This is a genomic window from Brevibacillus reuszeri, from assembly GCF_002897295.1.
In the GTDB taxonomy this organism is placed as follows: Bacteria; Bacillota; Bacilli; order Brevibacillales; family Brevibacillaceae; genus Brevibacillus; species Brevibacillus reuszeri_A.
Genome location: NZ_BEXF01000008.1, coordinates 1 through 57671, shown reverse-complemented (window position 1 = coordinate 57671; position 57671 = coordinate 1). Strand labels below are relative to the sequence as shown.

Genomic DNA, 57671 nt, shown 5'->3' with positions numbered 1-57671 from the left:
ATACTGCGCCTTCCCGTGCGATACGTGCTGCTTCGATCGCGACCGAGCCTGTGCAGGTGCCGATGTCCCACACGATGCTTTTGGCGTGCAATTGCAGCTGAGCGATGCTCAGAATGCGCACTTCTTTTTTTGTAATCAAGCCCTTGTCCGGCTTGCGTTGGGAAAATTCCTCGTCCGCAATTCCGAACGGCCATACAGGGCTTGGACGACGTTTTTTCAAGATCACGACATTCAGATCTGAAAACACGCCATCAGCCATTTCCTCAAGCGAATACCAGCCTGTTTTCTCATCTGCGCTCCCCAGATTTTCAGCTACGAAAGCATCATACTCCGTCATCTGAAAAGAAAGCAGGTAACGGGCAATTGCAGACGGCGAGTTTTCCAGATCGGTCAACAGCGCGACCTTTTCTTTGCCGTCGATGCGCTGCGCCAGACCTTTGATGCTACGTCCATGTACGCTTGCGAGTGTAGCATCCTGCCATGCTTCACCCATTTTGGCAAAAGCTAGCTGGATGGAGCTGAGATGCGGGTAGATCTCGACATTCAGCTTCTTTGCCAAAAGGCTGCCGATCCCGTAAAAGAGCGGGTCACCAGAAGCCAGAATGACTGTCTTGCGCGTCTCCGTACGCAGCTCCTCGACCATAGCGGTGAGTCCGCCCTTCAGCACGCGCTTTTCACCTGTATGCTCTGGAAAAAAGGCGAGGTGCCGCTCTCCTCCGACCAACAGTTCACACTCTTCTATCCATGTCTGGTACAACGGCAACAAACTCGCTTGTCCGTCATCCCCGATCCCGATCACTTTCATTGTCTGTGTCATCGATCGTCACCCTTCCCAACAGGGACCCTTTCATTGAAATGATGATGGTTTCGACCGCGATGCCGCCGCCAACCTCTTTGAGAGCCGCACGACAGCAATTGGCGCACATGATCTCAAAAAAGGCCGGGGTATCCGCCATCAGATCGCCTACCTGAGAAGCTGTGTTGGCTCCCAATATCTCATCGATTGTTTCCTGCGGCGCTCCCGCATCTCTCGCCATCTGGGCGAGGAATCCGAAGTCAACCGGTGCGCTTTTGGAATGAACCATCATCACACCTTGCGCCACCTTAGAGAATTTGCCCATCATCCCGACCAGCGTGACCTTTTTCATCTGCTTTCGTTTGCATTGCGTAAGCGAAAAACCGACGAAATCGCCCATTTCCACAAACGCTTCCTCCGTCAGCTCCGGGTAGGTCGCAATTCCGAACGATTCGCTCTTGCCGCCCGTTGATAGCACGATATGATCACAGCCTGCTTCCTTGGCGACGTTGATTGCTTGCGCCACACTCGCTTTATAGGCAGAAGTGGAAAACGGCACCACGATGCCGCGCGTCCCCAAAATGGAGATGCCTCCGAGTATGCCGAGTCGTCCATTTAACGTTTTTTTGGCTATTTCCTCGCCTGCCGGTACGGAAATAACAATTTTGATTCCGCGTTCGACTTCATATTCATCTAGAACGGCTTGAGCGGTTTCCCGAATCATTTTGCGCGGGACAGGATTGATCGCCGCCTCACCGATAGAAACGGGCAACCCTGGCTTGGTCACCCGTCCTACGCCAATCCCGCCATCAAGGATGATTCCAGGCTCATCCGTCCATTCCACCGTGCTCAAAATCAACGCACCGTGTGTCGCATCCGGGTCGTCTCCGCCGTCCTTGATCGTAGCCGTTGTAGCCTTTTCTGACGTGAATTCGCAGCTTTCCATCTGGAAAGTAACATACTCGCCAATCGGCAAACGAATTGTGGCTTCACTTTGCTGCTCCTGTGTAATCAGCGCTATCAAAGCAGCCTTGGTCGTCGCCGTTGCACATGATCCCGTCGTATATCCATGGCGGAGGGGTTTTGCCTCTTTTTCGTCCGTTGCTGCTTTGGCCGCCATAGGTTTAGCCCAACCGTTCCGCCATGATGGAAATCGCATTCAGAGCTGCTACTGTTACCGGGCTTCCGCCTTTGCGCCCGATGTTTGTGATGAATGGAATGTCCAGCTTCGCCAGCTCTTCCTTGGACTCTGCTGCGGATACGAAACCAACAGGCATCCCGATAACCAGACCTGGCTTCGCTTCGCCTTCTTTTACCATACGAATCAGCTCCAAAAGGGCTGTAGGCGCATTCCCAATGCAGAAGATACCGCCGTCTGCTTCCTTGATCGCTTTGCGCATCGAAATGATGGCGCGCGTCGTATTTAAACGTTTTGCTTCCTCCATCACATCACGGTCAGAGATGTACACCTTTACCTGACCGCCGAACTTTTCGATACGGTTTTTACTGATGCCGACTTGCACCATTTGCACGTCCGCTACGACGATTTTCCCGCTGCGAATCGCTTCAATCCCTGATTTCACCGCATCCGGGTGGAATACGAGACTGCGGCCCAGATCGAAGTCAGCAGATGCGTGGATCACGCGTTGAACAACCGGATATTGTTCTTCTGTAAACGGATGCTCGCCCAGCTCATCCGTAATAATTTGAAAGCTCATGTCCTCGATCTCTTGCGGTTGTACGGTCATCGGTTTGAAATCCGTTTTGAAATCCATGATTTAGTTCCTCCAGTCGTTTTTTCGTACGTGATTACAACGATTTATTGAACGGCCTCTCCCAGCTGTTTTAGCACACTGTCGTAATCGGAAAACTTGGTTCCGTAGTCGATCTTCGGACGGCCGATAACGATTGTCTCGATGCCCATTTCCAGTGCCGCTTCTACCTTTTCATCAAAAGCGCCTACTTTTCCGCTCTCTTTGGTGATCATCAGTGTCACCCCGTAATGATCGTAGAGCGCTTTGTTCAATTCCTTGGAGAAAGGTCCCTGCATCGCGACGATGTTTTTCTGCTCCAGACCAAGCTCCTCGCATTTTTCCATATTGTCTAGTCGTGGCAGCATCCGCGCTACCAGTGTCGTATCAGGCAGGCCCAACAGGCGATCCGTAAAGGTTTTCAAAGTCTTGCTGCCAGTCGTCAGCATGATGACGCCCCGTTTGTCAGCGGCAAGCTCAGCTGCCTGTACATAATCCTCGACGACAATCAGCTTTTCACTGCCGGGCGAAGACAAGCTTTCCCGTTCGTAGCGAATGTAGGGGACACCAGCACCCTTGGCACCTGCCATCGCATTTTTGGAGGCTTCCTCAGCGAAGGGATGGCTGGCATCTACCACGCATTGCACGCTTTTCTCAACAATCAATTGCTGGATATCCTCAGCAGTCAAGCGTCCTACCTGAACAGGCACACCTGCCTCCTCCATGCTTTTGGCAGCATTGTCAGTCACGACTGTCGTCAACAGATCGTATCCGCTGTCTTTGATCAAAAGGGCCAGCTCGCGTGCATCGCTCGTCCCAGCCAGTACCAGAATCATCCTAACGTCCCTCCTACTTGGTTACGTGGTCATGCTTGTGGTCGTGTTTGTGATCATGATCGTGGTCATGGTCATGGCTGTGATCATGGTCGTGATGATCGTGTCCGTGGTCATGATCATGGTGATGATGGTGCCCATGATGATGGTGGTGATGCCCATGCTCATCGTCATGGTGGTGATGGTGATGGTCGATATGCTCCATCGCTGCCAGTCTGTACTGACAGGTATCGCAGTTGAGCTTCACTTCGCCATGCAGAGCTTCTTCGACACGGTCCTTAAGCACTTCTTTTAAAAGCGGATGGAAACCGAAATACTCAGCCATCTCAAACTGTGCTTCTGGATATTGCTCCCGGAATTTTTCGAGCTGATCGCTCATCCGCTTGATCAGCACTCCCGTAAACAGGAAGTACGGCAGCAGCACGATGCGTTTTGCCCCCAGCTTCAGGCAGCGCTCGACTCCTTCATCGTAGAGCGGATAGGTCACACCCATAAATGCAGTCTCTACCCATTTCGCCTTGTAGCGCTCCCAGAACAGTCGGGACATTTTGTAAATGTCGCTGTTGGCATCTGCGTCACTACTGCCGCGTCCGATCACGAGCACAGCCAGATCCTCATGCTCCTCACCGGAAGCAAAGCCGGCTTCCTCCATACGCGTCGTCAAAATGTTGATCACTTCATCGTGAATACCGATAGGACGTCCATAGATGAACTGTACATACGGATGAAGCTCCTTCGCCTCATCAATCGCCGCTGGGATGTGAATTTTGGCATGACCTGCGGAGAACAGGATGATCGGAATAACAGCTACGCGTGTCGCTCCACGCGCTACACATGTATTCAGGCCCGACAGCATGTCAGGACGTGCGAACTCCAAAAAGCATGTTTCGATAATCGGAACATCCAGCTCAGGTGCGAGTGAGTTTACAAACTGGCGAATCTCTTCATTGCCCTCTGGGTCCTTGCTTCCGTGACCTACGAATAATACTGCGTCCATGGTAGTTCCTCCTCATCTTCTTATCGGTTATGGATAAATGGATTGAGCTTAGTCTCCGCAAGCCGCGTTCTCGATTTCTTCTTTGGCAGGCTCGCGCCATTTGTAGCCTTCGATTACCCCCACGCGTTGGAAATACTTGTGGAACCGCTCATTCGGGAATGCCTCTTTTTTGAACCGTGCAACGATTCGCTCGACGAGAGGCACAATTTCTTCTTTTGGAATCCCTTCCGCTACCTGAAGACCTGAGTGAGCGTTACGCCCGACCGTTTTGGCACCGAGGAACAGGTCAAACTTGCCTTTGCGAAACACGATTCCGATATCTTCTTGTACAGCTCTGTAGCATGCCATCCCGCAACCGTTAAAGCCGATCTTTACTTCCTTTGGCATTTCCTTGCCGCCCAGCTTTTGCGCCAGCTCCTCCGCATAAGGGATGCTGTCCTTTTTCTCCCCGTCGCAGAAGTCGCACGCCTTCACCTGCAAAACATCCCCGATTGGGCTTAAAATCAATCCCAGCTCGCGCAGTATTCCCGTCACACTCTCAGGGTTGGATGTAGGAACACGCAAAATCATCTGGTGATGCGGGGTGTATTCGATCTCCCCTTTTTCACCTGCCACTTCGGCGATCGCCATCATCTGCTGCGGCGTGATTTTTTTGTTTGCCACACCTGGGCTTATCGCGACTTCAAAAATCATTTCCGGTTGAAACGAGGACGCTGAACGAATTGCTGTTTTCGCAGCTGGCTCAGAGGCAATTCCTTTTGCTGCGTTGATTGCAGTAAGTGCTTGCATCGCCCAGTCAAATGGGGCTGGCTGCGACTTTGGAGCCGCTGCTTCTTCCGTTACAGCTGGTGGCGCTTCCAGCACAGCTGTACCTGTAGCCGAGCTTGTCGGAGCCGTTTTTGCCGGTTCTGCATCGACCATCACGGGTCTATCCTTTGCAGGGGCAGCAGAATTTGCTGGTGCGGACGCGAGCGTATCGTTTGCTGCCTCCAGTGACCATGGCTCATTTTCTACCCGCAAGCGCTGATGCGGCTTCAGTGGCTGCTCATCAGCCGACAGCGTGTATTTGCGCTGGTATCCGCGCGGCGTTATCATTTTGCCATCGTATACAAATGTGGACGTATTCCCAATAATGACGGTCGTCAGCATGCCGATATCATGCTCCAGCATTTGCGCCAATGTCGTAATGACGACGTGCTCACGCTCCCGAAAGGCACTTTTGACGATACCGACCGGAGTATCTGGCGAGCGGTATTGAAGCAGAATTCGCTGTGCTTCTACGATTTGGCGAGTCCGTCGACCGCTGCGCGGGTTGTACAAGGCGATCACAAAGTCAGCCATCCCTGCCGCATCAATCCGCCTTTCGATCAGCTCCCACGGAGTCAAGTGGTCACTCAGACTGATCGTGCAGGCATCGTGCATAATCGGTGCTCCGAGAATCGCACCACAGGAGTTGATCGCGGAAATCCCCGGCACGATTTCAATTGGTACGCCTGTCGCCTCTGTCCAGCCTTTTTCTACGAGCACCTCATAGACCAGACCTGCCATCCCGTACACACCAGCGTCTCCACTGGAGATAACGGCTACCTTTTTTCCTTCCTCTTCGGCTTGACGAACCGCTTCGCGCGCACGCGTCACTTCCTCGGTCATCCCTGTACTTACAATTTCCTGATCCGTCAACAGTCCACGGATCAAGTCCACATACGTTGAGTAACCAATAATTACATCACTTTCCTGAATCGCTTCCCGAGCTCGTTTGGTGATATGCTCAAAGCTCCCCGGGCCAAATCCGATCACAAACAATTTGCCGCTCATAAGGTCCTCCCCCTTTTGCTCACACGCTATCTATCATTGCTGCAATGGCTATACATACAACCAGACAAAGCAACGAAACGAAATACATCATATGGACCGTCGACTTAATATCCTGCGCTCCAAGCGGTCTGTGCGGGTCCCCCAGCTTCGCCCGATTGGATGACACTCCCTGGTAGTAATTGAGTCCGCCTAGCTGGACACCCAAAGCACCTGCTACGCCAGCTTCAGGCAAGCCGCTGTTGGGACTTGGGTGAAGATGGGCATCACGGCGCATCATCGCCCAGCTCTGCTTCCAGTCCAGCCGCATCAAAAAGCTCACTACAATCAAAAGCCCTGCTGTAAGTCGTGCTGGTATGTAGTTCAATACATCATCAAAGCGGGCAGATGCCCAGCCGAGATTTACATATTTTTCATTCTTATAGCCGACCATCGAATCCAACGTATTCGCGGCTCGGTAAGCCATCGCCAGCGGAGCACCACCGATCGCGGCATAAAATAATGGGGAGACGATCGCATCCACAATATTTTCCGCTACGGTTTCTACAGCTCCACGGCAAATTTGTGGTTCATCCAGCTGCTCGGTATCCCTGCCCACGACCATGGATAGCGAGTGTCTCGCCGCTACCATATCGCCAGCGAGCAGATGACGGGCAATCTCCATCCCTGCATCCGCGAGTCCTTTGGTCGCGATGGTCGTGGACAACAGCCAGGCTGCCAGCGCCCATGAGAGCAGCGGATGTACGAATGAGGCACCCCACAATAGGAGCCACACCGCAATATAGCTGCCTGAAACGATCAGGAGCGGAAACAGTATACCTGCTATTTTCAGATGTGATTCCCGCTTGACGACTGCACGAATGACACGCTCCAGTCGTGTAATCCACCAGCCCATAATGACGACGGGATGGGGCAGGCTGCGCGGGTCGCCCACTACCCTGTCAATCAGGTAGGCAGCACAGAGTATCCATATTTCAGTCATGTTGTCCCTCTCTCACTTCTACAGGGAATCTTGTATCAGCCGCTGCCCATCCCATCTCATAAGCAGTGCCTCCCCATGCTTCAATCCATCCATTTTCCAGTAAGCACTCGGGTCTTGATGTACCCACGCTGCCTGGACCCAGCGGATCACTCCGCCGTGTGTCACGATGACAACCGTTTCAGCTTCCTCTGGCTCCGAATCCCGCAGTATCCCTTTTAGCCATTCGTCCACCCGATTGCCCAGCTTCTCCAAGCTCTCTCCCTGTGGCGGACACTGCCTGTAGGGGTCTTCGTACCACCTCGAAGCGCGCTCGCTATCCCTTTGCATAATCTCGTCATAGGTCAAAAGCTCCCATTCCCCAAACGACAATTCACGCAGGGCAGGCACTGTCATCACGGGCAGCTGCCATCCTGCCGATAACGACTCTGCTGTCTGGACACAGCGAAGCAGGTCACTTGTATACAATGCTTTGGGAAGCTCGATTATGTTCAGGAGTCGAGACGCCAGCTCCAATGCCTGCATTTTTCCGTGCTCATGTAGCGGTACATCACTGTGTCCCAAATATCGGCTCTGTCGATTTATTTCCGTTTCGCCATGCCGGACCCAGATTAATCTCATGTCCACCAGCTCCCCACAAGTACCAGGAGCATCACAGCCTCACTGCTTTCGATGACGGCTCCGTAGCAATCTCCGTTTAACCCGCCAAGCTTTTTTGCAACCGAACGAGAAAACAAAAGAGCAAATACAAGTGATAACACAATGGCTGCAACTACCTGCCAGCTGCCAAAAAACCATCCAGCCCCGAGCAAAAGCACATAGCTGACGATAATGGAAAAAGCCGAGAGACCTTCACTGATTCCTTTTCCAATCCCTTTGTCGGCGGATATATAAGGCCACAGGCGAATCGATAGCAATACGTGCGTACGGGCGGCAAACGGGACAAAAAGCAGAAACATTCCCCAGCCGGGATGTGCCAGCTCTGCTACACCCCCAGCTTTGATCAGAAGCAGCAAGATCGCCGCGATGACACCCATCGCACCCACGCGGCTGTCCTTCATGATCGCGAGCACCTGCTCACGCGGCCTGCTGCTGCCAAGCCCATCCGCCAAATCCATCCAGCCATCCAGGTGAAGGCCACCTGTTACATAAACCCAGGCACCCAGCGTCAAAATGGCAGCGAGCCACGGACTAAACAAGTGCACACCCGCCTGATGCACACCCCATAGCAAAAGCCCGATCACTACGCCGACAGCCGGATACCAGTTGACACTCTTTTTCCAGGCAGCTTCAGATGGTCGCAGCCACGGAACCGGAATCCGGGTAAAAAAGGCGATGGCGTGAAAAAATGCATTCATCCCTTGATCCTCCACGGTATTCCAGACAAGACGGCATAGACGACATCCGCTTGTCGCGCACTCATCTGGTTGACGTCGCCGAGCACATCAGCGAACCATCTTCCCAAAAGGTTCATGGCGACACCACCCAGCCCTACCTCACTGGTGACAGCGATAACGGTTTGACTGGATGCTTGAACCTGCCCCAGCCAAGCCTTTGCTTCCTGCAAAAGAGCCGTTGTATGCTTCTCGCTGCGCCATTCTTCTTCTGCAATATTCATTAACCGATTGCTGACCCAAGTCGAGAGACAGTCAATCAATACAACATCGTACTCTGCACTTACGTCTACATAATCAGATAAGCGCCCGCCTACCTCGACACAGCCCCATTCGCTTGGACGACGATTTTTGTGCAGCTCGATTCTGGCACGCATTTCGTCATCCCATGCCTGGCCTGTCGCAACATACAGAACTCGTCTACCTGATTCTGCCGCCAGTTCTTCGGCAAAACGGCTTTTTCCTGAACGGACACCGCCTGTTACTACAATCAGACTCAAGCGTGTCCACTTCCTTCCTCCGTGACCTCGCGCAGTGCAGCAATCAGTCTTTCGTTCTCTTCTCGGCTGCGGACTGCGATACGCACATCATGCTCAGTCAAGCCCGGATACATGGCACAGCTGCGAATCAGGATTCTTCTTTTGCCAAGCCGCGCTTGCAATTGCTCTGCTGGCAAATGCTTCGGTGAACGAAGCAAAAGAAAGTTTGCTTCACCGGGCCATACCTTCCACCCGAGCTCGTGCGTAATGATTTCCGACAGGAACGCTCGCTCCTTGGCAACAAGTGCGCGTGTTTTTTCCTCGTACTCGCGCTCCCGCAAGCACAGTTCACCTGCGAGCAAAGCCAACGAATTAACACTCCAGCTCACCTGTTTCCCGCGCATTTGCTCAATCACCTCTGGATGGGCGATAGCATAGCCGAGACGCAGACCCGGAATGGCGTACATTTTCGTCATTGAGCGCATCAGGATGACCCGCGGATACTGCTCCAGCTGTGTCGCTAGCGTAAATTGCCGCTCCGTTGCGACAAAATCAAGAAACGCCTCATCCACAATCAGCCAAGTGTTTGTCTCGGTGGACCACTGCGCGATTTGCACAAGCTCATTTGGCTCGTACAAAATCCCTGTCGGATTGTTCGGAGACCCGATAAAAACCACATCAGTCTGTTCGAACAGGTCATGCAACTCGTTTTGATCAGGCTTGTAGCCATTTTCCTCTTTTCCATAGCAGCCGATCACACGCGCGCCAAACTGCTTGGAAAGCTGCTCATATTCCGAAAAGCAAGGATACACAACACCGACAGTTTGCGGCTTGAGTCCCAAAATTGCCAAAGCCATCGCCTCTGCGGCACCATTCGCGGGCAATAGCCACTCTTCACCGAGTCCCAGGCGCAAAGCAAGAGCCCCGCGAAAGGAACGATGTCCCGGATCAGGATAACGAACGATTGCAGACAGCGAAGCCAGCAGCATCTCCGTAACGCTAACTGGCATTCCCAGTGGATTGATATTGGCACTGTAATCGAGGAAATCGCCAGGGGCTACACCGAAGCGCTGGGCTGCCGACAGCAAATCTCCGCCGTGCCCGTAGGTCTCGAGTATACCCATTAAAATTCAACCCCCAGCACAGCTGGAATCCCCTCATCGTAGTAATGCTTGATCGGCTTCATTTCGGTAACCAAATCCGCCATGTCCATAATCTCTTGTTTGGCACTGCGCCCTGTAATTACGAGGTGAATGTGGCGCGGACGATTCTGGATCGTCTCCAGCACCTCGGCAAGCGGGAGCACATCATCGATTGGGAAACGATCGATCGCCAGGGCATTGTTCAGCTCATCCAAAATGACGACATCGTACTCGCCGCCCATCAGCTTTTCGCGGGCAAAGCTCCATGCTTCCTTCAATGCTGCCCGATGCTCTTCTGGAGTTTTTGTCCATGTAAAACCGACACCCTTTTGCACGATCTCGATTCCAAGCCGATCAAAAATGATCTTTTCTCCATACGTGCGTTCTGGTGACTTAATGAACTGAATCATCAATACTTTTTTTCCACGGCCGGTCGCTCTCACAGCCAGCCCGATAGCTGCTGTCGTTTTCCCCTTGCCATCACCCGTATAAACCAAAAGCAAGCCTCGCTTTTTGTCTTGCTGACTCAACAAAGCCACCCCCTCATCGAAATAAAAAAACGCCTTGTTCTCCCCTTATCGTGTAAGGAAAACAAAGCGTGTGGATAGCATACTTCACCGATCCTCACCTCTTCCTTTAACCCGAAGGAATGCAGTGCAAAAACAAGAACAGGCAGGTCTCCTGGCTTGAGGATCATCGCTATTCTTCTCCTTCCCGCACCCTTGTGGGCAGTGGATGGCGCCGTTGCCATGAAGAATAGCTACTCTCTTACAGTGGCGGGACCGCGTTGGTTTTTCACCAATCTTCCCTTTTAACCCTGCTACCGGGAAAAGCTTTTTCGCAGTAACAAGGACCTGTTTGTATCGTATTCAATTCATTTTTCATTCTATGACAAGCACTTGTTTTAATAATAGCAAATGCTGGTCGGGATTCAAGCAAAAGCTGAGGAACAAACAAAACTGGGGTGTAAAGACACACTTTACTATCACGAAATTATCATATTGCAGAAAATTAAATAAAATTGCAATTTACTAAAAATCATTTTTCGGCTACGATATTGCCAAAGCCATCCAAAGGAGGTGAATTTTATGGTATCTCCCCCAATCCCGAAACTATCAGATCATGTTCTTCCCAGCACGCTTCCGGTGAGAGAATGCGGCGAGGAAATGGTCCCGCTCTCTACTCTATCAGCAAGAATCTCCGTTTATCCAGCTTACTACGCCCAAGGGTATGCGGGGACAACACCAGAAGCATACTTGCGAAAGGAAGCAGCCCGAAGACTCGCTTCCGCTGCCGAACAGCTGCCCAGCGGCTATGAGCTGGTTGTACTGGACGGGTGGCGTTCCTTTGAGGTACAGGCATCCCTTTATGAAGGCTTTCGTCAATCATTGCTTTTGCAGGGCTGGCAAGACGGAGCTACTCTCGCCGAAGAGCTACGCAAATTTGTCGCCCCTCCCACAACTGACATTACAAAGCCGTCTCCTCACCTCTCAGGAGGAGCTGTTGATCTGACTATTGCCGGACCAAACGGCTGGCTGGATATGGGTACGGACTTCGATGATTTCACAGAAGCTGCTGCGACCAGGCACTATGAAGAGCTGTCACAGCCGACTGAAAATGAAATCGCAATCCGCAACAATCGCCGTCTGCTCTACCACCTCATGACCAGCGCTGGCTTCGTCAACTATGCAAAAGAATGGTGGCATTTTGAATACGGCACCCGCAGCTGGGGACAGCAAACGCACCAAAAACCGATCTATGGCGGCATCTTGTCCATGGAAAAAATAATAGTTGAATAAATAGAATTTTTGCAATATATTAAAAAATAATTAAATATAATAAATTTGGGGGGTCGAATTCTTTGAAGCGTAGATGGTCTTTTTTATTCACTACCCTTCTGCTAATCCTCACCATGCTGACCGCAGCTTGTAGCAGTACGCCCGCAAGTCAATCCCAAGGCGAAACAAAGCCGGCGGAGAACAAACCGGCAGAGCCCGCACAGGCAAAATCTGCAACTCCTGCTGACACTCTGTTTGTAGGCATCACAGCCGACCAAGGCACACTGGATCCCGCCGTCACCTTCGACAACAGTGCCTGGAAAATCACCTACCCTACCTACCAGCGTCTCGTAGAGTACGATGGCGGCACCACCGAAGTAAAGCCTGGCTTGGCAAAAGAATGGAAGGTAAGCGAGGACGGACTCAGCTGGACGTTCACTCTTACCGAAGGAAACACTTTTGCTGACGGAACGCCTGTAACGGCTGAAGCAGTCAAATTCACCTTCGATCGTACACTCAAAATCAAAAAGGGCCCGGCTGATGTCTACAACGTGATTAAAGAAGTGAAGGTAGACTCGCCAACAAGCGTTACATTCGTTCTCTCGCAGAACTTCCCACCGTTCCTCTCCACACTCGCTGCTAACTATGGCGGTATCGTCAATCCGAAGGTGATGGAAAAGGAGCAAAACGGTGACCTAGGCCAAAACTTCCTCGCGAACAACACCATGGGCAGTGGCCCTTACCAACTCTCTGAATGGAGAAAAGGCGAGTACATCAAGCTTTCTCCAAACCCTAACTCCTCAGTCAAACCCGCACTTCAAAACATTTTCTTTAAAATCATTCCAGACTCAACAGCACAGCGCCTGCAGCTAGAGCAAGGCGAGCTCGATATCGCCGAAGGCATCCCGAACGAACAGCTAAAAGCAATTAAAGATCAGCCAAACCTGGAAGTTTTGCAGCAGCCTAGCCTGTTTGTGGATTACATCTATGTCAACTCCACAAAAGGCAATCCAGCCCTGCAAAATCCAAAGGTACGCCAGGCGCTCAGCTACGCGATCGATTACGACGCGCTGACCGAATCTGTACAGGAAGGCTTCGCTACCCAAATGCGCGGACCGATTCCAAAAGGTCTGTGGGGTCACGACGAATCCGCCCATCAATACAAGCGCGATGTAGAAAAAGCAAAAGCATTGCTGGCTGAGGCAGGTGCGACAAACCTGAGCATCGACCTGCTGTACTCCGACAACAAAGCATGGTGGGAAACAGAAGCTTTGACCCTGCAAGCCTTTTTCTCTGATATTGGCGTCAAGCTGAACCTGAAAAAAATCGCGTATGCAACCTCCCGCGAAATGATCGATAAAGGCGAATTTGATCTCGCCATGGGTGTATGGAGCCCTGACTTCGGTGATCCGTACATGTTTATGAACTACTGGTTTGATTCCAACAACTTCGGTCTCGCCGGCAACCGTGCCTTCTATAAAAATGACAAGGTGGACGAGCTGGTTCGCAAAGCCGCGTCTATCAACGATAAAGCCGAGCGCGAAAAAATTTATCAGGAAGCCCAAAAAATCGTGATTGATGAAGCGCCATACCTCTATCTGTATCAAAAGGATTTCTTGCTTCCGGTAAGCAAGTCTGTCAAAGGCTTTGTTTACAATCCGATGCTGGAGGGCATTTACAACCTGGCCGAAATGTCCAAATAAAGCCGCTTGAAGGAGTGCTTTCCTCATGAGACAAATCATCGTCAAACGACTCGCCATGCTCGTCCTGGTCCTTTTGGGAGTGACGCTCATCACCTTTTTTCTCTCGCACGTCATCCCTGGCGATCCGGCACGAATGATGGTGGGGCAGCGAGCCAGTGAGGAAACACTGCAGGAAGTCCGCCGTCAATTGGGCCTAGACCAACCGGTCTGGGTCCAATATTTTACCTACATGGAGGGACTTGTTGCAGGTGACTTTGGCAATTCCATTCGCACACAACAGCCCGTCGTCGATGATCTGATCAAATTTTTCCCTGCTACACTGGAGCTTGCCTTAACTGCCTTTGTCATTGCGATTGTGATCGGGATTCCGATCGGGATTCTCTCCGCTGTCAAGAAAGATACGAACTGGGATCATGCCGGACGCTTTTTCTCCATTGCCGGTATCTCCACCCCCGTTTTCTGGAGTGGTCTGATCGGGATTTTGCTTTTTTACAAGTTCTTCAATCTGTTGCCTTCCAGCGGACGTATTGATTTGATGATTACGCCGCCCCCTTCTATTACTGGGCTCTATTTGCTGGATAGTCTGTTGACAGGCAATTGGGCCGCATTTACGAACAGCTTGTGGCATCTGATTTTGCCTGCTTGCACACTTGCTTTTGCCCAGCTCGCTATCGTCACCAGGCAAGTACGCGCGAGTATGCTGGAGGTTCTCAGTCAGGAATACATTCGAACAGCTCTAGCAAACGGAATACACGGACCTGTGCTGTTATTCCGGTACGCCCTGCGAAATGCTCTGATTCCTACGATTACGGTTGTCGGTCTGTCGTTTGGCTCACTTTTGGGTGGAGCCGTCGTGACCGAAACGATTTTCAGCTGGCCGGGCATGGGCAAATATGTCGTGGAATCAATCGCCTTTCTCGACTTCCCGGCAATCATGGGCTTTACCTTTGTCATCTCGTTCGGCTACGTAATCATCAATTTGCTCGTCGATCTCACTTATTACGCGCTTGATCCGCAAATCAAGGAATAGAAAGGGGGCCAACTTGTGTCTGGTATAGCTGCGAAAACGGAAAATGGAAGAGCAGTGACAGCAACGAAAGCGGTCAACCCCTTTTGGTACAAAATCCGCAGAAACCCACTGACTCTCTTTGGTTTGTTGCTTCTTTTGACTATTTTGGTGCTGTCTGTATTCGCACCGTTAATCAGCCCATATGAGCCTACCAAAATCAATATCGCCGAGCGCTTTGCTCCACCAAGCAGCGATCACTGGTTTGGCACAGATGAAGTAGGCAGAGATATTTTCACCCGCATCCTGTACGGCGCTCGTCTCTCTCTCGGCGTAGGGGTAGCGGTCGTATTTGGTGCAGGACTTATCGGTACCATTATCGGCTCCATCTCCGGTTATGTCGGAGGAAAGCTGGATCAAGTCATTATGCGCTTTATGGACATCGTGCTTGCTTTTCCTTCGCTCGTTCTGGCCATGGCAGTCGCAGCTACACTCGGTCCGAATTTGCAGAATGCAATGCTTGCCATTGCGATCATCAAAATTCCGGTGTATGTGCGTCTGGCCCGCGCCGAAACATTATCTTTGCGTGAAAAGCTGTTCGTGAAAGCCGCTGTCACGTTTGGGATCAAGCCTTGGCGCATTATCGCACGCCATATCATTCCAAATGCGCTCTCACCCGTCGTTATTCAGGTCACACTGGACATTGGCGACGCGATTCTGTTAGTGGCCACTCTAGGCTTCCTCGGCTTGGGTGCACAGCCTCCGACCCCAGAATGGGGAGCAATGATCAGTATTGGTTGGAAATATCTGCTCGACTATTGGTGGTATCCGACATTTCCTGGACTGGCACTGTTCCTTGCTTCGTGCGGCTTCAATCTGATCGGTGATGGAATTCGGGATATTCTCGATCCAAAAGCAAACCGTTCATAAAAGGGAGGGCAGCCGTATGCTGCTGGAAATCAAAAACTTGACGGTTGAATTTTCATCCATGCAGGATAAGATCAAAGCGCTGCAAAACGTGTCTATCTCCATCAAACAAGGAGAAATCGTAGGGATCGTTGGCGAATCTGGCTCAGGCAAGTCCGTAACGGCCCTGACCATACTTGGACTTTTAGAGAAAAATGCTTCGATTTCATCAGGCTCGATTCACTATAAAGGAAGAAACATCTTCTCTCTCGAAAAGAAAGAATTGCAGGCACTTCGTGGCAAAGAAATCGGAATGGTTTTCCAGGAGCCCATGACTGCCTTGCACCCGACGATGCGCATTGGCGATCAGCTCGCCGAAGTGATTCATCGCCACAGAAAGATTTCCTATAAAGAAGCGTACCAGCAAGCCGTACTCAGTCTCGCGGAGGTACAGATCAACGAACCGCACCTCGTTGCCCGCAAATTTCCGTTTGAGCTGAGCGGAGGGATGCGGCAGCGGGTCGTCATCGCACTCGCCATGTCCGCCCCGCCTGATCTGTTAATTGCTGATGAGCCTACGACCGCCCTGGACGTAACCATTCAAAGCGAGATTCTAAAGCTCATGCAGGACCTTGCTGCAAAGCGCGGCACCTCGATTATGCTCATCACACATGACTTAGGAGTCGTTGCACAGGTCTGCCAGCGTGTTGTGGTGATGTATGCCGGAGAAGTCGTAGAGACAGGGACGACAGAAGAAGTTTTGCAAAAGCCGCAGCATCCCTATACCAAGGCATTGATTGGTGCCCTCCCCGATCTGGCGACTCCGGATCAGCCGCTCCTGGCTATCCCTGGAGAATCACCTGATTTGCGGAACAGGCCACCTGGATGCGTTTTCGCTTCCCGTTGCTCCCGCTCCCTGCCCATTTGTGTAGAGGACCATCCTAGTTTGGAGCTTGCACAGGTGGGATCAATTACACATGAAGTATCGTGCTGGGGGAGGGAAACCGGATGAATCCATTGCTAGAGGTATCAGGAGTTAGCAAGGAATATAAAAAAGGCGCGCAAAGCTTTCTCGCTGTTTCACAAGTCGATTTTTCCATAGCCCAGGGTGAAACGTTTGGACTAATCGGGGAATCAGGGTCAGGGAAAAGCACGCTGGGAAAAATGATCACTGGTCTGGAGCATCCCACAAGCGGCTCTCTTCTATATAAAGGAAGTCCGCTCTGGCAAGGCAGCAAATTTTCCAGACTGCAGCCAGGAGAAATGCAAATCGTCTTTCAGGACCCGCAATCCTCCCTGGACCCACGCATGCGGATTCAAGCGATTATTACGGAACCATTACTGGCACTCCCACCTGCCGAACGGGCAGCAAAGGCGAGTACGGAAAAACTGCATGCCCTAATTACCCGCGTAGGTCTGAAAGTGGAGCATTTGAATCGTTATCCGCATGAATTTAGCGGTGGACAGCGCCAGCGCATCGCGATCGCCAGAGCACTTATCACTGACCCCACCTTTGTTGTGTTGGACGAGCCAACCTCTGCACTCGACGTTTCTGTTCAGGCACATGTCCTGAACCTGCTGCAAGAGCTAAAGCGCGAGCGCAATCTTACGTATCTATTCATTTCTCACAACATGGCTGTCATCCGTTATATGTGTGATCGCATGGCCGTCATGAAACAGGGACGGATCGTTGAAACAGGAAGCGTCGCGGATATTTTTTCTCATCCCGAGGACGCGTACACGAAATCACTGCTGTCCTCACTTCCGAGTCTTTACGCAAAGAGGGTTGATACGACATGTTTAACGGAGCAGAACTTAGAGAAATCCGTAAACAAAAGCAATTAACGCTACAAAATCTCGCAGACAAGACCGGTTTGAGTATGAGTCTTCTCTCACAGATTGAACGCGGATTGGTAGACCCCACTGTGGGTACCTTTTGGAAAATATGCTCCGCTCTTGACGTTCCGATCAATCACTTTTTCCGACTAAAGGACGACCATGAGCCTCTGATTCGTAAAGGCATGCATAAGATTATTCAATTGAAGAATACGATGACGAAATACCATGTGCTGACCCCCCTGCAAGAAGGAAAAATCGAGTTTTTGTTGATCGAAATTGAGCCCGGTGAAACACTAGAGCAGGAGCAAATCTCTCATTCTGGCGAAGAATGCGGCTATATTTTGCAGGGAGAATTAAAGGTGCTGCTGGCAGAGAGGGAATACCATCTGTACGAGGGCGACAGCATTGGGTTTAGTAGCACCGCACCGCATCGATTTATTAATCCTGGAAAAACCGTATCGCTTGCGATTTGGGCGCGGGCGACGTAGAACAGTAAAAAGCCAGCTCAACGTAGCTGGCTTATCTAATCTACATAATCTATAAAAAATCAGCCATGATGATCTCGGTGTCAAAAGGCGTGATTCCAGTCTCCAGCGAGAAAACGGTATCTGCGTTTTCTTCCTGATCAGTTCGTGTACCTCTCGCCTCGACGTGAAGCGAAAACAGCTCATGGAGCGTTGGCTTTACTAGCGTGGTCAGTGCTTTCCCCATCCATTGCATACCGCCGCTGTTTGCCTCTACATTGTTGACAAAGCGTGGGTGTGAGCGCAGGGCAACATCTGTCCAGATCACTTTGCGTTCTACCAGATCGAGTATGACTGGAATACTGATCGAAGTATTGGAAGCGAGATCGACCTTGTCCTGAACAGTCTGCGGTTCAAAAATTTCTCCTGACTGCGGCTCTGTACGGATCATCCAGCCTGCATAGCATTCCGGCAAGTCGCAATACGGCTGATTGGTAAATGAATTCAGCGACATCACGACATACCTCCCGCCATACCGGATGATGGACTCCATATCCAAGTCAATAAATTCACAAGCGCCATTAGGAGCTTCCACGATATCCCCGCTATGGTATGCCTGATACTTCGCTGAGCGCAAATTGGTATAGGAGATATGCTCCAGGTACTTCCATTTCGCATTATACAGCACTGCTGACAAATCCACATCCACGCGACCTGTTGGCATACCGTTTACTTGTCCTTCTCTCCACCATGTAAAAAAGCGGATGGTTCCACCCTCCGGGATCGCTATTCTGGAGCCGCGAACTAGCGTACGAAGCGCCTTGCTCGCTGAACGCTGGGAAAACGGGACGAGATGCTCGTGAAGGCGCGGATCAATAAAGACTTTTCCGAGTGGTGGCAAAGCTGCAAACCGCTGCATTAGCACCTCGCGGCAAATCGTTGCCGCTCTTTGCCGGATAGGTTCCTCCAGACTCACAAGCGTATTTGGGATCGCCTGTACTTTTGCCACTTCTCCTTTTGGAAAAAAGGTCCGCCATTTTCCGTAGGCTTCTCTTTTTACGAAATGATTCATTACCTGTAGCAGCACGGGTGTGGATACAGATGCAGCGATTTTTGCAAATGACTCCAGCACAACTTCCCCATTTTCAGATATCCGAAGCAAATGGTCCAATCTGCGGGCGAACTCCCCCGGCCGCTGACCGAGGAGCTGCACAGCCGCAGCTACATCCCCATATACCAAGGCTTGCTCGACCTTGCTTCCCATCGTCTCGATTTTATGATTGTTGCGTAAGGCGTCAAACGCTTCAGCCGTTTTTGGGTACCGATCCTGATACTCAAATGGGTGCAAAATTTCTCCGAGACGAATCCAGCGGTTTTTGTAGCGCAGCATATCTTCGATTAGATTGGGACTGGCTTCAAGCAATCGCAGGAGCAAGCGCCTTTCAGAGCGTCTGAATTTGCGAAATTTGGTCGGTGCAGCCAAGCTCACATCCCCATCAGACAGCGCTACCGCAATTCGTAGCACGTCGGTCGCTGTTTTGCAGTAATTCGCAAAAAAATCAATAGGAAGCTTGTCATGCTTTAGCAATATACTTGCTACGATAGCGACATTTTCTTTGTGCGGGATTTCCGGTGGCAAGGCTTCTGCAATTCCAGTACACTCCTGAAGCAATACTTCCAAATCCTCTTTGTCTTTCACAGATAATGAGCTTTTCGCACGCAGCAGATTCATCCCAACCTGCAAAAGCTCTTCATCCGTTCCCAGCTCGATCAGCTTCAGCCGGGATTCCTTTAACAGCGGCAGTCTTTTTTTCACCTCATGTACAGGCAGCTTCCATGTCAAATAATGACGTATTGCTTGCAGATAAAGCTCTCCATCGTTTGCTTCCATTACCTGCTTGGGAAAATTCGGATACATCGGCTTGAAGCGTCTGGATGCTCCTACCTTTTCCTTGAGTACAGATACGACAGTGGAATACAACGCGAAAAACTCGCCTTCTGATAAAGTCCGGATTCTCTCTAACAGCTCGAGAGAAAACGTATAACCAAGACTCTCAATGTTACGCAAGGCCGCAGCCAAATATGAGACAGGCAGATCATTGCTACCGTGCTCTACCACAATTTTATTTTTCCGCCAAAGGTATACTTGATTTTTCATAAGAGCTAGCACCCATCCATTCTTCGTTACAGTAGCAGCCTGGCTACGGCCAGTCCTCTGACCGAGCCCCGGTTGTACGTAATTTGGGTAAAAAAAAATCAGGAAAGTAGTACCCCTAAGCTCATTTGGATTAGAAGGAAGGTGTACAATAGCCTGATTTTTTATGAATTTTGTTATTTTTACCCATTTTACCGCTTTTTTGGTTGTACGTAAAGTGTTGTTATTTTAAAATTATTTTAATTTGATATTGATTATAATTACTTCTCATGCTACTTTAATACCAGAACCTTACATATTTGATTGCTCAAACGAGGAGAGATTACGATGACAGCACGTATTGGACTTCCTACACCTGATTTTACGATGGACACCGTTACCTTTGACAATGGCTTTCCCCTGCCAAAAAGCCTGGTAGACTATCGCGGCAAATGGCTTCTTTTGTTCTTTTACCCGTTTGACTTTTCCAAGGTGTGCCCAACGGAAATTTTGAGCCTGAACCGGCGAATCAAGGAGTTCACCGACCTGAATGTCGAGGTGCTTGGCGTAAGCGGCGACAGCATCCACACCCATAAAGCATGGATGAGATCCAGCGAAGGAATCGGTCCACTTTCTTTCCCACTCGCTTCTGATTATGGCAAGGAAGCCACTCTCGCCTACGGTGTATTGGACGAAGCAAGCAAAGCACCGCTGCGTGCGAGCTTCATCATCGATCCAGAAGGCGTCCTGCAATACTCCGTCATATCCAACTCCAAAGTAGGTCGAAGTGTAGATGAAACTATCCGGGTGATCGAAGCACTTCAATCTGGCGGCTTGTGCCCGATGGATTGGAAGCCTGGACAACAAACGATTTCTACAACGTAAGACATAAAAAAAACAAGACGCGGGGGCATGTGATTGCCACCCGCTTTTTTGTTCTGAGCCACCTGCTTTACCTCGACACCGCCGGATACGGAAATAAATCCACCACCCGTACACTTTCTCCGCTCTCGTTTGTAAACACGACATGCTCTCGCCGCAATTCTCGTGGACTTTCCAAGCCACAGGCCGCGGCCAATGAAAACAAGCCTTCTCGCAGCTGCAAAATGTAGTTCATAACACGCCACTGTTTTTCTTCAGGGGCAAGCGCCTCCTGGTATTTGGAGTCGGTTGTCGTAATCCCTGTCGGACACTTGCCTGTATGGCATTGCATAGCCATGATACAGCCGTTAGCCATCATAAATCCGCGTGCCGAGCTGACGCAGTCTGCGCCCAGCGCAAGCGCAATCGCTACCTTGTCTGGTGTAACCAGCTTTCCGGAAGCGAAGATTTTGAAGCGATCGCGCACACCGAACTTCCTCGCTGTATCGTCGAGGATAATTAAGGCTGGATACAGTGGCAGCCCCATGCCATCTGCCATCGCCTTGAAGGTTGCACCAGAGCCACCCTCTGAGCCATCTACCGTAATAAAATCTGGATAAATGTCCAGCTCCAGCATGCTGGCAAAGAACGGCTCGAGTCGCTTTGGATCACCCACAACAATTTTTACCCCGACAGGCTTTCCCCCCGCCTCCTGCAACGTTCCGATGAAGCGCAATGCTTGCTCGGGATTGGTCAAAAACTCAAAGCGATTGGGTGAATTCACCGTCTTCCCGACAGGAACCAATCGGGCAGCCGCTACCTTCTCCGTGACCTTCGTACCTTCGAGATGTCCACCCCTAATTTTGGCGCCCTGATGAAACTTCAGCTCGAATGCCTTGATATTTGGGATCTCAGCCTTGCGCTTGTACTCTTCTATGGAAAAATGGCCCGTATCGTCCCGGAAGCCAAACATGCCTGGACCGATCTGCGAAATGATGTCCACCCCAGTAGACAGGTGCACCTCCGCCACTCCGCCCTCCCCGGTATTGATCCACGAGCCGCCAGCCATATGTGCTCCGCTTCCAGTAGACAAAATATAGTTTTCACCGACTGCCCCATACGAGGTCGCGGATGCACCGAACATGCCCGACAGCCGCCACGGATGCCGACGATTTTCGCCAACCACAATGACATCCGTATCATGCAAAAGCCACGGCGATACTTCCCCCGATATGAATTTTTCCCTCCGCGTGAACAAACCTTCATCTGTAATGACATACTTTTTTCCTGGAACAGTCTTTTCATTATTGACCCGCAGCTCACTTGTCAATTTGGGAAACATGGCATTGGACAAATAAAAACCGGGCTTCTCGTAATCCCGTCTGCCGCCAAATGAAATCAGATCCGTCCGGTATTTTGCTGCATAGACAAGACCGACAAAGTCCGCACGAGAAAACGGCTTTCCCTCCGTATCGTTGTCAAACCAATACTGACGGAATTCAGGTCCGAGCTTTTCAAGCAAGTAGCGAACCCACCCCAAAAACGGATGAGAACGAATGATGGAATGCTTCGGCTGCTTCGACAACATGTACATATAGCTAAAAAAGACCAGCGGTGGCAAAACAATTATGATCAGTACAATGACTAACAAAATCGTGTTTGTCATCTTACCACTCCCTCCCGTAACACAGGTGTCCATGATTTACCTATACATAGAATACGTCCATTTCCAATTCTCATTCGGTCTTCTCGTACGTTTCAGGTTTTCAACCACCCATACTGCTGATCATGCAAAGAGACAAGACTCTGCTTCCTGATATGTCCGACTGTACGCAGAAAAAGACGAAAAATAAAAAGAGACAACTCGGAAAGCCACTCTCCCTAGCTTCCGGTTGTCCCTTTTTCAAAATGATGATGGCATTGCATCCACTATGTACGCAACTAGTCGTATCTCTCGTCCTCAATCCTCGTCTCACCTTCTACGATCAGCTCCAGCTCCGTCTCGAAGTTCAACAGGATTTCCACAGGCATCTGCTCTTCCAGCTTAGCCATATCCGGCAAAAGCAAGGCATCATCCACTGTCGTTGGCTTTGGCTCCAGCTTTCCAAACCATTCGCGAATTTGCTCCATCAAATGATAAAAGGAAGCCTCGAATGTATTTGCATCATCCTCGGCATCGTCTTCGTGGCTCTTTTTCATACGCTCCCAATTGGCCAGCATGATATGTAGTGCCTTTTCGATCGTCGCATCCATACCTCGTCCTCCATTTGTCACAATTTCTTCTCATTATGAACCTATTTTGCGCTGATTGCCATCGCGCTTTTTCCTCTCATCTTTTCCATTTTTGTAAAATCGTTGCGATTTTTGACACGTTTTATAGCCCGGTTGAGTCATCCGAAATGAAAGCCGGACTGCTATGCTAAAAGTGGCTCGATCAAGGAGTGGAAAGGGGGAAAAACCCTGATTTGGAGATGGAAAAGTCGCCGTTTTTTCCGCTATCTGTCACTGGCAAGCATGGCCAGTCTCATCATGTTTCTGGTTCCAACTGGCATAAGAGCGGCAGAGGGATCCAACAACCTGCAAGCCATGCTCGACCAGGCTCGCCCCGGGGATACCATATCCATACCTGAAGGGGATTACGAGGGACCGATAAAGATAACCAAGCCCCTCGTCCTGCTGGCAAAAGGGAATGTGAAGCTGACAAATCCCAGTGATGAAGCTGCTGTTACGATCCAAAGCGACAACGTCACGATTCAGGGAATCAAGATCGTAGACAAACGGGTTAACAGTGAGGATGCATCACTTGTAATCAGGGGCAATCAAAACGTCTTGGAGCAAATCGTAATCGAAACGATGGGCACAGGCATACAGCTGCGTGAGGCCAACTCCAATACGCTGCACAACATCCAGGTTATCGGCAAAGTAAAAGAAAGAGGCACAGGTAGCGACGCAGGAATCGATCACAGCAAGCACCTGACAAAAGGCCAGGAGACACCAAAAAGCAACGTAATCGCGCAAAAAGGAAATGGAATCGACTTGTACGATTCACACCAGAACCGAATTAGTTCCAATCAGGTCACGAACGCTTTTGACGGTATTTATGTGGAGCGCAGCAATGGCAATGAAATCACACAAAATCACGTAGAAAAATCGCGGTACGGCTATCATTTCATGGGAACCTCCGGCAGCATTCTTGCGGAGAATACCGGAAGTGAAAACGTGACTGGCGCCATGCTGATGGAGACGACCAAAGCTGCTGTTCTAGGCAATCAACTGCTCAAGCAGCAAAAAAACCCCAATTCCCAGGGTATCCTCCTCTATGAGGTGACGAATTCGAAATTGGAAGGGAATCAGATCGAGGGCAACCGGGTCGGACTTTATTTGGAACGATCAGAGGGAATAACGGTACGCCAGAATCAGCTAAAGCTCAATTTTATCGGGATGCAGCTCCTTAATTCGCGCGACAACGTACTGACTGAAAATGTGTTTGTCTCAAACGTCATTCAAGCACAGGCACAAGACAGTACAACTGATCGACTGGATGGGAACTACTGGGACAATCTGCAAGGGCTGGACGTTAACGGTGATGCTCGCAGCGATCTTCCTTATGAAATGAATCCCTTTTATCTCGGTCTGACGGATGCTGTTCCTCCCTACCAGCTGTTTTTCCAGGCACCGGGCTTCGTGTTTCTCGAGGGACTCTTTACTAACGGGACGGGCACAACCATTCGTGACGCTGCCCCACTGATGACTCCACCCGAATCTCAGGCTCATGATGTCGGGGGCAGCAGTAGCTGGCTGACAGGTATTTTAGGAGCACTCTTATTGCTCGGTAGTGGTTCAATTATATATACAGGAGTGAGAAAGCAATGAAAAAATGGATAACCACATTAGGTGCGATTGTAGGAATTAGCCTCATGATGATGGGCTGCGGCAAGCAGGAAGCACAGCCAGCCGAGATTGCCGAGGGCGTAGACAAATGTGATATTTGTCACATGCATGTACCAAATGACCACAACGCAACCCAAATCGTTCTCAAGGATGGCAAGGTTCTGAAATTCGATGATATCGGCTGCATGCATGAGTGGACCGAGAAAAATGGCACGGAAACAGTCGATGTCCAGTTTGTTCGTGACTACTATACGGCTGAATGGATGAAAGCAGATCAGGCTGCCTACGCCTATGACGCAACTTTCAAAACTCCAATGAGCTATGGCATTTACTCCTTCAAAGACAAAGCAGCGGCAGAGTCTTTCGTACAAGAGCAGAAAAAGGGTGTTGTCACAGACCTAAAAGCCCATACGTGGGAACGCAGCATGAGCGAGCACATGAACAAGGACGGACATTCCTCCGGTGGGCACCAGCAGCAGGATGGCCATTCTACAGAAGGTCACTCTGAAAGCACACCAGCAACAGACAGCAACACGCAATCAAAACACTAGTGTAAGGACGTGGAGAACGTGCACATCAATCTGATTGCCAAACGGGAAGTGAAGGTTGGCTTCCGCAATCCGTGGTCATACTCATTTATGGCCCTGTTCTCCCTGTTTAGTCTCGGGCTGCTCGTCATCCAGTCGCAGTCCTACATGCAAGGCTATACATATACAACCGGCACTATGCTTAACCTGATTTTGTACCTGCTGCCACTGATGACGATGCTCCTCTCCTCCTTTTCTCTCACCGCAGAAAAGGAGGAAGGAAGCTGGCAGCTATTGTCTACGTATGCGATGACCACCTCTTCCTTTTTGCTGGGAAAATACCTTGGGCAAGCGGTCGTCCTCATCTCGATTGTTTCCTTTGGCTATGGACTTTCCGGGCTTGCCGGCGCATTGCTCGGGAAAAGCTTCTCTGCCACAACACTGTTGTTTCTGTTCGTCTTTTCGCTCTGTATCATCTTGTTGTTTCTCGGGATTGCATTGTTGATTGGGGCGCTGAGTCGGAACCGTTGGCAGGCTTTGACAATGGGCGTCAGCATCTGGTTTTTCTATATTTTGGCTTGGCCTACCCTGCTCATTTCCCTGCTTAGCTTTGTTCCGTACACATGGATCAAGCCGATTCTTCAAGTCGTCACCCTGCTGAATCCGGCAGAGTTCGTCCGTGTCTTCTCTGTTGCCCGGCTTGGGGGTGGCTCGATTTTTGGCCCTGAGTACTATAAGTGGATGTACTGGGTCGATTCCCCGCTGGGAGATATGTGCTTCGTTGCACTTTGTCTGGCCTGGATTGGCGTCACACTCTATATCGCCATCAAAGCGTGGGAAAGAAGGTGAGAAACGTGGACGTATTTGGACTGGAGATTGACCAGGTAGAAAAAACGATCCAGGGGAAAACGATTGTGCATCCTTTTAGTCTGCGGATTGAGCCAGGAGAAGTCGTCGCTTTGTGTGGCGGCAATGGTGCAGGAAAAAGTACGATCTTGCGCATGATCGTCGGAATTTTGCGCCCTACCTCTGGAACAATTCAACTCAATGGCTTGAACTGGAATGATCATCGGGTCGATTACTTGCAGCAAATTGGTTATATGCCCGATCACTTTACCTTTTCACCTGGACTCACTGCTAGTGAAACGATACGCTTCTACGCCTCGCTTCGTAATCGCTCCGCTGAGGAAGCAGATCATGTACTGGCAGCAGTGGGACTGCATGAGCATCGAAACAAACGTGTTTCCCAGTTTTCCAAAGGCATGCAGCAGCGGCTTCTTTTCGCTCAAGCGATCTTGGCCAAGCCTGCGCTCGTCATCCTCGACGAGCCAACGAATGGGCTTGATCCATATTGGATGGATGGATTTGTCGATCTGGTGCGGGAAATCAAGCTCGCAGGTCAGACTGTCATCTTTTCTACGCATCAGCTGCAGGTAGCCGATGCCATTGCAGATCGTGCTATCTTTTTGATGAATGGGCAAATCGTACGTGACAGCCCAATTGAGGACTATCAGCTGCAGTATGGTGGAACGGGGCTGTACGGTGCGTTTTCGGAGCTTTTTTCGAAGGCGCAGATTTAAAAAAGGAAAAAGCAAACCGTATTGATTCACATACATGCGGTCTGTTTTTTCCTTTTTTGTATTCAGGTATGATTGCTTATGCTTTTGCTTCCATAAAAAAGACAGATAAAAACTTTCGTACACTAATCCGGCATTTGGTTGTTTTTTCGCCAGCCTCCAGCTCTTGCATGCGTTGGCGGATTTCCTGAAAATCAAATAAGCGCGGAGCAAAATGCTCGAAGGTAGGGTTGGCATAGTCGGTTAACCCTAGTGATGACAAGTGATTGAATGCTTGCAGCACCATTCGTCTGATCCTCTGCTCCATCGCACGGACTTCTTTTCCCATCGACTGCTCATCCAGTGTACCATGCAGCTTCAGCAAAATCTGTGAGTACAGCTCCTTTAGCTGAATATCGCGAAGCTGATCTCCCCTGCGCTCTTCTTGAGCCAGCCACTGGATGATCAGTACCAGATCAGGGGCTCCCGCTTCACTTGCGATCCCCAGCTGGAGCAAGAGCTGCTGTGCCTTTTGTGCCAAGCCATCCTGCTCAGAAAAGGAGGCAGGCTTCGAGCCAAAATCAGCTGGCTCCTGCTTTCCTTTGATATCTAAAATCTGCAGTGACTTACGAATGGTCTGTAGCGACGCCTCCAAAGACAAGTAGTCCGCTACCCGCTTGAGGACAGACATGACTTCCAGACGATTGATTGGCTTTTGGATAAAGGTATCAATGCCTTGCAGGTACGCTTCACCAATCATCTCTTTGTTTTCCACCTGCGACACCATGATGAATCTCCCAGCAAAGCCTTCTGTTTGCAGCTTTTTAATCGTCTGAATACCGTCCAGCTCAGGCATCAAAAGATCGATGATGATCACATCGACCCCAAATAACTGATCGATCGACACCTGATTTCCATCACTTGCCTGACCTACGATCTCTCCCAGACCGCTATCCTGAATAATTCGCTCCAACATTCTTCTCACGACCGCATCGTCTTCAATCAGAAAAAAACGGATCACGACACGACCTCCTTTCTGAGCAGTTGATCGGTTGGAATTTGCACCTCAAAATGCGTCATGCCTTCCCGATCGTGCAAAATATGCAAGCTGCCTTGCAGACTTTGGACAATCCCTCTGGCATGCGTGAGTCCAATTCCGGTAGATGAATTTCCTTGCGCATCGTATTTCGTCGTATATCCAGGCTGGAAAACCCATTCTCTTTCCTCACGGGGAATCCCCGGCCCACTGTCCAGTACGTGAAATACTATATTACGATGATCCAGCTTGACGAGCAATTCCACATTGCCGGTTTTATCAATGGCCTCTACAGCATTGGCGACCAGATTGTTCAGTACAGAGAGCAGCGCGTAGATTTGGCTCGTTGATAGCTTCACCTGACAATTCCAGGTGAACTCAATTTCCTTGTCCAGCATTTCGGCATATTTTTGGTTCGCTCGAATCACCAGTCCGCACAACTCAGCCACTGGCAGATGGGGTGATAAATCTTCCTGATTCATAAGATTGGATAATCCAGCAAGCATTCGCTGCGAGTCCTTTTTTACCTCGTGTACATGCTCTGCAATCGTGAGTGCTGTAGGCGATTCCGCATGCTCAGACTCTCGCAGCCGCGTATATAGCTGATAGCTTTCTCGGGTGATTTCTTCGAGGTGTGTCATCGATTTTCGCAAGTAAAATGCCTCTTCGTACAATTCAGTATTGATCATGCGCAATCGTTCCAGCTCCTCCTGGCGCACCGCTCCCACAGCTCTGACCTGTCTTATTGAGACACTGTTGTAGAGACCTACCACAAAAAAGCTGCGCAGGGCACCAAAAAAGAGAAGCATAAAAGCGCTCTCCCAAGTAAGCATTGGTGTATCACTAAAAATTTGACGTACTTGCAGCTCCACGATATTGGAAAGGAAATCTACCGAAGCCCCAATCAAGCCTACTAATAAAGGAAATTCCAAATACTTTCTCGCGCGAACGAAATAAATTAAGAGCGAAAAGCTGAAATAATAAAAGGCAGAGGGCAAATGTACAAAAAAGCTTTCTGCCCACGTCCGATAATCAATGAGCACGTCGAGCCCTACGCGAAACCCGAGAATAAATGTCCCCGTCAAAAAGCCTGTCAGGAGTACCGGTACGGATTGAAACCAGAGCAGTCCGAAAAAGAAAGCGGCAATTCCCAGAGAGAAGCGAAAAGAACCCCCAAAGGGATTCACCTTCATCTCTCCGAAAAAAGCCGATGCCAGCATAATGACACAGAGTATCAATAAACGCTCGCGCATAATAGCCCCTTTCTGAGAAAAACCTTGCTTACCGCAAAGCCCACTAGCAAAAGCCTTTGTTATACTTATACTTTTCCCTTATCCAGTCAGTAAAATCAACCTTTCCTAATGGAAAAGAAAAGATCTCCATTCCTATTTTACAAAGAATCGGAGATCTGCACAAAACAGTTATGACCGTTTTCCCCTCTCGTCGGGGACAAAAGTGTTTGACCACAAGCGGTCACATCCACTATTAAGCGTGCTTATTTTCCAAACGTTTGGAAACAATCGACAACGCATAGTTAACCACAAAGTACATGACCGCTACGAGCAGGAACGTCGGAATGACGTAATTGACATTGCGACCGTTGATAATTTGTGCATGGTTCATCAACTCAGGCAGAGCAATAATGACCGCCAGCGAAGTATCCTTCAATAATGAGATAAACTGGCTAACAATGGGTGGTACCATCCGGCGCAGCGCTTGTGGAAGCACAACATGCCAGAGCGTTTGTACATAATTGAGGCCTGAGGAACGAGCGGCTTCAATTTGTCCCTTTTCCACCGAGTTCAATCCGCTGCGCACAATCTCGGACAGCATCGCAGCCTCAAAAATAACCAATGCCAAAACCGCAGCATAAAATTTATCGAGCTTGATGCCCACTTCTGGCAGAGCAAAATACGTGAAGAAAATGATCAAGAGAAGCGGCAGATTACGAACTAGCTCCACCACTGTAGCGAGAATACGAGAGACGACCGGAATGCGCGCATAGCGAAGCACCCCAACTACAATCGCAATCGCAAAACTGAATACAATCGACAGAAATGCCACCTGCAAGGTGATCCAAAAACCTTCTAGGAGAAAGGTCAAGTGACTTGGCGTATAAGCCCCGATGAAGTCCATGGTGTCCCCTCCTTATTAGCGGCCTTTCGCCAAGCGTCGTTCCAAATAGCTTACGAACGAGCTTAACGGAAGGGTTAGAATTAGATAGAAAAGACCCACGAAAATGTACACATCAAACGTAACAAAGGTATCGGCTGCAATCAGATCACCGAAATACATCAGGTCGAGACCAGCAATTACACCCAAAACGGACGAGTTTTTGACCAGATTGATAAACTGGTTGCCCATGGGAGGAATGACCACTTTAATCGCCTGTGGCAAAATGACGTAGCGCATCGTTTGCAAATAAGTCAGACCTGAGGAGCGTGCGGCTTCCGTTTGTCCTTTAGGAACGGCCTGGATTCCAGCGCGTATGGTCTCCGCAATAAAAGCAGCGGTATATACAGTAAGGCCCATTGTTCCTGCAAGAAATGGATTTAGCACAATTCCGATGGATGGTAGTCCCACGAAAAACAGAAAGACTACGAGAATCAATGGAATGTTACGGATAAATTCCACGAATGCAGCGCCTATCCAGTTGAGTGGGCGAATCGGAGAAATTCGGAAGATAGCAAAGATCGTTCCTAAAACAAAGCTGCCAATCAGTGCGAGCAGGCTCGCTTTCAAGGTGTTTCCAAATCCCTCTAGATACATATCCCAGTGATCAATCAAGATCGAAAAATCAATCATCTCTGTTACGAACCCCCTCTGGCGTAAGAAAATAAGGGAATGAGCGGTAATTACAACCGCTCATCCGTAATGGAGTCGAACAGCATTATTTTTTCGGCTTTTCTCCAATCCATTTTTCGTAAATCTTGTCGTATTCGCCGTTTTCTTTCATTTCTTTCAACAGGTCGTTTACTGTTTTTACGAATTCTGCATCGCCTTTGCTGATCGCAATTCCGTATGGTTCTTCGGTAAAGGTTTCTTCAGTTACACGGTAGTTCGGATCTTGTTTTGCCATTCCGTATAAGAGAGCGTTATCAGTAGTAAGCGCATCACCTTGTCCAGCTTTTAGCGCTGTGAAGGCTTCTGCGTAATTTTCGAATTCAAGAATTTCTGCATCCGGTGCACTCGCACGAATGTTTTTAGCGGAAGTAGAGCCTTTTGCAGTTACGACCTTCATGCCTTTTTGCAGGTCTTTAATGCCATTGATGCTGCTATCTTTTTTCACGAGCAACGATTGACCAGCCAGGAAGTATACATCGGAGAAATCAACTTCCTTTTTGCGCTCTTCCGTAATCGTCATCGTAGCAATGATCGCATCAATTTCGCCGTTTTTCAGCATCGGAATCCGCGTTTTGGAGGTTACTTCTTTCAGCTCGATTTTATTTTCATCGCCAAGCACCTTTTTAGCGATTGCCTTGGCAATATCAATATCAAGACCTTCTACGTTACCAGTTGCCGGGTCCTTCAGTCCAAACAGATTCAAATCATACTTTACGCCGACTACAAATTTGTCTCTTTCCTTCATTTTGGCGATTGTACCTGTACCAGCTGCTCCAGTAGCTTGACCGCCTGGCGCTGCTCCTTCTGAGGTCTTGCCGCCTCCACAGCCTGCGAGTGCAGTTGCGCTCAGCATGAGCACCAATCCCATTCCAGCTACTTTCTTCCATACCTTGTTTGCTTTCATCTGAATACCCCTTTTCTCTCTTTGTTTTAGATTCTAGTGGTTCAAAATGCGGCTCAAGAACAAACGCGCACGCTCTTCACTCGGATTGGCAAAAAACTGCTCCGGCGTCGCTTCTTCCAAGATTCGGCCTTGGTCCATGAAGACGATGCGATCGGCCACTTCCCGGGCAAAGCCCATTTCGTGCGTCACGACGACCATCGTCATACCTTCTTGCGCCAGCTTCTTCATGACATCCAGCACTTCTCCGATTGTCTCTGGGTCCAGAGCGGAGGTCGGCTCATCGAAAAGCATGATTTTTGGTCGCATCGCCAGTCCGCGCGCGATTGCTACACGCTGCTGCTGCCCACCGGAAAGCTGTGTAGGGTACATATCTGCCTTTTCAGGAATCCCTACCTTTTCCAAATAGTACAGAGCGGTTTCGTCCGCTTCCTTTTGGGAGACACCGAGTACCTTGACGGGCGCGAGCGTGATGTTTTGCATTACGGTTTTATGCGGATAGAGATTGAAGTGTTGAAAAACCATGCCGATGTTGCGGCGTAGCTGGTTAATATCTGTGTTTTTGTCGTTCACCTGTACATTGTCAACGACGAGCTCTCCACTTGTAACCGTTTCCAATCTGTTGATGCAGCGAACCATCGTACTTTTGCCTGAACCAGATGGGCCAATAACCACGACGACTTCTCCCTGGTTGATATGCAGGTCGATGTTCCTCAGGACATGAAAGTTGCCATAATGCTTGTTCACTTGATGAAAACTAATCAACCAGATTCCCCCTTGCTCTCTTTCCTAATTTGTATCGTAAGAACGCTCTACCCAAAACTACTGAAAAAGACTAAAGAAAATATTATTTTTCTTTACAATTTTCTAATAATAGGGGTAATTGCATGAAAATCTTGCGGAAATAGGAGATTTTTCCTTCGGATTGCCTCATTCGAGCTGTAGTGGTGGGGAGAAAAAGGGAGAAAACGCTCCAGCTTCTTGGAACACTCTCTCGGGTCATCCCTGGCCGGCTCCTTTGCAAAAGCGAAACCCGCGTCCAAAAGTGGTCGGTTCAAGAGGCTTCTCAAAGTTGGACGCTAAGGGCGTGTTTCTCTTTTTCCACTGCGCCTTGGTAGGTGTTCCAAAGAGCTTCGCTTGTTTCTCCCTTTTTCTCGGACAGCTTTGAATCTGTTTCGTGCTTATTTTTTGAATGATCCTCGTTGAAGCAGATTCAGTTTCGCCAGAGAAGCATGTTTCCAGGCGGAGCGACTCACGAAGTCCTACTCAGCGGAGAGCCGATTCGCGGGCATCAGGAGCGTAACCCTGAATGATCTACGAAGAGGCTACCACTTTTACGATCCCCCGCGAATCGGCTCGGAGCGGACAGTCACCCCTTCCTCGCAGGACGTAGACCGGAGCCGAGCATGGAAACAGGCTTCTCTCCCCCTGCAGCAACGTGACACGAGACACTCCCGCCAGAGAAGCATGTTTCCAGGCGGAGCGACTCGCGAAGTCCTGCTTAGCGGAGAGCCGATTCGCGGGCAACAGGATCGTAACCCTGAATACTCTACGTAGCGGCTACCACTTTTACGATCCCCCGCGAATCGGCTCGAAGCGGACAGTTTCACTCCCATGTAGGACGTAGACCGGAGCCGAGCATGGAAACAGGCTTCTCTCCCCTGCAGCAACGTGACACGAGACACTCCCGCCAGAGAAGCAGATTTCCAGGCGGAGCGACTCGCGAAGTCCTACTCAGCGGAGAACCGATTCGCGGGCAACAGTATCGTAACCCTGAATACTCTGCGGAGCGGCTACCACTTTTACGATCCCCCGCGAATCGGCTCGGAGCGGACAGTCACCCCTTCCTCGCAGGACGTAGACCGGAGCCGAGCATGGAAATCTGCTTCCCCCCCCTACAGCCACGTTACGAGAACAAAAAAGCTGCCCCTCTGGCAGCTTTAAACTGCCAAGGAACAGCTTCATTTTTTAAAAACGATCTCAAACACCAGTTTTCGCTACACCCAGATTCATGCTACCGCTCTTGTAGCCAAGCAAATCCATCGTCACATAGGAATACCCGTACGCTTTAAGCTGATTCGTTATCTCTTCCTTATGCTGAAGAACGATCGGTATGTCCGCAGACTCGACTTCGATTCGTGCAATTTCACCGTGTGTACGCACACGCACCTGCCGGATTCCCAGCCCTTTTAAATACGCCTCAGAGCGATCGACCTTTATCAGCTTTTCCAACGTGATTTGCTCCCCGTAGCTGATTCGCGAGGACAGGCACGCAAACGATGGCTTTTTCCACGTGGGCAGGCCCAGCTCGCGTGAGAGCTCACGGATCTCTTCTTTATAGAGACCTGCCTCCTGCAATGGTGCTCGTACACCGAGTTCTTGAGCTGCACGGGTCCCTGGTCTGTGATCACTCATGTCATCGGCGATCAAACCATAGGCGAGATTCTGATAGCCTTGCTGCTCCAGAATGGGCAGCAGATGCTCGAACAAGCTTTTCTTGCAAAAGTAGCACCGATCATGCGTATTCTCCGCATATCCCGGGATGGACAGCTCGGAGGTTTCGATCACTTGATGGGGAACCCCGATCTGCCTCGCCAGCTCTCTTGCTTCTGCCAGCTCTGATGTCGGATACGTTTCCGAATCTGCGGTCACTGCGAGTACGTTTTCTGCCCCCAAAGTATCCACTGCTACCCTCACCAGAAACGTGCTGTCTACACCACCGGAAAAAGCAACAACGACTCTTTCCATTTGTCTGAGCAAGCTTCGCAGCGTCTCCATTTTTTGTTCATGCACCGTATAATCCTCCTCCTTTCTCCACACTGGACAGACTGATCTTACTCCTCTACGTAAGGTATGGTTAGCGGACCTAGCGGAAGAACGGCCACGGTCATTTGCTCGCCGTACTTTTTCTTCAGCTCATTCAGGTTTTCCGTAATGTCGCGCGTAGGTGTAAACATGGCCAGCTCTACGGTTTCATCCGACAAGCTGGAATACACATGCACATCTGCCCAAACCTGAATAACTGCCTGCTTCTGCACCTGCCATTGGTCGAAGATTTTAAAGGAAGGATCATTGATCATATCCAAAATTTCCTGTGGAGTCTTGCGCATTTTCAAGATACTAGCGTAATTGCCATGGTTGGGAAGTCCGTCCGAGCACTCCGCAGCGCAAATAATCGTTCCGCCTTTTTTGACAATTTTATGTGCAGCACTCATGCCTTTTACCGCTTGATACAGATTCTGGTCCAACGGATAGCCGGAATTCGACGTGATGACTACATCAAAGCGGTGGTCACAGCGTATCATCGCATGCTCTTTTGCAAATGCGCAGCCCTGATCGTGGGCTTCGAACAGCTCACCTGCAAAAACAGCGGTTATTTCCTTTTCGCGGTTCAAAGTAACATTCAACATAAAGTCAGGCTTGCACATCCGATTGACTTCGCGGGCCATATCCTGCACCGGATTGTTCTCCATATTTCCCCACGTTGCCAGCGGGTCACCGATCATCCGGGCGTTGTGAAAGGTCATGATGGTCTCGATGCCAGCGATTCCAGGCATAATCCCTTTGGGTCCACCAGAAAATCCGGCAAAGAAATGCGGCTCGATAAAGCCCGTCACGATTTTAAAATCTGCCTCTACGTATTCCTTGTTTAAATACGCATCACAACCGAAACGGCTTTCTCCTACCTTGACCAGCTCTTCTTTTTCATGGCAGTGATGGTTGATGACGCGCACATTGTCCACCACCCATTCACCCAGCATCTGCACGAATTCTTCCCGTGTCTGGTCTCGGTGCGTACCTGTCCCGTTAATCACCACGAAATTTTCCAGCGGTACATGCGACAGCTCCTTCAAAATCCACGGAACCAGCTTGTGATTGGGCGTAGGACGCGTGATGTCGCTGATGACGATCGCTACCTTGTCTGTACCTTTTACCATGTCTCGCAGTGGCTGTGTACCGATCGGCTCCTGGAGTGCTTGTATTACCGCTTCCTCTTCATTTTCGAGACCCGGCAGGTTTTTCGGTTCGACTATCAAGGAGTCATCTGGCACATCTATCGTCAATCCGTCTTTTCCATAAAGCAGCGTCGTTTTCATTCCATTCTCCTTTTCCAAACGATTTACAGGCTACACATTGATTGGTTTTCCTGCTGTATGATCCTCCTGTTTTCCGTCAATTCCTCTCTTTTTCTGCCAGTTATCTACGATGATGACAGCGATCGGGCAAAGAATTGCCGTTGTCAGCGTAGAAATCGAAATTTGGGCCGTAGCGATCTGTACGAGATCCTGATAAGCTTGGGCATCTGCGGCGGACATCATCCCCGAGCCCGAAGCTACCGCGGCTGCCGCTGCAATCGCTGCTGGTGTTCCTACGGCGTTACCAGCTGTAGATGCTTCCGAAATAGGAGCAATCTGGCTCTTTTCTCGGAAGATTTTGAATACAATTATACCAGTAAAGCCTGTCAAAATCGTAGTCATGAGACCAAGGGCAAGTCCTGCAAGAAGAACCTCCATTTTAAGGAAGGTAGCAAAATCCATTCCGGCACCAAGTGCAAATGCGAAGAACGGTACTGGCAAAAATTCACCTGGCTTCAGGAACTCACGAATGTCTTGATCGAGGTTACCGAGCAGCATTCCAATACCAATCGGCAATAATACAGCGATAAATGCGATTACAGGGAAATTGGCGCCAAGCATTCCGAGTGCCATCAAGGTAAAGAAGGGACCGTCATTCAATGAGAGAACCGCAACTGCCCCAACATCCGAACGGTTGCCGTACTGCGAGGTGAGAGCCGCGTACATACCGCCATTTCCATTGGTCATCGCGGCGATAATCGCAAGCGCTGATAACCCGAGGAATCCGTTCATCATATCTCCGGAAAGGTATCCCCACAAGAAACCGACACCGACACCCGTGAAGTATTTGGAGGCCGTCAGCAGGGCTCCTTTTTTCAAAGCTTTACCACCGACACGCAGATTCATTTGGCTTCCACAACAGAAAAGGAACAAGGCAATGAGAGCAATCGCACTGTTTTTAAAGAGAGCCTCGGCAAATCCGCCAATCCGCAATAGCTCGTAATGTCCATCCTTGGTTGGAGCGACGCCAATCGCCTGTAACGCGTCCATCACAACCGGAATGTGCATTTGGTCAACCGTGTTTAACAAGGCTCCAAATAACAACGGAACCACCATTAACCCACCGGGCACTTTTTCAATCGCCTTCTTTATTTGCATGCAGCAACCCCCCTGTTTCTTTTTTTATTTGGAACGAAAGCCCGCGAGATACGTTCTCAGCACCTGCTCAGCCGTTTGTGTCAAGAGCTCAGAAGCTCTGTTCATAGCCTCCTGCAGAGTCATTGGCCCACTCATGATACTTGTGATGCTATGGATTCCGAATTCGTACAGCGTATCTGTCCCTTTACCGACCGATCCTGCCAGAACGAACACGGGAATACCTCTTTTTTGTGCTTCTTGGGCTACGCCCATCGGCGTTTTTCCAGAAGCAGTTTGAAAATCAATCTGTCCTTCTCCAGTGAATACAATGGCAGCATCCTGCATTTTTTCTCCCAGCCCTGTGTACTCGATGACGATATCGATGCCACGCTTCATCGTGGATGGAAAAAAGGCTTGAAAAGCTCCGCCGATCCCACCTGCTGCACCTGCGCCTGGCAAATCGTGAAGCGAGATCCCTGTTTTCGCCTGCACCAGATCGGCCCACTTGCCTAGCGAGCGATCCAATTCTTCCACGATTTCCGCAGTCGCTCCTTTTTGCGGACCAAAGACGTGTGAGGCTCCATTTGGTCCAATCAAAGGATTCTGTACATCGGATGCAATCAAAAAGGTGGACGCAGAGATTCTTGGATCAAAATGCTGATCATCAATTTGCTGAATGCGATGAAGCTCCCCGCCGCCAAAGCCGACCGACTTGCCATCCGCATCAAGCAGCTTCATCCCGAGAGCCTGCAGCATACCGATTCCACCGTCATTCGTAGCACTTCCGCCGAGACCTACGATAAACCGTCGGCAGCCATCATCCAGCGCCCGCTTGATTAATTCACCGGTGCCGTACGTAGTGCTGATCAAGGGGTTTCTCTCCTCCGGTTTGACCAGAATCAAACCCGAAGCACTGGCCATTTCAATCACACACGTCACCTGGTCTCCTAAAATGCCGTAAGCGGCTCTTACTGGCACATGCATCGGCCCCGTCACGTCGACCTCTACTCTCCGTCCCTTAGTGGAGGCAATCAGGCTCTCCATTGTACCTTCTCCACCATCCGCTACCGGTACCAAAACTGTTTGCGCGTCCGGCATCACCTTTTTTATCCCTAACTCTATTGCACTAGCTGCTTCGGGTGCGGACAAACTTCCTTTGAATGAGTCGGGCGCGATGACTATCTTCACTCTCTACAATCACTCCTTTGTAAAGCGCTTACATTTTTATCTTTTCATCATTATAGGCTGGTGACAATTGAAATTCATCGTTCACGGCATACAAAAATACAGCTACAATCGGCTGATTTTTTTGTATATTATAAATAAAAACCTAGAAAAGAGGCATGGTTCCATGCTGACAGAGAAAATCGCACAGGAAATCGTCCGCGAAACCATGAACCGCTTAAACCGCAATATCAATATCATGGACCACACTGGCACTATTATCGCATCCGGCGATCCAGCGCGTGTGAACCAAATTCATGAGGGCGCCTCGGATGTGATTCGAACAAAAATGCCGCTGCTGATTACCAAAGACAATCAGGAGCAGTACAAGGGTGCACGCCCAGGCATAAATTTGCCCATTCAATTTCAGGACCAGATCATTGGCGTCATCGGCATTACTGGCCGTCCAGAGGAAATCCTCGAATTCGGCGAGCTGGTCAAAATGATTACGGAAATGATGATCAACCAGTCTTTTCTCGCATCCCAGATCGAATGGAAGCAGCGAATGAAGGAATTAATTTTCGAAGAGCTGGTAAAATCGGAACCAAACGATGACGCTGTGGAGCAAAGATTAAATCTATTGAATGTAAAATTAAAATCTCCCTTTCAAGTGTCCCTGATTCAACTCAAAGATAATCCTCTCTCAAATCAGGAGCTGATTCAAAAAATTGAAGAGCTGCTCGATGCCCAGCACATACTGGTAGGCTTTTTCAAAGTAAATCGATTGTTCATTCTTACCTCTGCTACCACCGAGCAAGTGCTCAAGCGAAAGCTAGAGATGGTAGGCGCATTTCTCCAGCACGTGGGCATCCAATTTCATATCGGCTTGGGCGCACCCGTCACAGAACAGCGAAATATTTGGAGATCTCGGGATGAGGCTAAATTAGCCCTGCTGCTCGGAGACAGAAAACAAAGGGTGACTGCTTACGCGGATATTGAAACGCTCGCACTCATTGACCGAATGGACCCGGATGTGAAGCAAAAATTTGTACAACGCCTTTTTGCCCACCTCACTCCCAAATTTATCGAAACCGCAGAAGCCTTTTTCGCAAACAATCTTAGCATTACCGATACAGCCAAATCGTTGTTCATCCATCGAAATACACTCCTCTATCGATTAGCAAAAATCAAGGAGCTGACTGGCTATGACCCGCAGCTATTCAAGGACGCCGTCTCCCTCCAGATCGCCGTTTGGATTCATCAAAATCGGACAAGCACGGAGGAGTAACAAAAAACAGCCAGCTTTCCCTTACAAAAAGGAGAGCTGGCTGTTATCTACTTTTATTAACGGAGGCGGTTAACCCAGAATCCGCCTTTTAGTTGCTTTGCCTCAAAGGAGATAACAAATGCCTTGGGCGCTATCTCATTAATGAGCTTCCACAGTTTTTTTTCATTCGTCCGTTTGGTCAGTACCTGCATCATCAAGCGGTGTCCATCGCGGCCTTCCGCAACCCAGGAGGTTACGCCAAAGCCATGCTCACGCAGCTTTACGGGAACTTCCAGATCAACAGAGTCTACAACCACCTGCAGCGTCACATAGCCCAAGGCCAAGTACTCCTCGATCTTACTGCCGATGAATACCCCCATTCCCCAGCCGATGCAGTACGCGGCAAGATTCACCCAATTGTCCAGGTTATCCAGAACAATTGCCAATCCCTTCAAATAAACAAAAACTTCTACCATAGCCAAAATGGATGCCATCACGCGATAACCTTTGATCACCATTAACAATCGTAATGTAAAAAAGGATACATACAAAATGTTAATCCCGATGATGATCAAAACAAACTCAAAGCCCATTGCTCTCCTACCCCCACCCAAACTGGGCACTTTGTCATTTTGTCACGTGACTACAATATAAGCGATCCATATGGCAAAAGCCAGATGAAAAACTAGGGTATTTAGCTATTTATGAAAATACCACCTAAAGCCCCAATCAGCACAATTACCCAAGGGGGGGTTTTCCAAAATGCAAGTAGCGTAAAGAGAATCGCGGCAAGCACAAAATCGGCAGGAGTCAGAATCGAGCTAACCCAGATCGGGTCATAAAGCGCAGCTAACAATATTCCCACAACAGCCGCATTCACACCTGCCAAAGCGGCCTGTATGCCACGTTTTTGGCGAAGGGCTCCCCAGAATGGCAACGTCCCTGCAACCAATAAAAAGGCAGGCAAAAAAATGGCAATCGTCGCAACTGCTGCCCCTGCCCATCCATTCATTACAGCGCCCAAGAAAGCAGCAAAGGTAAACAACGGACCTGGTACCGCTTGGGTTGCTCCGTATCCGGCAAGAAACTGTTCTTTTGTTAGCCATCCTGCCGGCAATACTTCCCTTTCTAACAGTGGGAGAACCACATGACCTCCCCCAAAAACAAGCGAGCCTGCCCTGTAAAAGCTGTCAAACATCGCGAGCCAAGGAAGGGAAAGCACTCCTTTCAAAACGGGCAGTGCCAAAAGCAGGCAAATAAATAACGTCAAACAAAGCACAGCAACGGATCGTTTTATTGGTACGCGAATGGCGGGGACGATCGAAGCCTGTTCTCCCCGATAAAAGGACCAACCGAGCAATCCCGCTAGGACAATGATCATGATCTGACTAAATGCCGTTTGCCACAATAACGCAGCTGTAGCAGCCAATACAGCGATCGTTGCCCGCTTTTTATCAGGCGCAAGCTTTTTGCCCATTTCGATGACGGCATGAGCAACAATCGCAACGGCTACGATTTTTAGTCCGTGAATCCATCCTGCCTGTGCAATAGTTGATTCCTGCATAAACATAGCGAATAACACGAGGACAAGAACAGATGGCAGCGTAAAACCGAGCCAAGCCGCAATGCCCCCAAGCAAACCGCCACGTAGGATTCCGATGCCGATCCCAACCTGACTGCTCGCAGGACCGGGAAGGATTTGGCAAACAGCTACAAGCTCAGCATAGCTTTTCTCATCCAACCATTTTCTACGCTTGATATATTCTTCGTGAAAAAAACCGAGATGAGCGATAGGTCCGCCAAATGAAGTTGCTCCGAGCTTCATAGAAACGAGAAATAATTCAAAGAGCCTTTTTAGCTTGCTGGATTCTGTATTTGGTTGTGCCCGTTTTGTCTTCATTGGCTGATTACTCTCCCTCCGTCTGCTTTCCGCTACCTCATCCTACAACACTCTCTCTTCTATAGAGGGTACGAAGCTCTTGTAATCAATCGGAGAGGACAAAACAATCAGAATCGTATAATTTCCATACAAATCACAGCTGTTCCCGAATCTCTCCAGCTCCTGCAGCGAATCCGTCACTACTTTGAGTAAATAATTATGTTCCCCACTTATCCTATGACATTCGATGACCTCTGGACTATTGCGGCAAAACTCTAAAAAAGCGGTGCATTCCTTTGTGCGGACAAGCATGTATGCTGCCGCTTGCTTACCGATTTTCTCCTGAGAGAGCACGGCCCTATACTCTTGAATAACCCCTTTTTCTTCCAACCGTCGTACGCGCTCTGTTACAGCAGGCTGCGATAAACCGACTGCCTTGCCCAGCTCAGTCATGGAAATTCGTCCATGCTCCTGCAGCTGTAGCAGTATTTGCTTATCCACTTGATCCACCATAACCCCTCCTATGATTTCAAAGCCATTGTGGGAAAATTAATGGATTTTCTTTGTAAGAATACCATAATACCTTTATTCCCTTATGTAAATGGATTAACTAAATTTATACAATATACTTACGTAAATAAAGCAATTAATTTACGATAAAGAAAGGATGATTCCTTTGTCAGCTTCTCATTCATCCCACAGACAATATACTCAGCTTGGTTTATTGATTGATGATGTGATCCAGCGCACACTTGCGGGCCACCGATTAGTAGGCACAGTCGTTAAAGTAGCTGTAGATGGTGATGTAGTCTATAGTCGAGCTGCTGGACTCGCTGATCGGGAGACAAGCAAACCGATGACCGAGGATGCCTTATTTCGCCTGGCTTCTGTGTCCAAGCCAATCGTCTCAGTCGCTGCACTAGTCCTGATTGCCCAAGGACGAATCGGGCTTGATGACGATATCCAACAATGGCTGCCTGAATTCCGCCCTCATTTACGTAGTGGTGAAGCAGCCCAAATCACATTGCGCCAGTTGCTCACACACACGGCTGGACTCAGCTACGGTTTTTTGGAGGCAGACCATCATGGTCCTTATCACCTGGCAGGTGTGTCGGATGGGATGGATCGTTCTGGTGTTACGTTGGAAGAAAATCTGCGTCGTCTCGCTTCCGTCCCGCTGCTCTATGATCCAGGCACGAACTGGGGCTATTCTTTGGCGACAGATGTGCTCGGAGCACTGATTAGCCGTGTAACGAATGCATCACTCTCCGATGCGGTCCACGACCTGGTTACACGTCCATTGAATATGACTGATACCTCTTTTCTCGTTCGTGACAAGCACAGACTGGTCACTCCCTATGTGAATGACGAGCCTCATCCTCGCCGTATGCGCGAAATCGATATTGTTCCTGTCTTTGAAGGCACAGCCGGAATCCGTTTTGAGCCAGCCCGTGCTTTTGATGCAGATGCCTTTGCTTCTGGCGGCTCTGGGATGATTGGTACAGCAGGCGATTTCCTCCACCTGTTGGAGGTACTTCGTGGTGGTGGCGCCCCTCTTTTACCTGCTGATCTGGTCCGAGAAATGGGAACGATCCAAACAGGAGAGCTGCCATTGGCAAATTGGCCTGGACGCGGCTTTGGACTTGGCTTTACCGTCCTTCACGACGCCGAAGCAGCCCAAACGCCAGAATCTTCTGGCACCTGGCGATTAGGAGGAGCATATGGTCACTCCTGGTTCGTCGACCCGGCTCGCAAGCTCAGTGTCGTTGCTTTTACCAATACGGCGTATGAGGGGATGGCCGGTTTATTTACAGTAGAGCTATGCGATGCGATTTACAAGGGGATCAAGTAACAGTGCCACGTTCCTTCAAAAATCCGTTATTTTTCATCGCACTTGGTTTATTTGGCGTATACACGATCGAATTTGGTGTAGTTGGCATTCTCCCGGTAATTATGGAACATTATCAGGTCACAGCATCGATGGCAGGCACGCTGGTCGGCATATTCGCACTGGTCATCGCGGTACTCGGCCCCTTTATGGTACTGCTTCTGTCCAAATATAATCGCAAAAAGATTTTGATGATCTCTCTATTTATTTTCACTGCAAGCAGTTTACTGTCAGCCTATGCGCCAAGCTTTTCTGTTCTTTTAGCCCTGCGGATCATTCCAGCGATGTTTCACCCAGTCTATTTTTCATTGGCTTTTGTCGCTGCCAAATCTCTGTATCCAGAAAACAAGGCAACCCAAGTAGCCGCAAAAGCGTTCGTAGGCACCAGTATGGGAATGGTGCTGGGCGTCCCGATCACAGCGTACATTGCGGTTCAATTTTCCATGGAAGCTGCGTTCCTGTTTTGCGCCATTGTAAACGGAATTGCAGGTTTGGGGATTGCACTCATGCTGCCTGAAAAGGAACAGGCAGAGCCAATGTCTTTCCGCAAGCAGCTGGGCATTTTGCGCAAGGTGCCTCTCTGGATTAATATCGGAGCTTCAACGTTCATTTTTGCTGCCATGTTCTCGGTCTACAGCTATTCTGCTGAATACCTGAGCCAAGCATTTGGCCTTGGTGGTGAACTAATCAGTATCTTGCTCGTCATCTTCGGAATTGGTGGGGTTGCAGGCAATCTGCTGGCGGGGAATCTGATTAGCAGAAACAAGCTCAAAACAACATTCCTTCATCCGCTTGCTCTCGGCATTGCTTATTTTCTGCTCATGTGGGACATCTCCGCCATGCTCCTGATCGTCGTGATCATGATTTATTGGGGAGCAGCTCATACAAGCGGCCTGATCGTGACCCAAATTTGGCTAACAGATGAAGCTCCCGAAGCTCCTGAATTTGCAACTGCGCTCTACATTTCATTTATCAATCTAGGCGTGACGATCGGTTCGGGGACAGGTGGTTGGTTCCTATCCATGTTTGGCATACACGGTACCCTGTGGAGTGGCTTTTGCTATCTGGTTGCAGCGCTTATTTGCATCGGACTGCGCATTCATCTTGTTCGTAGGGAGTATCGGGAAAAGACAGTCATGATTGTACGAGGATAAATCACTATTTCTTCAGGACAAAAACCAGTTCATCCTACAAAATAAGATGAACTGGTCTTTTAAATCAAGTTTTCTGAATTATCAATCCATATAAACCAAATCAAGCCGCGGCTCCCCCGGCTTTCTATTATTCATAAACAAAGCAGCGTGCAATCACGTTCAGCCCGCTATGCTGCTCTGTTAGTTCATCGCTCGCTACCTTTTCCTCTGTTTCAGTTAACGTAATAATTTGTGGGAGAACCAATACATATCGATTCTCCGTCACGGTTTCGAGAAGGATTTGTCCTTCCTTGTCCCATATTAGATTACCTGCCAATATTCTGGTCTCCACACGAATCCTCCTCATCTCATCGCTCATGATTTATATTTACATATGAAGCAAAGACGGGTACCTTTTTACCCGCCTTTACAGTCCAAACAGCTTGCTATTGCTCTTTTTTCAATCTCGCATCCAATACAAAGTTTCCAAAAGGAAGAAGGGATGCAATAAAAGCACCGATCACCCGAATGATTGACCATCTGTTTTTCAGCGTTACATGGGCTAGGGCCAAAATGTAGAGTACAAATAGCAGCCCATGAAGGGCACCAACAATTTTCACTGCGGCTGGTACATCGAGAAAATACTTGAGTGGCATAGCGATCCCGAGCAAAACCAAATACGAGATTCCTTCCAGAATGCCAATTACGCGAAAACGTCCAAGCGGGGTATTCATCATGAGGGGTACCATCCTTGAAAGTAATTACCATCATTATAAACGAAAAACTATCGAAATGATAACAATTGTCCAATGTTCATAATTATTTCAAAATCAAATGCCAAACCCCTCTTGGCGTACACGCTCAATCCACCGCTCTTCTGCACGCAGATGCTCGATCGCCCCGATCAAAATTGCCCTCGCTCCAAAGTCCAATGCGTCCTTTGACTGCTCCAAAATAGATTCGAGCAGCCCCGCCACCCGCTGAACCTCTCGAATATTTTCTGCAGATGCCTCTGCCATTTTTTCTGGATCGCCGTATGCAGCAAAAGTCAGGGCCGCATAGATCGGATTGTGCAGCTGAATCGGGCGACGCATCTCCGACAGCAACAGCTGCTGAAACTTGTCTCTTCCTTTATCTGTGATGCGATAGGTCGTTTTATCCGGGCGATTGGACTCCCGGATAATGTTTGCGACCTCGATCAGATTTGCTTTCGCCAATTGGTCGAAGGCATAGTACAAGGAGCCTTTGGCGTATTTGATATAGCAGTCCATCCCACGCTGCTTGACCACCTGCTGGACTTCATAAGGATGCTTTTCGCCCTCCATCAAAAGACCAAGAATGAGCAGTTTTATACTCATAGCCGCTTCTCCTCTAGTGATGCTCGGGGTTCGGCCTGTTTTCTTTTGAAGGAATCAGTACACGCTCCTTGCCCATCAGCACAATACATACGACCGCAAGTATTGCCGGAACCAGCGCCCACAAAAACGTATGAGCAATTGACGAGGCGAGGATATCCGTAATTTTATCCAGAACAGGAGCAGGAATCGCTGCACGTGTCTCTGGTGTGAGAATCGCACGCGGGTCAGTAATCGCTCCAATCCCTGTGTCTTGTCCCGCAAAAGCAGATGACATCCCATGTTCAAACTGGTTACGCTGCAAAATCCCAAAGACTGTAATCCCCAATGTCATCCCAAGCGAACGGAAAAAGGACCCCGTCGAGCTGGCCGAACCGCGTTGCCGCATGTCAAAGCCGTGAATGGCTGCCATCCCGAGTACAGAGAACGAAAAGCCCACACCAAAACCGGTAATAATCATGTAAAAAGTGACCATGCCTCGGGAAATCTCAGGTGATAATGTACTGAGCAGGAAAATGCCTGGTACGAAAAAGACGGACGAGGTCAGCATAATGTTGCGAAAGCTCGTTTTTGTCGTCAAAAATCCACCCAGCTGGCTACCAACAACAGAGCCCAGCATCATCGGTGTCAACAGCAATCCAGAATTCGTAGCCGAGCCTCCGAATACACCTTGGATAAAAATCGGTAAATAGACGGTCGTAATAATAAAAGCAGAGCCGTACAATAGCGCTACCGCATTAGAAGCAGCAAACAGACGTCTTTTAAACATTGTAAACGAGATGATCGGCTCTGGTACTTTGGTCTCCACGATCAGAAAAATAACGAACAGCACAGCAAAGGACACAAACAGTCCAATGATTTGAACCGAATTCCAGGCAAATTGATTGCCACCCAGCTCAAGCGCGAACATCAAGCTGACAACAGCGCCGACGAGTGTAACTGCTCCCCACCAGTCGATGCTTTGCTTGCGGTGCTCCAGTGACTCACGGTAATAAACGGAAATGAACCAGAGAGACAGAGCGCCGATCGGCACATTGATGTAAAAAATCCAATGCCAGCCCACATACTCTGTTATGTACGCACCAAGCAACGGTCCAAATACACTGGATGTACCAAATACAGCCCCGAATAAACCAGTCATCTTTCCCCTTTTTTCAGGCGGGAATACGTCAAAGATGATGGTAAACGCAATCGGCATCAAGGCACCGCCACCGATCCCTTGAATCGCGCGATAAATACTTAATTCTACGATGCTGTTTGCAGTACCGCAGAGAATGGAGCCAATTAAAAACACAACTAGTCCAAACACGTAAAATCGTTTTCTGCCGTACATATCTGAGAGCTTTCCGAAGATCGGCATTCCCGCCATCGTAGCAACCATATAAGCCGAGGTAACCCAGACGAATTTATCCATCCCGCCCATTTCGCCTACAATGGTTCCCATCGCAGTTGCTACGATTGTATTGTCCATTGATGCCATTAGCAGACCCAGTAATAGCCCCGCCAGGACAAAATTCACTTTGCTTTCTTTCGCAATCAAGCAAGTTCCTCCTATCGTTCCCGTGATGATTACTCTAAATATTATATTCAAATTTGACCAAAAGTCTGTAAAAAATTTACTTCCTCGTAAAATACCTTCGCTACATTAAAAAACCATCTTCTTTGGCTGAACACGAGGCTCACAAAGAAGATGGCTTCTATCTCTAGCTTGCTTAGTTCGTTTTCAGTACATCGTGGTCTACATAGCGCTCGCCGTTCAGCTCACTGATGACATTGATCGCTACTTTGGCTCCATCGCCAGCTGTAATGATCGTATGTACGCTTACACCCGCGCACGTACCAGCTGCCCAGATTCCATCCACGTTTGTTTTTCCTTGCCCATCAACATCCACTACCGTTTTGATGCGCGGCTCTGTACCCTCTTTGGTATTGACGCCAATCGCTTCAGCCAGTGTCACTACCGCACCGGTAGCCAAAATAACATGCTTTGCTTCAAAGGAGCCTTTTTCTGCTGTTTCTACAACGAAGCCTTGTTCGGATTTCGTAATATTGTTGACTTGATCGGTGACCAGCTCCGCACCGAATTTTGCCGCTTGCTTCTTACCTGTTTCAATCAAGTCCGGTCCTGTCACTTCCAGGATGCCGTAATGATTTTCTAACCAAGCGCGTTTCGTCATGCTTTTGTCATTATCAATCAGCAATGTCTTTTTCCCCGACTTCGCTGCAAACAATGCTGCACTTCCCCCTGCTGGACCTGCTCCAATAATCACGATATCGAACATAGGTAACTCCCCTTTCCAAAATGTGTTTCACAACATAATTATATACTTAGTTTCTAAAAAGAAAAAGTCCTAAAACATATCGAGTAAACATTTGAAAGGCCCGCTTCCCTCCATGGTAGAGGAAAAGCGGGCTTCATTTAGTATGTCAAGCAGCCTAGATTTCACACAAGTTTTTATTGCCACCGCGCTCGTAACAAACTTCTCCATTAATAATCGTCATCTCGATATTCGTAGATAATAGCTCGTCGTGTTCGATCTCGAACAGATTTTTCGAATACACGGTCATATCGGCATACTTTCCTCTGCTGAGCGTTCCTTTGACCGCTTCCTCATTCGTTGCCAGAGCGCCACCGTATGTAAAAATGCGCACTGCTTCCTCAATCGTCAAATTTTCGCTCGGGTAGTATCCCTCATGTGTATCTTGTGGGGCGCGACGTGAAACCGCTGCGTGAATACCCAAAAGCGGCTCCAAAGGTTCTACGGGAGCATCCGAGCCGCCAGCGCACATGATGCCTGCATCCAGCATGCTTTTCCATATATAAGCTTGCTTGGCCCTCTCTTCTCCGATCCGCTCCGCAACCCATGGGAAGTCTCCAACGACAAAGCGGGGCTGAATATCCGCGACGATGCTTGGACTTTTCAATCGCTCCAGCAAATCCGGGCGAAGCAGGGAGGTATGAATCATCCGGTCCCGATACGCTACAGTCGGGAATTTGCCCAATGTGTTGAGCACATTTTCCAATGCCTGATCCCCAATCGTATGAACCGCGATCGGCATTTTGGCATCGCGCGCTTCCTTAAACAGCTGGTACAAGGTCTCATCGTCATGGATCTCGCTTCCCACATTCCCCGGATCATCCGTATAAGGCGTGGAAAGATATGCCGTACGACCGCCAAAGCTGCCGTCCGCAAATATTTTCACTGCACCGATCTGCAGCTTCTCATTTCCATAGCCAGCGTACATCCCGCGCTCAACCAGCTGTTTCACATGCGGGTAATAGATTAACAGGTTACAACGAAGCCCCAGCTTTTCTTCGTTTAACAGCTCGTCATACAGTCTCCAGGTCTGATCCAATCCGCCGAGACCACGCAAATCCTCCGTATGCACGCTAGTAAGTCCACACTGCATCGCTTGCCCAATCGCCTTTTTCAGCGCTTGCTTGAGCTGCTCATAGGTGAGGTCGGGAATATGCCTCTGGACAATATTGGCTGCCGTTTCGAGTAGTAGGCCAGTCGGCTTTTGCGTAAGCGGATCAAGTACAACGGTACCCCCTGCTGGAATGTCCATATCTGCAGAATAGCCTGCAATCTCCAATGCTTTGCTGTTTACCAAGACGACATGGCCACAAACGCGTGTCAAAAGGACAGGACAATGCGGCGACACAGCATCCAGCTCCTCAATCGTCGGCAATCCACCTGCGATGAAACGATTTTCATCCCAGCCTCTTCCCTGTATCCATTCCGTTGCTAGTGTTTTATTCGCTCTTTCCTTCACCGATTGAAGCAAGCCATCCTTGGAGGTAATGCTCCCCAGATCCATTGCCATCATTTTGGTTGCGATTGAGGATAAATGAAGGTGGCTGTCTATAAGACCCGGCGTCACCGTTTTTCCATCCAAATCTCTCACAGATGCCTCTGGTCTTCCCCACTGCAGTAGCATATCCCGATGGCTCCCCAAATCCACAATCTTGCCATCCTTCACTACGACAGCCTCAACCGTCGGCTGCGACTGATCAAATGTATAAAACCTGCCGTTGGTAAAAATCGACGTCATAGATATCCCTCCTCCATCATCCTGTAAACGTCACTTCCTAGAGCCGCAATATCTGCCTGAGAACGACGACTAATTTGATTAGCAGCCCCTCGTGCTTGCCCGATTGCTTCTTTTTCATCCACTGTTATCAGCTTGCGGTTTTCCATAATGATCAAGTCCACTTTCATCTACACGCCCTCCAAACAAGCAGCTCGTGATTACTTTGGGAAACGGCTAATGATTCAGTACTTTTGATAAAAAGTCTTTCGCCCGATCAGATTTTGGATCGGTAAAAAATTGTTCCGGCGGGGCGACCTCCACAATCCTGCCAGCTGCCATGAATACGATCTGATCACAAATTTCCCGGGCAAACCCCATTTCATGTGTGACGACCACCATCGTCATTCCACTAGAAGCAAGGCCCCTAATCGCATCCAACACTTCCTTGATCATCTCCGGGTCTAGGGCAGAGGTCGGTTCATCGAACAGCATGACTTTCGGGTCCATGGCGAGTGCCCGCGCGATAGCTACCCGCTGCTGCTGTCCACCAGAAAGCTGACCTGGGAACGAGTCGTATTTCTCTCCCAGCCCAAGTGATGTCAGCAGTTTTTTTGCTTTTTCCGTTGCTTCTTCCTTTGGCACCTTTTTCACCTGAACAGGGGCTATCGCTACATTTTCTACCGCAGTCAGATGTGGATACAGATTAAACGATTGGAAGACAAAACCGATATCTGACCGCAATTTGTTAATATTCGTCCGTCGATCGTGTACGGACGTCCCATCGACAATGATTTCACCTGTCTCGATTGACTCCAGTGCGTTCATGCTGCGAATTAGCGTGCTTTTTCCCGCTCCGCTTGGTCCGATCAGGGCATATACATTGGACTCAGGTATTTCCATGTTGATATCTTGCAGGACATTGACACTTCCGTAGCTTTTGTTTACTTGTTTGATTTGGATCACTGCCGGGCCTCCTTGTACCGTAGATCATGCGCATCCTTTATTCAGATACCCGATATCGCCTCTCCAGCGCACTGATGATTTGAGACAGGAAAAAGGTGATGCAGAAATACATAATTGCTACAAACGTCCATACCTCCAGCGAGCGAAACGTCGTAGACACCAGGTTTTTGGCGACCAGCGTCAGATCGACCACAGAGATGACGGATACCAGCGAGGAGTCCTTGATGAGAGTAATAAACTGGGAAGCCATAGGCGGCAATACTTTGCGCATCGCTTGCGGCAGGATGATAAAACGCATCGCCTGCACGTACGTCATCCCGGAGGAACGAGCAGCCTCCATCTGCCCCCGTGGTACAGCTTGAATTCCTGCCCGTACGATCTCAGCTATGAAGGCTGCCGAAAACAAGCCCAAGCCGAAGACCCCCGCCAAAAAGGGACCCATTTTCAAATACTTGCCGAGTACAAAATAGATCCAGAACAGCAAGACGAGCAAGGGAACTCCGCGAATAAACTCTACGTAGCTGACTGCCAGAAAAGAAACTACCCGATTACCGGAAATTCTGCATAATCCGAGCAAAATTCCTACAGGGATACTCACGAGCAGTGCGCATGCGGACAGCTGCAGCGTCAACAATAAACCATCCCATAATAAATGCATATTTTGAGGAATCACATTCCAGGCGCTACCCATGTTCTACCCCCTTCCTTTCATACGCTCACCTGTAATACTTTGGCGTATTTTTACTGCTGCTGCACCTGATTGATCCACTCGCTTGATTTGAACCATTTATTGATCGAAATCTGATCGTCCAGCCCGTTCCGATACGAAGCAAGGAAGGAATTCACCCATTGAATCGTGGCCTGATCATTCAAAGGCAATGCGATTCCCAGATTCTCAGTGGACAACACCTCGTATACACCTCGAACCGAGTCGGCATTCATAACTTCAAAAACGCGAACTCCCGGCTCATCAAAGACAAGAGCGTCTGCTTGTGCCTGCTTCACTGCCAGCGCAGCGTTGGTAAAGCCATCGAAATCCATGATTGTCGCGTTCTTGAACAGCTGCTTGGCCAGTAGGGCACCCGTGGAGCCCTGTCCTACAGCGATTTTTTTACCAGGCTGGTCCAGTTCCTTCCAGCTTTGTGTCGTACTATCTTTTTTCGGAACCATGAGGACTTGTCCCGATGAATAGTATGGATCGGAAAAGCTGACGGCGAGCGCTCGATCCCCTCGAATCGTCATACCGGAGATGACCATGTCGATATCACCAGTTTGCAGAGCGGGAATCAGACCGCCAAAATCGCTGTAATCCTTGAATTCAACTTCTACCTTCAGGGCATCCGCAATTGCTTTTCCCAAATCCATGTCATATCCGACGAACTTCCCTTCCTTGTCCTTCATTTCAAACGGAAAATAACCGCTTGAAGTACCGATCACAAGCTTTTTCTTATCCACTACCTTTTGGATCGTGGACGGACCACTCACTCCCGTCCCTGCCTCCTGAGAACATCCCGTCACGATCACCAGCAGCAGCGCCAACCACATAAACGTCCATTTCTTCATCTTTTTACCCCCTAGTCGATTTTCAACGATCTGTTTTGTCGCTTATGCATAAAAAAACGTGATAACAATAAAAAAGCGAGCCCTCCTTAACTAGGGTGGTACTGATTTATATAAGCCAACGATTGCTGGGTTATATAGAAGTTTGTTGCGCGGAAGCAGATCGTAGTTGCGGGGGCAGGATTTCACAGCTTTGTGGGTGAGAAAATGATGCAGGATAAAAAACAATTTTAAAAAGCGCACATATTTACTAGATATTTTATTTCCAGCGTAATAAATAGGCAAGAACATTATTCTGAATATAAAGAATATTTATATTATTAATCACCTCCTATAATCAAAACAAATAAAGAGAGGGTAATAAAGCCCCCTCTCTTTTGCCTATAGTTCTATCCAATATCTTCTGACTACGTTGCCATCTTCCTCGGTATAATCGGATTCCAGCACACCGCCATTTTTCAGAATCGTTTTTTCTGATGCCGTATTCCAGCTGTCACAAACCACCAATACCTTTTCCAATCCCAGCTCTTTCGTTATTTCTAGGGACTTGGCCAGAATCGCAGTGGCATAGCCTTTTTGTCTCTCTGATGGTCTGATCCCGTAACCGATGTGCCCTCCTACACGAAGCAAGCGGTCATTTAACCGATGGCGGATGTTGACCGCTCCCACGATCCGTCCATCCTCTCGTCTCAGCCAGTACGTCGTATGAGGCACAAAATCTGCTGGAAGAATGTTTTCGTCCACTTCGCTCTCCAAAAAATGTAGATAGGCTGCAAAATCGTAAGGCTCTTTGTCCACCACCCAGGGCACGATTGGCTCCTTGCTATTTTTCCATTCCTCGTAAAAAGAAACATATTCGTCGTAGTATTCTTGTGATGGCTTCACCAATTGAAGCTGCTTCTCCATACTCTCACTCCCTTTTGCATGTTCTTTTGTAAATTCCGTACATCTTACCATGCGATCGAAGCGCCAACAAGCAAGAACAGCAAAAAACCTCTCGGGATATGCCCCAAGAGGTTTTGAACTTCTTTTAGTATTTGTTAAAGGTCATGATCCAAATAGAACCAAGCACGATTGTCAAAACAATCACAAGCCCCAGGATCAATGTCTGTACGTTGTAACGCGGCTTTTCTCCCTCGCGGATATGCATGAAGAAGAACAGCTGAATCACGAATTGCAAGACGGCCATCACCATGATGGTAATCAGCGTAGCTGTTTTACTCATCATCTGATTCATGACTAGCACCAGTGGAATAATGGTGAGCACAATCGACAGGATGAAACCAATCACGTACGATTTCAGCGATCCATGATTGTGATGATCCCCATGATTTTCATGTTGCGTCATCTTACATCACCCCCATCAGATAGACGACTGTGAAGAGGAAAATCCACACAACGTCCAGGAAGTGCCAGTACAAGCTCAGGTTAGTCACTTTACGGCGAGTAACAGGTGTGATTCCGCGACGTTTCAGCTGAATCATCAATGCTACCATCCAGAACAGACCAACGGATACGTGCAATCCGTGCGTACCAACCAGCGTGAAGAAAGCAGACCAGAAACCACTAGTTGCCATGGTTGCTCCTTCATGCACCAAATGCGTAAACTCGTTAATCTCCAGCACTACGAAGGACAGACCCAGTACAGCCGTTACAGCCAGCCAAGCGATCATTTCTTTTACTTTGCCTTTGTTCATTGCCAGGACAGCCAAACCACTGGTAAAGCTACTTGTCAGCAAGATAAAGGTGGAAGCAATGATCCCTGGGAGTTCAAACAATTCTTTACCAGTCGGCCCACCAGCGTAGCTATGCATCATTACCGCATAGGTGGCAAACAGCGAACCGAACAAAATGCAGTCGGTAACAACGAAGATCCAAAAACCTAGAACCTTTAGTTGTTCGTGCTCTTCATGACCATGATCATGATCGTGTCCGTGACCATGGTCGTGATGCTTAGCCATCTGTTGCATTACAATACCCTCCCCAGTGAAGCCTCGGTGCGTCGCACTTCATCCACCGGTACATAATAATCCGTATCATATTGGAAGGAACGTACCCACATGCACGCAAACACTCCAATGAATCCAATTACTGCAATCCAAACCCATCCGAACGTGAAACCAAATCCAACCATGAACCAGAACAGAGACATGATAAACGGTATGCCCGAGTTTTTCGGCATGTGGATTGGCTCCAGATGCACAGGCTCTTCTTTATACGTACCATTTGCTTTCGCTTGTTTCGTTGCCCACCAGTCGTCAGAGTCTTTCACGGTTGGCACGACAGCGAAGTTATAGAACGGAGCCGGCGATGGAATCGACCATTCCAGTGTACGTCCATTCCATGGGTCACCTGTTTTATCGCGCTCCCCATGCTTGATGCTGTAAGCGATTTGCCATACTTGGAAAATGAAACCGATCCCCATCATGAAAGCACCGACGGTAGAAACCAGGTTCATATCTGCCCAACCGCGATCCCAGCCGTACGTATAGTAACGGCGAGTCATACCCATGAAGCCGAGTGCGTATTGTGGCATGAAGCATACATAGAAACCGATATTCCAGAACCAGAAGCCCCATTTGCCCAATTTCTCATCGAGCTTGAAGCCGAACAGTTTTGGCCACCAGTAGTAAATACCTGCCAGGTAACCGAACACTACCCCACCGATCAATACTTGGTGGAAGTGGGCAATCAGGAAGTAGCTATTGTGGTATTGATAGTCTGCCGGTGCTACCGCCAGCATAACACCCGTTGCTCCACCTACGAGGAAACAAGGGATAAAAGCGATGGTCCACAGCATTGGTTGTTTAAAGGATATCCGACCACGGAACATCGTAAACAGCCAGTTAAATACCTTAACACCGGTCGGAATCGCAATGACCATCGTCGATATCGCAAAGAACGCAATAACACTTGCACTAGTACCCATGGTGAAGAAGTGGTGAGCCCATGTAAAGAAGGACGCAACGGCAATCGCCATCAAAGCCCAAACCATGGATTTGTAACCGAAAATCTTTTTACGAGAAAAGGTTGCTACAACCTCAGAGAAGATACCAAATGCTGGTACAACTACGATATATACCTCAGGGTGACCCCACATCCAGATGAGGTTCAAATACATCATCGGATTTCCGCCGCCGTCCATTGTAAAGAAGTGGGCGCCTGCAAAACGGTCAAGGAACAACAGTGCGATTGTTACCGTCAAGATCGGGAAAGCAAAGATGATCATGATGCTGGAAGACAATACAGACCAGCTGAACAATGGCATTTGGGACAATTTCATGCCAGGAGCACGCATTTTCAGGATGGTTACGATGAAGTTAATCCCCGTAGCCAAGCTACCGATACCGGAAATTTGAATACCCCAGATCCAGAAGTTTTGTCCTGGTCCCGGACTGAAATCATTTTGTGACAACGGTGGATAAGACAGCCAACCAGCTTCTGGTGAACCACCGATTACGAACGAAAGGTTGAACAGCATCGCACCGAGCATGAACAGCCAGAAGCTAAGTGCGTTCAGGAATGGATACGCTACGTCACGCGCACCTAATTGAAGCGGAACTACCATGTTGAACAAACCGAACATCATCGGCATCGCCATGAACAAAATCATGATCGTACCGTGAGTCGTAAAAATCGCATTGTAGTGCTCCGAATGTAAAAACTCCATATTCGGGAATGCCAGCTGTAAACGCATCAGCAGGGCGTCGACCCCACCGCGGAATAGCATCAAGAGTGATGCGATCAAGTACATGATACCGATACGTTTATGGTCAACCGTAGTCAGCCATTCGCGCCACAGCCAACCCCATTTTTTATACTTGGTCAGTACAAACACGATTGCTATCATGGTAAGGGCAATCGAAACGTCCGCACCGTAAATTAGCGGGTCACCCGTTACAAAGAACGTGGATGCAAATTCCTTAATGTTCTCCCACACTTGGTATTCCTCCTCCCTCTCTAATGCTTCATACCGGAGTGATCCATACCCGGCATACTGCTCATATCAGACATTTGATGTGTAGCTTGTGAACTATCCGTAGACTTCGCACCTGTCTCGGCAGGTTCTTTTTTCATCACATGATCCATATCATGACCATGGCTGTATCGAGCAAGAATTTCTTCAAACAAGCCTTCTGGGAAAGCGGAGTACAGCTTCTTCTCAGTCAATCCAGGCTTTTTCAATTCATTGTAGTCTTCTTTAGACATGGCTGGAGTCGTACCTTTTACTTCATCCACCCATTTATTGAACTCGTCTTGTGGTTTGGCAACCACCTTGAACTGCATATGAGCAAAGTCTTTTCCAGAGAAGTTAGAGCTAAAGCCTTGGAACTCACCTGGTTCATCTGCTTGCAAGTACAGCTCTGTAGCCATTCCCGCCATCGCGTAAATTTGACCACCCAGCTCTGGTACCCAGAAAGAGTTCATCGGAGCTTCTGCAGACACTTGGAAGTGAATCGGTACTCCAGCAGGAATCTCTAGGTAGTTAACTGTCGCGATGTTTTGATCCGGATAAGTAAACATCCATTTCCAATCCAATGCCGTAACTTGAATGGTCATTGGTGCAACTTCTTTATTAGGAGATTCTTTTAAGACATAAACATCTCGAACGGTAAAGTAACCCAGGATCGCAATGATAACCACCGGGATTCCCCACCAAATTACTTCAAGCGCCGTGTTATGAGCCCATTCCGGCTTGTACGGTGCTTTATTGCCAGGCGTATCCCTATAGCGATATACGATAAAGGCAGTAAGCGCAAGAACCGGAATGATGATGACCGCGCACAAAATCGTAGAAATAATGATGAGATTGTACTGTGTCTCGGCTACCGGTCCTTTCGGATTCAAGACAAGATATTCACTACCACATCCCGAAAGCAGGACGGTTGCTAGCGCTGCCAAGATCCAAAACTGGATTTGCCTCAGCATTTTTCCTCCACTCATTCTCCTAATCCCTCCTCTTTCACAAGCAGAAAGCATGTAACTCTTTTTACGTTTTTTCAATATAGGTGAACACGTCTCCTAATCGCATCTACATACTATCAGAGAGTGGCCTCTTTTGTACTTGTTTTTTTGCACGTTCAATATTTCGTAGTATTTCTGTGACAAAGTGTTCACATGGCAGTCACGAGTTGATCATAATATTGTTACGAATCTCCTCTATTACATATCGCCATCCATAATTGGCCGACATGCCCAATTCCAAAAATTCAGGAAGCGCTTTCACTATGGATAAAAAACATGGCCTACGTCATCTCGGGAAAAAGCACATTCCAACTACTGTGAAGGACTTTTCTGCAACACAAAAACCCCGAAGAAAACGTCCTTTGAAAGGCTCTTTCCTCCGAGGGGTACCTGTTTCTTCTATATATAATTAGAACGCTTTCATTCTTCTCGACACACAGGAAGCCTGAAAGCAATATCTGCACAACAAAAAACCTCTCATTCGCGTACACAATGATATGCTCCCCTTCGGGTAGACAGTTGAAATAATAAAACTGTCTACCTGCAAGGAGGAGCATTTTTATGTCTCACAGAGCAAAGATTTCCGGTCCGGTAAAAATTACGGCTATTGAACAAATCCT

General features: G+C 48.9%; 59 protein-coding genes and 1 riboswitch (1 of these 60 running past the window's edge). Of the genes, 16 read left to right on the top strand and 43 right to left on the bottom strand.

The window, feature by feature from the left end:
* The 12 genes in view from cbiE to cobO are tightly spaced (at most 48 nt apart) and all read right to left on the bottom strand, a layout consistent with a single transcriptional unit that may run on beyond the window.
* Positions 1-817, bottom strand: partial view of a precorrin-6y C5,15-methyltransferase (decarboxylating) subunit CbiE gene (cbiE, locus tag C3B52_RS14460; RefSeq protein ID WP_103106869.1) — the 5' portion only. Its footprint begins 413 nt before the window's first position; the window shows 817 of its 1230 coding nt (coding positions 1-817); its start codon is at positions 815-817; the stop codon falls past the left edge of the window.
* Positions 780-1916 carry a cobalt-precorrin-5B (C(1))-methyltransferase gene (locus C3B52_RS14455; RefSeq protein ID WP_103106867.1) on the bottom strand — a complete coding sequence of 379 codons (1137 nt, stop codon included), beginning with the start codon at positions 1914-1916 and terminating at the stop codon, positions 780-782. Before C3B52_RS14455 ends, cbiE begins: the two co-directional genes overlap by 38 nt.
* A gap of 4 nt (positions 1917-1920) precedes the next feature.
* Positions 1921-2571, bottom strand: coding sequence for a precorrin-8X methylmutase (locus tag C3B52_RS14450; RefSeq protein ID WP_103106866.1), 651 nt, complete (start codon positions 2569-2571; stop codon positions 1921-1923).
* Between the two features lie 44 nt (positions 2572-2615).
* Positions 2616-3383, bottom strand: coding sequence for a precorrin-6A reductase (cobK, locus tag C3B52_RS14445; RefSeq protein ID WP_103106864.1), 768 nt, complete (start codon positions 3381-3383; stop codon positions 2616-2618).
* A gap of 13 nt (positions 3384-3396) precedes the next feature.
* Positions 3397-4377: a sirohydrochlorin chelatase gene (locus C3B52_RS14440; RefSeq protein WP_103106862.1), complete on the bottom strand. Its 981-nt coding sequence runs from the start codon at positions 4375-4377 to the stop codon at positions 3397-3399.
* Between the two features lie 48 nt (positions 4378-4425).
* On the bottom strand, positions 4426-6192 hold the full coding sequence (cobJ, locus tag C3B52_RS14435; protein ID WP_103106860.1) for a precorrin-3B C(17)-methyltransferase: 1767 nt from the start codon (positions 6190-6192) through the stop codon (positions 4426-4428).
* Between the two features lie 19 nt (positions 6193-6211).
* Positions 6212-7171, bottom strand: coding sequence for an adenosylcobinamide-phosphate synthase CbiB (gene cbiB, locus C3B52_RS14430; RefSeq protein ID WP_103106858.1), 960 nt, complete (start codon positions 7169-7171; stop codon positions 6212-6214).
* Positions 7172-7189: 18 nt separating this feature from the next.
* A complete protein-coding gene (locus C3B52_RS14425; protein ID WP_103106856.1) occupies positions 7190-7789 on the bottom strand; it encodes a histidine phosphatase family protein in 600 nt (199 codons plus the stop codon).
* Positions 7786-8526, bottom strand: a complete 741-nt coding sequence (cobS, locus tag C3B52_RS14420) for an adenosylcobinamide-GDP ribazoletransferase (protein ID WP_103106854.1) — start codon at positions 8524-8526, stop codon at positions 7786-7788. The genes C3B52_RS14425 and cobS overlap by 4 nt, the downstream gene beginning before the upstream one ends.
* Entirely contained in the window at positions 8523-9062 is a 540-nt protein-coding gene (cobU, locus tag C3B52_RS14415) for a bifunctional adenosylcobinamide kinase/adenosylcobinamide-phosphate guanylyltransferase (RefSeq protein ID WP_103106852.1), read from the bottom strand. The genes cobS and cobU overlap by 4 nt, the downstream gene beginning before the upstream one ends.
* Complete coding sequence (gene cobD, locus C3B52_RS14410) at positions 9059-10165, bottom strand: threonine-phosphate decarboxylase CobD (RefSeq protein WP_103106850.1); 1107 nt, start codon at positions 10163-10165, stop codon at positions 9059-9061. The genes cobU and cobD overlap by 4 nt, the downstream gene beginning before the upstream one ends.
* Positions 10165-10713, bottom strand: a complete 549-nt coding sequence (gene cobO / locus C3B52_RS14405) for a cob(I)yrinic acid a,c-diamide adenosyltransferase (protein WP_103106848.1) — start codon at positions 10711-10713, stop codon at positions 10165-10167. Before cobO ends, cobD begins: the two co-directional genes overlap by 1 nt.
* Before the next feature lie 124 nt (positions 10714-10837).
* Positions 10838-11056: riboswitch (cobalamin riboswitch) on the bottom strand.
* A gap of 215 nt (positions 11057-11271) precedes the next feature.
* Between cobO and C3B52_RS14400 the strand changes: the two genes are divergently transcribed.
* The 7 genes from C3B52_RS14400 to C3B52_RS14370 all read left to right on the top strand — a co-directional run bounded on the left by C3B52_RS14400 (position 11272) and on the right by C3B52_RS14370 (position 17903).
* Positions 11272-11982 (top strand): M15 family metallopeptidase, encoded by a 711-nt coding sequence (locus tag C3B52_RS14400; RefSeq protein WP_103106846.1) that lies wholly within the window; start codon positions 11272-11274, stop codon positions 11980-11982.
* A gap of 62 nt (positions 11983-12044) precedes the next feature.
* Entirely contained in the window at positions 12045-13664 is a 1620-nt protein-coding gene (locus tag C3B52_RS14395) for an ABC transporter substrate-binding protein (protein ID WP_201264889.1), read from the top strand.
* A gap of 25 nt (positions 13665-13689) precedes the next feature.
* On the top strand, positions 13690-14694 hold the full coding sequence (locus tag C3B52_RS14390) for an ABC transporter permease (RefSeq protein ID WP_103106844.1): 1005 nt from the start codon (positions 13690-13692) through the stop codon (positions 14692-14694).
* A 15-nt stretch (positions 14695-14709) separates the two neighbouring features.
* The gene (locus C3B52_RS14385; protein ID WP_103106842.1) at positions 14710-15600 is read left to right on the top strand and encodes an ABC transporter permease subunit; all 891 of its coding nucleotides are present in this window, start codon (positions 14710-14712) and stop codon (positions 15598-15600) included.
* A gap of 16 nt (positions 15601-15616) precedes the next feature.
* A complete protein-coding gene (locus tag C3B52_RS14380) occupies positions 15617-16588 on the top strand; it encodes an ABC transporter ATP-binding protein (protein ID WP_103106840.1) in 972 nt (323 codons plus the stop codon).
* A complete protein-coding gene (locus C3B52_RS14375; RefSeq protein ID WP_103106838.1) occupies positions 16585-17421 on the top strand; it encodes an ATP-binding cassette domain-containing protein in 837 nt (278 codons plus the stop codon). The genes C3B52_RS14380 and C3B52_RS14375 overlap by 4 nt, the downstream gene beginning before the upstream one ends.
* The gene (locus C3B52_RS14370; RefSeq protein WP_049737237.1) at positions 17373-17903 is read left to right on the top strand and encodes a cupin domain-containing protein; all 531 of its coding nucleotides are present in this window, start codon (positions 17373-17375) and stop codon (positions 17901-17903) included. The genes C3B52_RS14375 and C3B52_RS14370 overlap by 49 nt, the downstream gene beginning before the upstream one ends.
* Positions 17904-17952: 49 nt before the next feature.
* Here C3B52_RS14370 and C3B52_RS14365 read toward each other — a convergent pair whose 3' ends face one another.
* Positions 17953-20037: a TerD family protein gene (locus tag C3B52_RS14365; protein ID WP_103106836.1), complete on the bottom strand. Its 2085-nt coding sequence runs from the start codon at positions 20035-20037 to the stop codon at positions 17953-17955.
* A gap of 324 nt (positions 20038-20361) precedes the next feature.
* Between C3B52_RS14365 and C3B52_RS14360 the strand changes: the two genes are divergently transcribed.
* Entirely contained in the window at positions 20362-20898 is a 537-nt protein-coding gene (locus C3B52_RS14360; RefSeq protein ID WP_103106835.1) for a peroxiredoxin, read from the top strand.
* A 67-nt stretch (positions 20899-20965) separates the two neighbouring features.
* Here the strand turns inward: C3B52_RS14360 and C3B52_RS14355 are convergent, their stop codons facing one another.
* On the bottom strand, positions 20966-22540 hold the full coding sequence (locus C3B52_RS14355) for an FMN-binding glutamate synthase family protein (protein WP_103106833.1): 1575 nt from the start codon (positions 22538-22540) through the stop codon (positions 20966-20968).
* Between the two features lie 275 nt (positions 22541-22815).
* Positions 22816-23127: a hypothetical protein gene (locus C3B52_RS14350; RefSeq protein ID WP_103106831.1), complete on the bottom strand. Its 312-nt coding sequence runs from the start codon at positions 23125-23127 to the stop codon at positions 22816-22818.
* Positions 23128-23388: 261 nt separating this feature from the next.
* On the opposite strand from C3B52_RS14350, the gene C3B52_RS14345 reads away from it, so the two are divergent.
* The 4 genes from C3B52_RS14345 to C3B52_RS14330 are packed head-to-tail and all read left to right on the top strand — an operon-like array spanning position 23389 to position 26872.
* Positions 23389-24747 (top strand): right-handed parallel beta-helix repeat-containing protein, encoded by a 1359-nt coding sequence (locus C3B52_RS14345; RefSeq protein ID WP_235615716.1) that lies wholly within the window; start codon positions 23389-23391, stop codon positions 24745-24747.
* Complete coding sequence (locus tag C3B52_RS14340) at positions 24744-25316, top strand: nitrous oxide reductase accessory protein NosL (RefSeq protein WP_103106830.1); 573 nt, start codon at positions 24744-24746, stop codon at positions 25314-25316. Before C3B52_RS14345 ends, C3B52_RS14340 begins: the two co-directional genes overlap by 4 nt.
* A gap of 18 nt (positions 25317-25334) precedes the next feature.
* A complete protein-coding gene (locus C3B52_RS14335; RefSeq protein ID WP_103106828.1) occupies positions 25335-26141 on the top strand; it encodes an ABC transporter permease in 807 nt (268 codons plus the stop codon).
* A 5-nt stretch (positions 26142-26146) separates the two neighbouring features.
* Positions 26147-26872 carry an ABC transporter ATP-binding protein gene (locus C3B52_RS14330; RefSeq protein WP_103106826.1) on the top strand — a complete coding sequence of 242 codons (726 nt, stop codon included), beginning with the start codon at positions 26147-26149 and terminating at the stop codon, positions 26870-26872.
* 76 nt (positions 26873-26948) lie between these two features.
* Here the strand turns inward: C3B52_RS14330 and C3B52_RS14325 are convergent, their stop codons facing one another.
* The 6 genes from C3B52_RS14325 to C3B52_RS14300 form a co-directional block, all read right to left on the bottom strand.
* Entirely contained in the window at positions 26949-27869 is a 921-nt protein-coding gene (locus C3B52_RS14325) for a response regulator (protein WP_103106825.1), read from the bottom strand.
* A complete protein-coding gene (locus C3B52_RS14320) occupies positions 27866-29137 on the bottom strand; it encodes a sensor histidine kinase (RefSeq protein WP_103106823.1) in 1272 nt (423 codons plus the stop codon). Before C3B52_RS14320 ends, C3B52_RS14325 begins: the two co-directional genes overlap by 4 nt.
* A gap of 232 nt (positions 29138-29369) precedes the next feature.
* Positions 29370-30020, bottom strand: coding sequence for an amino acid ABC transporter permease (locus C3B52_RS14315; RefSeq protein ID WP_103106821.1), 651 nt, complete (start codon positions 30018-30020; stop codon positions 29370-29372).
* 15 nt (positions 30021-30035) lie between these two features.
* Positions 30036-30689 carry an amino acid ABC transporter permease gene (locus C3B52_RS14310; protein ID WP_103106819.1) on the bottom strand — a complete coding sequence of 218 codons (654 nt, stop codon included), beginning with the start codon at positions 30687-30689 and terminating at the stop codon, positions 30036-30038.
* Between the two features lie 85 nt (positions 30690-30774).
* Positions 30775-31632 carry a transporter substrate-binding domain-containing protein gene (locus C3B52_RS14305; protein WP_103106818.1) on the bottom strand — a complete coding sequence of 286 codons (858 nt, stop codon included), beginning with the start codon at positions 31630-31632 and terminating at the stop codon, positions 30775-30777.
* Between the two features lie 33 nt (positions 31633-31665).
* Positions 31666-32394, bottom strand: a complete 729-nt coding sequence (locus tag C3B52_RS14300; RefSeq protein ID WP_103106816.1) for an amino acid ABC transporter ATP-binding protein — start codon at positions 32392-32394, stop codon at positions 31666-31668.
* Positions 32395-33300: 906 nt separating this feature from the next.
* Between C3B52_RS14300 and C3B52_RS36450 the strand changes: the two genes are divergently transcribed.
* Entirely contained in the window at positions 33301-33573 is a 273-nt protein-coding gene (locus C3B52_RS36450) for a hypothetical protein (protein ID WP_164684783.1), read from the top strand.
* Positions 33574-33609: 36 nt separating this feature from the next.
* On the opposite strand, the gene larE is transcribed toward C3B52_RS36450, so the two are convergent.
* Genes larE through C3B52_RS14275 form a run of 4 tightly spaced genes read right to left on the bottom strand, consistent with a single transcriptional unit; the run spans position 33610 to position 38030 of the window.
* A complete protein-coding gene (gene larE / locus C3B52_RS14290; RefSeq protein WP_235615715.1) occupies positions 33610-34422 on the bottom strand; it encodes an ATP-dependent sacrificial sulfur transferase LarE in 813 nt (270 codons plus the stop codon).
* A 41-nt stretch (positions 34423-34463) separates the two neighbouring features.
* On the bottom strand, positions 34464-35726 hold the full coding sequence (gene larA, locus C3B52_RS14285; RefSeq protein WP_103106812.1) for a nickel-dependent lactate racemase: 1263 nt from the start codon (positions 35724-35726) through the stop codon (positions 34464-34466).
* A gap of 30 nt (positions 35727-35756) precedes the next feature.
* Complete coding sequence (locus C3B52_RS14280) at positions 35757-36863, bottom strand: 2-keto-3-deoxygluconate permease (protein WP_103106810.1); 1107 nt, start codon at positions 36861-36863, stop codon at positions 35757-35759.
* 24 nt (positions 36864-36887) lie between these two features.
* Complete coding sequence (locus C3B52_RS14275) at positions 36888-38030, bottom strand: glycerate kinase (RefSeq protein ID WP_103106808.1); 1143 nt, start codon at positions 38028-38030, stop codon at positions 36888-36890.
* 163 nt (positions 38031-38193) lie between these two features.
* On the opposite strand from C3B52_RS14275, the gene C3B52_RS14270 reads away from it, so the two are divergent.
* Positions 38194-39294 (top strand): CdaR family transcriptional regulator, encoded by a 1101-nt coding sequence (locus C3B52_RS14270; protein ID WP_103106806.1) that lies wholly within the window; start codon positions 38194-38196, stop codon positions 39292-39294.
* 56 nt (positions 39295-39350) lie between these two features.
* Here C3B52_RS14270 and C3B52_RS14265 read toward each other — a convergent pair whose 3' ends face one another.
* The 3 genes from C3B52_RS14265 to C3B52_RS14255 all read right to left on the bottom strand — a co-directional run bounded on the left by C3B52_RS14265 (position 39351) and on the right by C3B52_RS14255 (position 41662).
* Positions 39351-39866, bottom strand: coding sequence for a DUF2179 domain-containing protein (locus C3B52_RS14265; protein ID WP_049737218.1), 516 nt, complete (start codon positions 39864-39866; stop codon positions 39351-39353).
* A gap of 101 nt (positions 39867-39967) precedes the next feature.
* Positions 39968-41173, bottom strand: coding sequence for a chromate transporter (locus C3B52_RS14260; RefSeq protein WP_103106804.1), 1206 nt, complete (start codon positions 41171-41173; stop codon positions 39968-39970).
* 42 nt (positions 41174-41215) lie between these two features.
* On the bottom strand, positions 41216-41662 hold the full coding sequence (locus C3B52_RS14255) for an Lrp/AsnC family transcriptional regulator (protein WP_103106802.1): 447 nt from the start codon (positions 41660-41662) through the stop codon (positions 41216-41218).
* 166 nt (positions 41663-41828) lie between these two features.
* Between C3B52_RS14255 and C3B52_RS14250 the strand changes: the two genes are divergently transcribed.
* Together C3B52_RS14250 and C3B52_RS14245 are read left to right on the top strand one after the other, a co-directional pair.
* Positions 41829-43004, top strand: a complete 1176-nt coding sequence (locus C3B52_RS14250; protein ID WP_235615714.1) for a serine hydrolase domain-containing protein — start codon at positions 41829-41831, stop codon at positions 43002-43004.
* Complete coding sequence (locus tag C3B52_RS14245; RefSeq protein WP_103106798.1) at positions 42974-44194, top strand: MFS transporter; 1221 nt, start codon at positions 42974-42976, stop codon at positions 44192-44194. Before C3B52_RS14250 ends, C3B52_RS14245 begins: the two co-directional genes overlap by 31 nt.
* Before the next feature lie 127 nt (positions 44195-44321).
* On the opposite strand, the gene C3B52_RS14240 is transcribed toward C3B52_RS14245, so the two are convergent.
* The 15 genes from C3B52_RS14240 to C3B52_RS14175 all read right to left on the bottom strand — a co-directional run bounded on the left by C3B52_RS14240 (position 44322) and on the right by C3B52_RS14175 (position 57030).
* Positions 44322-44525 (bottom strand): hypothetical protein, encoded by a 204-nt coding sequence (locus C3B52_RS14240; protein ID WP_235615713.1) that lies wholly within the window; start codon positions 44523-44525, stop codon positions 44322-44324.
* Between the two features lie 94 nt (positions 44526-44619).
* On the bottom strand, positions 44620-44910 hold the full coding sequence (locus C3B52_RS14235) for a DUF3817 domain-containing protein (RefSeq protein ID WP_103106796.1): 291 nt from the start codon (positions 44908-44910) through the stop codon (positions 44620-44622).
* Positions 44911-45003: 93 nt separating this feature from the next.
* Complete coding sequence (locus tag C3B52_RS14230; RefSeq protein ID WP_103106795.1) at positions 45004-45531, bottom strand: PadR family transcriptional regulator; 528 nt, start codon at positions 45529-45531, stop codon at positions 45004-45006.
* 13 nt (positions 45532-45544) lie between these two features.
* Positions 45545-47068, bottom strand: coding sequence for an MDR family MFS transporter (locus C3B52_RS14225; protein ID WP_103106793.1), 1524 nt, complete (start codon positions 47066-47068; stop codon positions 45545-45547).
* A 172-nt stretch (positions 47069-47240) separates the two neighbouring features.
* On the bottom strand, positions 47241-47810 hold the full coding sequence (locus C3B52_RS14220) for an FAD-dependent oxidoreductase (RefSeq protein WP_103106791.1): 570 nt from the start codon (positions 47808-47810) through the stop codon (positions 47241-47243).
* Between the two features lie 154 nt (positions 47811-47964).
* Positions 47965-49584, bottom strand: a complete 1620-nt coding sequence (locus C3B52_RS14215) for an amidohydrolase (RefSeq protein ID WP_103106789.1) — start codon at positions 49582-49584, stop codon at positions 47965-47967.
* Positions 49581-49751, bottom strand: a complete 171-nt coding sequence (locus tag C3B52_RS36445) for a hypothetical protein (RefSeq protein ID WP_164684782.1) — start codon at positions 49749-49751, stop codon at positions 49581-49583. Before C3B52_RS36445 ends, C3B52_RS14215 begins: the two co-directional genes overlap by 4 nt.
* Before the next feature lie 46 nt (positions 49752-49797).
* Positions 49798-50526 (bottom strand): amino acid ABC transporter ATP-binding protein, encoded by a 729-nt coding sequence (locus C3B52_RS14210; RefSeq protein WP_123058856.1) that lies wholly within the window; start codon positions 50524-50526, stop codon positions 49798-49800.
* A gap of 37 nt (positions 50527-50563) precedes the next feature.
* On the bottom strand, positions 50564-51217 hold the full coding sequence (locus C3B52_RS14205) for an amino acid ABC transporter permease (protein WP_103106787.1): 654 nt from the start codon (positions 51215-51217) through the stop codon (positions 50564-50566).
* A 50-nt stretch (positions 51218-51267) separates the two neighbouring features.
* Complete coding sequence (locus C3B52_RS14200; protein WP_103106785.1) at positions 51268-52089, bottom strand: transporter substrate-binding domain-containing protein; 822 nt, start codon at positions 52087-52089, stop codon at positions 51268-51270.
* A gap of 378 nt (positions 52090-52467) precedes the next feature.
* Positions 52468-52992, bottom strand: a complete 525-nt coding sequence (locus C3B52_RS14195; protein ID WP_103106783.1) for a GNAT family N-acetyltransferase — start codon at positions 52990-52992, stop codon at positions 52468-52470.
* 124 nt (positions 52993-53116) lie between these two features.
* Positions 53117-53434 (bottom strand): cytochrome o ubiquinol oxidase subunit IV, encoded by a 318-nt coding sequence (cyoD, locus tag C3B52_RS14190; RefSeq protein WP_103106781.1) that lies wholly within the window; start codon positions 53432-53434, stop codon positions 53117-53119.
* Between the two features lies 1 nt (position 53435).
* Positions 53436-54047, bottom strand: coding sequence for a cytochrome o ubiquinol oxidase subunit III (gene cyoC, locus C3B52_RS14185; RefSeq protein ID WP_103107234.1), 612 nt, complete (start codon positions 54045-54047; stop codon positions 53436-53438).
* A gap of 8 nt (positions 54048-54055) precedes the next feature.
* Positions 54056-56026, bottom strand: a complete 1971-nt coding sequence (locus tag C3B52_RS14180) for a cbb3-type cytochrome c oxidase subunit I (protein WP_049737206.1) — start codon at positions 56024-56026, stop codon at positions 54056-54058.
* Between the two features lie 20 nt (positions 56027-56046).
* The gene (locus C3B52_RS14175; RefSeq protein WP_103106779.1) at positions 56047-57030 is read right to left on the bottom strand and encodes a ubiquinol oxidase subunit II; all 984 of its coding nucleotides are present in this window, start codon (positions 57028-57030) and stop codon (positions 56047-56049) included.
* Positions 57031-57671 lie beyond the last annotated feature (641 nt).

Bases quoted from the DNA above. Each gene is read 5' to 3' on its own strand.
- C3B52_RS14455 (WP_103106867.1), bottom strand. From the start codon at position 1,916: ATGGCGGCCAAAGCAGCAACGGACGAAAAAGAGGCAAAACCCCTCCGC.
- C3B52_RS14450 (WP_103106866.1), bottom strand. From the start codon at position 2,571: ATGGATTTCAAAACGGATTTCAAACCGATGACCGTACAACCGCAAGAG.
- cobK (WP_103106864.1), bottom strand. From the start codon at position 3,383: ATGATTCTGGTACTGGCTGGGACGAGCGATGCACGCGAGCTGGCCCTT.
- C3B52_RS14440 (WP_103106862.1), bottom strand. From the start codon at position 4,377: ATGGACGCAGTATTATTCGTAGGTCACGGAAGCAAGGACCCAGAGGGC.
- cobJ (WP_103106860.1), bottom strand. From the start codon at position 6,192: ATGAGCGGCAAATTGTTTGTGATCGGATTTGGCCCGGGGAGCTTTGAG.
- cbiB (WP_103106858.1), bottom strand. From the start codon at position 7,171: ATGACTGAAATATGGATACTCTGTGCTGCCTACCTGATTGACAGGGTA.
- C3B52_RS14425 (WP_103106856.1), bottom strand. From the start codon at position 7,789: ATGAGATTAATCTGGGTCCGGCATGGCGAAACGGAAATAAATCGACAG.
- cobS (WP_103106854.1), bottom strand. From the start codon at position 8,526: ATGAATGCATTTTTTCACGCCATCGCCTTTTTTACCCGGATTCCGGTT.
- cobD (WP_103106850.1), bottom strand. From the start codon at position 10,165: ATGGGTATACTCGAGACCTACGGGCACGGCGGAGATTTGCTGTCGGCA.
- C3B52_RS14400 (WP_103106846.1), top strand. From the start codon at position 11,272: ATGGTATCTCCCCCAATCCCGAAACTATCAGATCATGTTCTTCCCAGC.
- C3B52_RS14390 (WP_103106844.1), top strand. From the start codon at position 13,690: ATGAGACAAATCATCGTCAAACGACTCGCCATGCTCGTCCTGGTCCTT.
- C3B52_RS14380 (WP_103106840.1), top strand. From the start codon at position 15,617: ATGCTGCTGGAAATCAAAAACTTGACGGTTGAATTTTCATCCATGCAG.
- C3B52_RS14375 (WP_103106838.1), top strand. From the start codon at position 16,585: ATGAATCCATTGCTAGAGGTATCAGGAGTTAGCAAGGAATATAAAAAA.
- C3B52_RS14370 (WP_049737237.1), top strand. From the start codon at position 17,373: ATGTTTAACGGAGCAGAACTTAGAGAAATCCGTAAACAAAAGCAATTA.
- C3B52_RS14365 (WP_103106836.1), bottom strand. From the start codon at position 20,037: ATGAAAAATCAAGTATACCTTTGGCGGAAAAATAAAATTGTGGTAGAG.
- C3B52_RS14360 (WP_103106835.1), top strand. From the start codon at position 20,362: ATGACAGCACGTATTGGACTTCCTACACCTGATTTTACGATGGACACC.
- C3B52_RS14355 (WP_103106833.1), bottom strand. From the start codon at position 22,540: ATGACAAACACGATTTTGTTAGTCATTGTACTGATCATAATTGTTTTG.
- C3B52_RS14350 (WP_103106831.1), bottom strand. From the start codon at position 23,127: ATGGATGCGACGATCGAAAAGGCACTACATATCATGCTGGCCAATTGG.
- C3B52_RS14345 (WP_235615716.1), top strand. From the start codon at position 23,389: ATGGCCAGTCTCATCATGTTTCTGGTTCCAACTGGCATAAGAGCGGCA.
- C3B52_RS14340 (WP_103106830.1), top strand. From the start codon at position 24,744: ATGAAAAAATGGATAACCACATTAGGTGCGATTGTAGGAATTAGCCTC.
- C3B52_RS14320 (WP_103106823.1), bottom strand. From the start codon at position 29,137: ATGCGCGAGCGTTTATTGATACTCTGTGTCATTATGCTGGCATCGGCT.
- C3B52_RS14315 (WP_103106821.1), bottom strand. From the start codon at position 30,020: ATGGACTTCATCGGGGCTTATACGCCAAGTCACTTGACCTTTCTCCTA.
- C3B52_RS14310 (WP_103106819.1), bottom strand. From the start codon at position 30,689: ATGATTGATTTTTCGATCTTGATTGATCACTGGGATATGTATCTAGAG.
- C3B52_RS14305 (WP_103106818.1), bottom strand. From the start codon at position 31,632: ATGAAAGCAAACAAGGTATGGAAGAAAGTAGCTGGAATGGGATTGGTG.
- larA (WP_103106812.1), bottom strand. From the start codon at position 35,726: ATGAAAACGACGCTGCTTTATGGAAAAGACGGATTGACGATAGATGTG.
- C3B52_RS14280 (WP_103106810.1), bottom strand. From the start codon at position 36,863: ATGCAAATAAAGAAGGCGATTGAAAAAGTGCCCGGTGGGTTAATGGTG.
- C3B52_RS14270 (WP_103106806.1), top strand. From the start codon at position 38,194: ATGCTGACAGAGAAAATCGCACAGGAAATCGTCCGCGAAACCATGAAC.
- C3B52_RS14265 (WP_049737218.1), bottom strand. From the start codon at position 39,866: ATGGGCTTTGAGTTTGTTTTGATCATCATCGGGATTAACATTTTGTAT.
- C3B52_RS14260 (WP_103106804.1), bottom strand. From the start codon at position 41,173: ATGAAGACAAAACGGGCACAACCAAATACAGAATCCAGCAAGCTAAAA.
- C3B52_RS14245 (WP_103106798.1), top strand. From the start codon at position 42,974: ATGCGATGCGATTTACAAGGGGATCAAGTAACAGTGCCACGTTCCTTC.
- C3B52_RS14235 (WP_103106796.1), bottom strand. From the start codon at position 44,910: ATGATGAATACCCCGCTTGGACGTTTTCGCGTAATTGGCATTCTGGAA.
- C3B52_RS14230 (WP_103106795.1), bottom strand. From the start codon at position 45,531: ATGAGTATAAAACTGCTCATTCTTGGTCTTTTGATGGAGGGCGAAAAG.
- C3B52_RS14220 (WP_103106791.1), bottom strand. From the start codon at position 47,810: ATGTTCGATATCGTGATTATTGGAGCAGGTCCAGCAGGGGGAAGTGCA.
- C3B52_RS14215 (WP_103106789.1), bottom strand. From the start codon at position 49,584: ATGACGTCGATTTTTACCAACGGCAGGTTTTATACATTTGATCAGTCG.
- C3B52_RS36445 (WP_164684782.1), bottom strand. From the start codon at position 49,751: ATGAAAGTGGACTTGATCATTATGGAAAACCGCAAGCTGATAACAGTG.
- C3B52_RS14205 (WP_103106787.1), bottom strand. From the start codon at position 51,217: ATGGGTAGCGCCTGGAATGTGATTCCTCAAAATATGCATTTATTATGG.
- C3B52_RS14200 (WP_103106785.1), bottom strand. From the start codon at position 52,089: ATGAAGAAATGGACGTTTATGTGGTTGGCGCTGCTGCTGGTGATCGTG.
- C3B52_RS14195 (WP_103106783.1), bottom strand. From the start codon at position 52,992: ATGGAGAAGCAGCTTCAATTGGTGAAGCCATCACAAGAATACTACGAC.
- cyoD (WP_103106781.1), bottom strand. From the start codon at position 53,434: ATGACGCAACATGAAAATCATGGGGATCATCACAATCATGGATCGCTG.
- cyoC (WP_103107234.1), bottom strand. From the start codon at position 54,047: ATGGCTAAGCATCACGACCATGGTCACGGACACGATCATGATCATGGT.
- C3B52_RS14175 (WP_103106779.1), bottom strand. From the start codon at position 57,030: ATGAGTGGAGGAAAAATGCTGAGGCAAATCCAGTTTTGGATCTTGGCA.